Here is a 55,358-nt window from a genome sequence, read left to right as displayed (position 1 = left end):
ATCGACCGAGATCCTCGAGGGACTCATGGAGAAGGCTGTGCGCACGCCGGGCGCGAACGCTACCGGTCGTCCGGAGTGGCTGGAGGCACATCGCAGCGACCTCGGCCACCATTACGTTGTCGTGTTTGGACCGCAAGGCCACGGCTACCGGTGTGTCGTGTTCTCTGTCTTGGGGGATCGTCCAGCATGTGCGTACGCGCTGGACATGGGCAGGTCAGAATTCCGTGCCCTTCCCGATATCGCGCCCGCCCAACTGGTCGAGCTCGCACATCGCTACCTCAGCGACGTTCCTGTGTTGCCGTTGGACCCGGATCAAGAGCAGTCTTGGCAGCGGGTCTCGGACGAGAGAAGAGCATCGCGACCGCCAGCCGCAGAGTGACAGTTACGTGTCATGCACGCGGGCAGTCCTCCTGCATCGCCACGATGGCTGCCGACGTCAGGTTCGGTGCGGTGCGGGTCAAGGGTCAAAGATCCCGGAGGGACGCCGTGGGCGCCTTGTCACCCAGCTCGCCCACACGCTGCAGCCGGCCGTCGACCGGCATCGGCGGGTCGACCCGCCGGACACTGGCCTGGTCCCGCGGGCCGTGAACGGCGTACTGCAACTCCAGATCCCCGGCCAGTGCGGTCGGCTCGATCTCGGTCGAGCACGTGCCGCGGTGCCCGTGCATCGCGTTGTCCCACACCATCCAGCCACCGTCGTCCCCGTCGCCCGGTCGCACAATTGAAGCGTCCAACCATGACCCCATCATGACATTAATCGAACCTATGTTCCCTTAAGCCTTCGTAAACGATGTCTTCCATATAGCCCACGAAGGATCCGCAATGTGTAGGCGCGGTGACCGTGGGCCGTTATCTGGGGTGTTGTCGACGCCTCGGAGACGCCTGTCGGCTTGGTGGTCCAACGTGTGGATTCGCCTGACGGCGAGGTCTCGTGGACGGTGCTGGACGAGCAGTACGCCGTTGTCGGTCCGGTTGATGGTTCCTGGCGCATCTGAGTGCGGTGGACCGGTCGCCGCAAAACTGTGTGGTCGTATGCGTTCGACCTGCGAGACCTCTGTGCATTCTTGCTGCAATTGGAGTACTAGGGCCCTTCAGGTCCACGACGCGACAAGCATCGGCCTGATCGCGGGTTCGTTGAGCGTGAGATTGAGACCCGCCGGTTTATCGCTGTTGGTAGGTCACTCTCCGAATGACGCAAGCGCTTCGATATCAGAAGCGCTAGGGGGTGTCTTCGGAATCGGCGGCGGAGAGGATCGCGGCCCACTCTGCGGACCACCGGGCGAGCGGGCGCAGCGCGCGGCGGGCGCCGTGGCCCAGCTCGGTGAGGGCGTAGGTGGTATCCGGATGCTGCTCGACGAGGGCGGCGTCGAGCAGCTCGGTCAGCCGTTGCCGCAGCACGCTGGAGGACATGTTGTCGCAGCGCTCCTGCAACGCACGGAACCCGACCGGCCCGTCCTGCAGTTCCCAGACGATCCGCAGGTTCCACCTACGGCCGAACAGGTCGAGGGCAGCCATCAGCGGCCGGCCGGTACTCGACCCTCGGACCGCCCGCCCGGGCCTGGGTGCCGCCATCCGTCGTACCGTCCCCTCTTGCCGCTTCGATATCCGACACACTATCGTGTTCCCATCGATTCGATTTCCGAAGCGCTTTGGGAGCGCCTACACCACCGCGGCGCTGGTCGGCATCGGCGCCATGGCGATCACGACGCTGACAAGCCTCGCTCTCGCCCGCCGACGCTCGTCCGAAACCAACCCGTAAGTCAGATGCACTCATCCCAACACTGGAGGTTCCATGCCCAAGGGCTACTGGGTCAGCTCCTACCGCACCATTTCAGACCCTGAGAAGCTGGCTGCTTACAACGACCTGGCCCGTGCGGCCGTCCAGGCCTTTGGCGGGCGGACCCTCATCCGTGGCGGTCGGGTCGTCGCCCACGACGCCGGGATCGCCGAACGCACCGTCCTGGTCGAGTTCGACAGCTTCGAGCAGGCCGTCGCAGCGCGCGAGAGTGCGGCGTACGAGGAAGCGCTGGTCGCCCTGTCCGACGGCGTCGAGCGCGACTTCCGCATCGTCGAAGGCATCGACTGACCGAGGTCCAGTCGGACCTTCACTGAAGCAGCAGGATTCTTGGGTATACCGGCCCGCTCCCGAGTCTTATGGCGTTCACCGCCAACCCCAGCTCGACTCGCACGACCCCGACAACGTGGTGGTCGAACTGCATGCCCGGTTCGGGAAGCCGGCGCAAGCTGCAACTAAGTGGCCCTGAGGGGTCTGCGTCGCGAACACCGTGCACGACGCAGACGCCCAGGTCGCACCCTGATCTCAGGATCTTCGCTTAAGGGAACGTATGTGTGCGCAAACGACTGCGGGACGGGTGGCCCTGCCGCAAGTCGTGCCACGCTTCCGACGTGGCACAGGACGGCAAGGGCGACTAGTGGCGCGCGCAGCCGGCCGTCCCAGGTCCCAGGAGCTCAGGCCAGCAGCACCGAGACCGTCCACCGCGCTCGGTGGTGTCGAACTTCCAGACATCGAGGCATCCGGCCTGCTGCCAGGCGTCAGGAGAACGGGAGGCTGATCCCAAGCATGGCAAATCCAACGCTTGCCCGACCTGCCCGTGACCAGGTTCGACGTGTACGCCGGTGTCCGCCGTGGTGGACTCGGCGTCCCGCCGCGCCGCTGCCAGCCGTCGAGATCGAGGGCAGTCGCACCCGGACGCGGCGGAGGAAACCGTGTTGCTCTGGCTTCCGCTCGGGGTTGCTCGTGCACTGTCCGCCGAGCTCATCGAGCAAGCCGACCACGCAGAGCAGCTAGCCCGCGGGCGCGGCGGAGCCTCACAGAACTGGGACGGCGTTCGACGTCGCTGCGGCATGACTTGGGCTCTATCGTGGCGTGGGTGGACGAGGCCATCGCCGAGCAGATCGAGTACTACCGGGCGCGCGCCGGAGAGTACGACGAGTGGTGGGTCCGTCGAGGGCGGTATGCGTTGCCACCCGAGCTGGAGCGGCAGTGGTTCCACGACGTCGCCCAGGCGGAGACAGCATTGCGGGATTTCGCTCCGACAGGACGGGTGCTCGAGCTGGCCTGCGGCACCGGGCTATGGACCCGGCACCTGGTCGGACACGCCCAACATGTCACCGCCGTCGACGCGTCACCGGAGGTCATCGAGTACAACCGCGAACGACTCACCGGGGCACCACTCAACATCGAATACATAGTGGCCGATCTCTTCGACTGGCAACCCCCGGCAGCGGCGTACGACGTGGTGATGTTCACCTACTGGCTTTCGCACGTCCCCGACGATCGACTCGCAGGGTTCTGGTCCGGGGTCCGGTCTGCGCTCAAACCCGGCGGCCGAGTCTTCGTCATCGACAGCGCTGCCGGTGGAGTCCCAGCACATGATCAGGCGGCATGGCCCTCGCCCCCGCCGTCCAGCGGGCGCCCGGAGCAGCGCCAGCTGGCCGACGGCCGCCAATTCACGGTCCTGAAGCGGTACTGGGGCGTCGACGAGCTCGAGTCCGACCTGCGCTCCCGCGGATGGAGCCCGACGGCGTCCACGACCGACAACCAGATGATCCTGGTCGCGACCGCCACCGCGACCGGTCCCGACCGCACCGACTGAGGCGCCATCGCGGCAGACCGCAGCAGCGCTGCTAATCCCACTACGGCTCGCTACCGCGACCCGGCCCGCCGCGCGTGCTTCCCGCAACTCTCCTCCGTCCGCGCGAGTTCAAGGCCCACCGATCCAGACAATCCCTGCTCGTGCACGACACATGTCGCGCCCCGCCGCGACACCTCGAATCGGCGCCTGACCTCGGCAGCCGATGCTCCGGTCAACGACCGAGCGGCCTTCACCCCAACAGAATTGACCTTCATCCAGGCATCCCGGCGGCCGGGGTGTAGCGGGTGGCGGCGCCTTAACTACCAGTCCCTCCACGCCCATCGCGGCCGGCAGGACCTCGAACCATTCGCGGGCATCGTCGCTGTCATCGGTGACGGGGTCAGTTGCAGCCACGGGGATCCAGGACCGTGCGAGTTGCTCGAAGCGCTGCCTGCGGACGGTCCAGCGCTGGGCGCACAGATCCACTCCCCCGGTCGCCAGCAGATCGAACGCCGCGTACGCGGCCGGAACCTGGCGGCCATGGCGGACGCCTTCGCCGGACTGGTCACCTGGCGCGGCTGGAGCGCGTCGAAGCTCAGGCGGCCATCAGCGCCGAGGATGACCAGCTCGCCGTCCAGGACGACGCCGGCCGATCGCAAGTCGGAGGTCCCCCTTTCGCACACCATCTCCACCGGCGCCGGTTAGCGGAGCGCGCTCAGCTCGTCAAGGGCGCGATGGCCGCGCTTGACCACCCCTGGAACGACATCGTGGCGCCCGTGACGGATGGGCCACTCGAGCTGCGTAAGGATCTGTGTCGCGGCGAGGACTGCCGCTCCCTCCCAGCCGACCAGGTCGAGGATTCTCGTCCTCAGCCGCCTCCGGACACCGTCCAGCCGCGGATCCTGGAAGGTGTGCCACTGGAGGGTGGTGAGATCAGTCGCCCGCGTGCCGCTACCCGCGTTCCCGATATCCACGACCGCCACGACCGCTCCGTCACGGACCAGGACATTGTCGGGCTTGAAATCGGCATGAACCATGTCAGGTGCCGCTCGCGGTGGTGGGACGTCGGCACACATTTGCCGCAGGCGCTCGACCACGGCCGACACCACGGAGGAATACCCCGAAAGCCCGGCGACAGCCCTCGACAAACTCGGAGCCAAGTCTTGACCGAACTCCTGACCGGTGGCGAGCCGCCAGGCGTACGACCAGTGGTCGTAGGGCTCGGAGGCTTGGCCGGCCTGGAGTCCGTTGATCTCCACCAGCTGCTCAACGAGGCAGGGGGTCAGCTCTGGCGCGGGAGCCGCGTCAACGAAGTCGATCAGGTGCCATACATGAGTGGCTGTGGCCCCCACTCCGAGCCAGGCCGGGGTGGGATAGCCGCGCCCACGCATGCGCTCGACGATTCTCTGGGCTCGCAACGACTCGTCCAGCTGATCAGGCCGTGCCCGGGGCCACGCTTTGAGTACTGCGTTTGCCCTTCCGGCCAATTGCACGCGCATGGCACCCACATCGAAGCCTCCGGGCAGGCGACTGAGAAGAGTGACCTCTGCCCCGACCACGCCGGCCACGGCGGCCAGGACCTCGGTCGGCAGCTCGTCGGGATGGGTGCCCTGGCTCATCGGCTCGAAGGGCCGATGAACTGCTCGGATGGCTGGTCCCGCCGAGCGGTGCGGAGCCAGGCCCCAACCTGACATCGAGGAGCTCCACCGACAACAGGCCGGAACCGTTCCGGCTCCGGCTGCACCCGAACCTCAAACGCGCGCGCAACCATGCCGGCATCCTGGCACCCTTCCACGCCCCAGCGCATGCCATTTCCCCGCCGAGCGAACGCCGTGGAGCTCCCGAGCTGCGAGGTCGGTTGCAAACCTCATCGCGTCAGCCCGGGTCCGCTCGCGGCTGCTCCACGACCGTGCGCCGGCCGCTTGGGCCGCCGCTACGCGGTGATACCCAGTCGCCAGGGCCCCGAGCCCGTCCTAGGGTGCAGAGGTGGCTCTACGACTGGAAGCAGTGGTCTTCGACGTGGCCGACGCGACCGCGGTGGCGGCCTTCTGGGCCGGGCTGCTCGACCGAGAGGTCCTCACGGAGCCTGGCGGCGCGTTGGTACCAGGTGACAAGACGCAGGTCGGGCTCCGCTTCGTCACCTCCGACACCTTGCAGGTTGGCCCGCGACAGCTGCACCTGCACCTGACCAGCACCAGCCTCGAACACCAGCAGCGAACCGTCGAGACTGCGCTGCGCCTGGGCGGCCGCCACCTTGACGTGGGCCAAGGACCCGACGCCAACTTCGTCGTACTGGCCGACCCTGGCGGCAACGAGCTGTGTGTGATTGAGCCGGGCAACAATTATCTGGCCGGCACCGGCTACCTCGGCGAGGTCACCTGTGACGGAACACGAGACGTCGGCCTGTTCTGGCGCAATGCGCTGGGCTGGCCGCTGGTGTTGGACAAGAACGAGCAGACCGCGGTCCAGTCGCCGCTCGGCGGCACCAAGATCTCATGGGACTCATGGAGCGGACCGCCGATCCAGCCCAAGAACGCAAGGAACCGGCAGCGCTTCGACCTGGTCACCGCGGACCCCACCAGCGAGGCGGAACGACTGGTCTCACTCGGTGCGACCCGTCTTGCCGACCGGGCTGACCGCGTCGAAATGGCCGACCCAAACAGTAACGAATTCGGCCTTCACACAGCCTGAGTCTCAAGTCACCGACTCCACCACGCGCACCGGTCAGGCATCCACCTAGAGCCGTACCCTTCCCTGTCCCTGGGTGTCTGGGTCGACGGCGATCATGTCGGGACCGACCAGGCTGGCCGCACCTCCGCCGCAGGTGGTCCAAACCTCGGCCTGGCCGAACGTGAACACCTTTACGACGAGGTATGGCAACGCCTCAGATGGCCTACACCAGCAACTTTGCCCTCGCGCTGTTCGCACCACGGCCATATATCCCGCATGGATTGACGCCACTTTGCACCGCGAACAGCACCACGGAAGCGACACCGAGTGGTACTGCGGCAGCATTCGACTTGAAGAGGTGACCAGGGCGCACCTGACGCGCTCCGGCCACCTCCATTTTGTCAGGATCTGCAACGTGCTTTTTCGTACACAGTGACGCCCGAGCCGGTGTAGATGTCGACGGACACCTCACAGCCGGGAAGGTGCGGCTGGTGCCTCCTCCTCGCCTGGCTGGCGTAGCGCGCCCCAACGTTCCGCGGTGCGGGTCCGATGATGACGTCGGGTGGTAACCACAGGGCTTCCGGGCGTCGCTTCACCCGGGCGTGGGCATTGTCGTCGGGGCGGACATCGGATGCGGTTCACGCTCCTCGTCACCGACGACGTGGTGGGCGGCCAGCGCCCAGCCCCACATGAGCGGCAGGAGCGCGTTGCCCATTGACGTCACATCGGTGATCACGAAGAAGAATGGAAGGAACAGGATCAGCAGCCAGGCCGTCGTACGCGGCCGGAATCCGTTGCGCACCAGCATGATTCCCAGTCCGGCGCCGCCGAGCCCGATGAGTGCCAGGGCGACCAGTCCGGCCGCGAAGAACCGCTCTGTCCACGGCGTGTAGTAGTCGCCGGCGACCGAAAGCGTCAGGATCGCGTAGGCCGCGAGTTGGACCCGCCAGGTCCACTTCTCGGCGCCCTTTGGCTGGCGGCGTCGGTAGACCAGGTAGGCCGCGGCGGCGAAGGCGAGGCAGATCGGCAGCCAGATCTTGCCGTACGTCCAGTAGACGAAGTACGGGTCTGACCAGTCGAGCAGCGGCCGTAGTGCGTCCATCGCGGGCATGGCCCAGGCACGGGTGAGTGGATACGTAAGGTCATTGGGGTGGCTGTTGATACGGGCCAGCGCGTGCAGCTCACCGGCGACTGTGCCGAAGGCGGCCATCGTCCAGGCGGCGAGGCTGATCCGGCGCGCCATGGTCGGAGTGATGTTGATTGCTGTGTGGTGCATGTTCGTCCTCCCTCTGTTGGCCGGTTCGCCCGGCCTCGCTTGCGAACGTACGGACCAGGACCGCTCGCAGTCGTCGTGCCTCTGCAGGACTCGCGGTGGACCAGAGCAGGATCTTCGAGTCCTCCGCAGGTAGGACGTAACGCGACGGCTCGAGGCGTACCGTCGCAGTCGTGAGCCGCCGAAACTGGGCCTTCGACATCGCTGTGGCGATGGTGGTCTGCCTGCTCGGGCAGCTTGAGGCCTGGTGGGGCATCGGGGCCACGCACCGGCAGGGGCCGCTGTGGGCCCAGTCCCTCCTGTATGCAGTGACGGCGCTTCTTCTGGTGGGTCGCCGGGTGCGCCCGCTTGCCGTGCTCGTGGCAGTGGTGGCGGTGTACGTCGTGGAGTTCGCCGTGTATGGCTCGCCCGAGGGTTACGGTGTCGCGCTCGCCCCGCTAGTCGCGATCTACAGTGTCGGGCGATACGTCGAGCCGGCGCGGGCGGCGCTCGGACTCGCGCTGGGCGTCGTCCTCTGGGCGGGCTGGGCGGGCTTCGACCCTATGAACCAGGGCCTTGCCGACCGCCTCGACGCCATCATCTGGCTCGCGCCGTGGGTCATCGGCTGGCTGGTCGGGGCGCTGGTGCGGACGACCGTGCTCTACCGCGAGCAGCGGCGGGTGACTCGCGAGCAGTACACGTCCCGGGCCGTGGTCGAGGAGCGCAACCGGATCGCGCGCGAACTGCACGATGTCATCGGCCACAGCGTCACCGTCATGACCGTTCAGGCCTCGGCCGTGCGCCGCCGGCTCACCGACCAGCAAGCGGCCGAGCGCGAGGCGCTCGAAACAGTTGAGTCGGTTGGGCGGGAAGCACTTGTGGAGATGCGACGGATGGTGGGTGTACTACGTCAGGAGGGCGACGCCTCGGCAGCCGAGGAGCGCGAGCCACCACCCGGACTTGACCACCTCGACCGGCTGGTCGGGGAATTCCGAGCCGCCGGTCTACCGGTGGAGCTCACGGTGACCGGGACGGCCCGCAGCCTCTCACCGGGTCTGGACCTCACGGCGTACCGGCTCGTCCAGGAGGGCCTCACCAACACGTTCCGCCATGCACACAGCCCACAGCAGGCGGAGGTAGCGATCAACTACGGACCCGACCGGCTCCAGCTGGCCGTTCGGGACGACGGCCAGACACCAAGGCCAGGTCATGCCCAGCTGATCAAGCCCAGTAACGGCCTACTCGGTATGCGCGAGCGGGTCGCGGTCTATGGCGGCTCACTCGTCGCACGGCCGCGGCCGGAGGGCGGCTTCGAGCTGATGGCTTCGTTGCCATTGGAGCCGACATGAGCCGGCCAGCGCCTTCCGCAGCAGGATCCAACGCAGCCAACCCCATCGGCGTACTCATCGTCGACGACCAAGCCCTCGTGCGTGCCGGCTTCAGAATGATCCTCGAGATCGAGGCGGACATTACCGTTGCAGGCGAGGCCGCGAACGGCGCTCAGGCGCTGGAACTGACCGCGCAGCTGCGGCCCGACATCGTCCTGATGGACGTACGGATGCCCGGCATGGACGGCATCGAGGCCACGCGCCGGCTGCGGGCCGACCGAGCCGCCCACGCCCGGGTCGTCATGCTGACCACGTTCGACATGGACCAATACGTGTTCGAGGCCCTTCAGGCCGGAGCGAGTGGGTTCCTGCTCAAGGACGTGCAGCCCGAACTGCTGGTCGCGGGCATACGCGCTGTGCACTCGGGAGAATCGTTGCTCGCACCGTCCGTGACCCGCCGCCTCATCGAGTCATTCCTCACGACACCGAGATCGGTTGACCCTGCGGCCCGCACTCGGCTCGACGCACTGACCGCACGTGAGCATGAAACGCTGCGACTCCTGGCGCGCGGACTGACGAACTCCGAGATCGCGACCCAGCTCTACGTCTCGGAGACAACGGTCAAGACACACGTCGGACGCGTGTTGATGAAGCTCGGCCTGCGCGACCGAGTGCAAGCCGTCATCTACGCCTACGAGACAGGACTCGTCAGCCGACCCAACTCATGACGGATGGCGCCGCACGATCAGCCCAATCGTGCCATCGGATCAACCGTGCGCGATCGTTCCAGCACCTACCACAGAACGTCGTGACGCATCGCTCGACTGAACGGACCTGGCACTCGAGCCAGTTCACGACGCCGTGCTCGACGCCTGGTTCGTCGTACCGGTCCGGAGTACCGACGTCGAACCGGTACGACGGCGATCAACTCAGCGCGAGCGGCTCCAGCAGCTCCGGGCCGTTGCTGCGGACCGAGTTCACCGCCTTGGACACCGCGTAGATCTCCAGCTCGTCGACCGGCGGCGCCATCAGGCCAGTCCCCGCAGCTCGTCGGCGTGCTGCTCGTCGACGACGAACCGCTCCAACAGGTTCGCCCGGATCAGGGCCGGGGGACCGAGTCCCAGGCCAGCTCGGTCACGGTGCCGTCCGAGGCGACGTTGTTCAGGCTGACCCGCACAGAGGTGGCGCCGCCTACCACGTCGGCATTCACATACAGGTGGACCTCCTCAACCTTGCTGTAGCAGGTCACTTGGCTGTAGGTGGTGTCCAGCAGCGTCGAACCGCTATAGCTCTTGGCGATCGTCTGGCGGCAGCCGCTCGTGTCCAACGCCCGCTGTACGCCGTCCACCATCGCCGCACGGTTGTAGAACGTGATGGTCCCCTTGGTGTAGGTGGCGCCGTACGGTGCCTCGTACGGCGCGGTCGGGTAGGCCGTCGAAGCCGCCTGGGCCGCCGAGGCGGTCCCGGCGACAGTCGTGAGGATCGCGAGCAATCCGGTACCAGCGGCGAGAGACTTACGCATCGAGTCCTGCTCCTTCGAGTCGTCCAGCACATCGTCAGGACGATTCTTCCCCGGCAACCCCCTGCCCAAGAACCTTTTTGCAGCTTGTGGCAGCAGGGCGGATCAGCTGGGTGGAGCTACTCCCAGGTGAAGCCTGCGGGGTCGACGAACTGTGCGGCTCGGGCTTCACGAGGTGAACCGCATCAGGGCCGGCCAGCGGCCGGGCTCGACTCAGCCGGTCCGTCCGGTTCGCGCGATCCGTGGAAACTGTCGGGGATGGTTGGTGACGGATCGCGCGGCCTTTTAATCCGCAGGCTCAGGACCCGAGCTGACAGACCTCTCTGAGCTCATTCGGCATCACGCGTGCCGCAGATACCAGTCGCACTCACGGTCGGCGCCGATGTCTACGGCATCATCCGTTCGGCCCAGCCTTTCGCATCTGCGGACGGCGAATGCATCAGGGACCCTTGAGGGGTTCCCCGCTCTGAACGGATACGACCACGTCGTGGATTGCCTTGGTGACCGCGGCGGCGTGATCTGGGTTTTCCACGAAGGACGCGTGGGTTGCCCCCGACTCGACACGATGAAGGCTGTTGGCCGACAGCTTGACCGTTTCGTCCTGAGCCTCCATCCATCCCTCGGCGTTCTCGAGTTCGGCGGTCAGGACGATCAGTGGCTTCGCATCGAAGCTGCGCAGTTCCCCGGCCTCGGCTTCGGACCGGTTCGCGACGCCGAACTCGTCGAGGAAGCCGCTCATCTCCTTCCCGGTGGCGGCAGTCGTCCGCGCATCATCGCGGTACATGGGCGGTAGTTCCGAGAATCCGGTGCCGGCGATAACGTGCCCGACCCCCAGCCGAGAGGTGGTTGCGACCAGCGAGGACAGGTGCTTCAAGACGCTGTAAGAACTCGCCTTCTGGGGCGACACGGGGGTGCCCTTGGCGCCCGTGGAATCGACCAGGATCAGGCCGGCGACTTCCTCGGGGTACTTCGCGGCGTACGTCCTCACGTACAAGCCGCCAAAGGAATGCCCGGCCATCACATACGGACCCGGAACGTGTGCGCGATCCAGCAGATTGTGGAGATCGGTCGCGATCTGCGCACCATCGGGCGGACTCGCAGCAGGATCACTCCAGCCACGCCCCGCCCGGTCGTACACGCACACTCTGCTGTCGCGCGCCACAGCGGGTGCGATCAACCCCATCGACGCGGCGGAACCACCGCCGCCGGGCTCAAGGATCACGGTCGGATCGCCAGAGCCAGTGCACTCCAGATGGAGCCGGTACGGTCCGACGTCGACGAGCTCGCCGCGCATGGCGACCGCGGGTCCGGTCGATTGGCGGATCGTCTCGTACCCTCCGCCGAGGGCGAGGATCACCAGGATGATCAGCACCGGGTTCAGCAGCCACGCCCTGGTCCGGCTGCGCAGATCGCGCCGGGCACGGGTCCAGACCCAGACCACCAAGACCAACAGAGCCGGCGGCCAGACCCACCCCAGCACATCCACCACGGCGTCCGGGGCCACCAGCACCAGCGCACCGGACAGCGCCATGAAGACCGCCGGCACCACGGCCCAGCGTTGTGGTTGGTCGGTGAACCGCGTAGACAGAACTGCCAGGAGCGCCCACCCGAAGGCAAAGCCGATCAGCACCATGGCGGTGGCGAAGTCCACATCCACCGTGCCCACCGGCAGGAACGCGAGGCCCATCGCCGCAGCAAAGCCCGCGGCCAGCGATCCGGCCACGACTCCGCCAACGCGCGAGCGCCCTGGCCCCTGCGGCCCGGTCAGAACGTCCGTGTCCGGTGGCGGATTGGAGACGCCCTCGGGGATCGAAGGATCGTGAGTTGCAGTCATCCTGGTTGGCCTGTCTCCAGCGCAGTCGCAGCCGGCTTCAATGGTTCGCCGGGGCGACGCCGAGCGGAGTCGGCGCGCAGGAATTCCTCGGTACCTCCAAGCTACGCCGACGAGCTTTCAAGCACGACACTTGGCAGTCCGTCCGTGCGCAGCTCTTTGCCAGGGGCAAGATCAGCCAAGAGTTCAACATCACCCGCGACGCTTGCTGGTGGGCCGCCCTCCCGTGACCTGACAATGTGCCGCTCCCCCGCTGGCACTGACAGTTCCCTCCGACAGACGCCTCGAGCGAAGGAACGAGTCTTGCGTCGTGGCTGTCAAGACCGTCGGCGGATCCGATGGGCCGCCCGCTTCCGCCACGGCCAGTGCCGGATGACTGGGACGAAGAGCTCTGGCACAACGGCGACATGTGGATACGGTCCACGGAGTCGAGCGAGTCGATTCTGGCCTGGTACCACGAAGCGTGTGGGCAGGCCGATCAGACCGTCCAGATGCTCGATTGGACTCACCCGGCGAGGTGCCCCAGTGGGACGAGGCCACAGGTCGACAACTCTCGGAGACATGATCGTGGTCGTGCTCGGTGAGGAATGTCGCCATGGCGGACACATCGATGTCGTCCGGGAGTTGGTCGACGGGCGAGCAGGCTCCGACTACGGCGACTTCGGTGACTCGGACAAGTGGCAAGCGTACGTCGCCGGGGTCCAGACGGCGGCCGACCTCTACGCCGACAAGAGCTGACCAAATCGCGCAGCTGGGCGAGCGCAGCATTCGCTCACAACGTAGGCCCATCGCCTTCTCAAGATGGCTGGCCGATCCGGACCGTCGTCCCGGAGTCCTGAGGCCCCGCCGGAGGCGTCCTTTGGTGCATGCGCATCCGCTGCGCCGTAGATCCCGTGAGAGCTCAACTCGCCAAGCTCGGGAGTCGATCACATGGAGTCGAGCCGACGAGCCTCTCATTACGAGAAGGAATGACACCGCCGCTTGTGGCCCCTGTCAGCGCTTTTGCTTGCAGTCGGCTTGCACCACGCCTCGCGGATCACCACCGATTGACATCGTTTCGCACCACAGTGGCACCACGGCAATACGAACGATAAGAGGTTGGCCGCTTGGCCACGGAGCTTCGGCGAACGCCGCCGGCGACGTCGAAGGCACAAGCCGGGGCACCTCGGACAACTAAGGGGTTTGCGTCGCAGATCTGAGGGGGCGCGCTTGATGTGGCGATCCCCGGCCTCGACGCACGGTGGATGCCAGACGGCGATCCGCGCCGTGAGGAGGAAACATGAAGCACATCCGCACCCTCGTCGCCGTACCCGCCCTAACCTGCGGGGTCGTCGTCCTGGCCGTGTCTGACCCGGCCTGGGCGGGAGAGCCCCCTCCCGACGGGACCATCGGGGACGGAGGTGGTGTCGTCGTCTACCAGCCGGGTCCGACGGTCGAGGTCGACGACAACGTCGCCGAAGGACTACAGGCAGGGGCAGCCGCCGCCGGTGGGGCCGGCATCACCATGGCAGCTCTCTGGGCCTATCGGCGTCGCCATCCGGTCAGTGTTCACTGATCCGGCAGCCGCCGCTCGACCAGGGCGGCGGCTGCCACTCGACTGGCCGTCCCGGTCTTCCGAAGGATGTTCGACACATGCACGCTGACCGTCTTGTCACTGATGAACAGCTCCTTCGCGATCTCCCCGTTGGACCGCCCGACCACGAGGAAAGCCAGCACTTCTCGTTCGCGGTCCGTGAGCGCCGCCAGTCGCGGGTCCTTGACCGTCGGCACGACGGGGATCGGCGCAGTGAGGTCAATCTTCGACCGCCGGGCCAGCGACTCGACCTCGGTCTGTAAGGGCCTGGCCCCGAGTTCGACTGCGCAGCGATGAGCCTGCCGCACGAGATCGCTCGCCTTCGGCCGGGTCCAGCCGCTCGAGAGACCTGCCTCTGCGCAGCGCCACTGCGCCATCGCGTGGTGCCAGCGACTTCCCGCCGCACCGGAGGTTTCCACCCCCTCACGCCATCGCTCGGGTTGATCTGAAGCATTCCGGCAACGGGCGAGTTCGGCCGCGAGGAGGGCTCGTTGCATCGCTTGGACGTCCACACCATTCAGTGCCTCGGCAAAAGGCTCCCGCGGCCAATCGCGGAGGATGCTGTCGATCGGCTCCGAGGCCGCAAAGCCATGCCCGCCGCCGTCCAGGGTGGCCTCGGCGACCGCACGAGCAAAGGCCGGAAGCGCGTCGTCGTCATCCGGCCCGGGATAGTCCGGAACCGACAGCCGTGGGCGTGCCCAGGTCACGGCGTCCGCGGCTCTGCCTTCGGCGATCATCAACTCGATACCGGTCACGGTCACGGACGGGCGAAGCCGTCTGAAGTCTTCGGAGACCAACTCCAGCGCGCGATCGAAATGCTGCCGCGCCTCCTCGGTCCGTCCCGACCGCACAGCCAGAAGACTCGCGGCCAACCTGAGACCTGCTCCCGGGATACCTGTGCAGCGCGCGCCCAGCGCCGAGCGCAGCAATGTCCGGCACTCCTGCCAGCGGCCGAGGTCGATCAAGGCATTGGCGGCCTGGTAGGCGAAGAAGTAGGCCCAGCTGCCGACTCCGGCGGCGACGGCGTCGTAGTAGTCGACGCGGGTGACTTCCGCCAAGTCGGCTCGCCGGCCGAGCGCGTGCAGGGCCCTCTCCCTCCAAAGGGCCGCGTCGATGGCGGTGTCGGTGTCTCCGCACGACCTCGCCAACTTCACAGACAACTCCGCGTCGGCGAGCGAAGCCAATGGCGCGCGATACCCGGACACGGCCGCCCGGGCGCTGAGCGCTCGTGCGTAGGTCTGCGTCGAGCCCGACCTGTGCCCGATGCGGACGGCTTCCGTCGCATGCACCGCACCGTCCGGCATGCCGTACATGGCTTCGAGCTCGGCCAGATGGGCGAACGCGATCGCGCGCTCGGCGGATTCGGGCGAGCCCGTGGTCAACGCGATCGCCTCTCCGAGCCCTTCCAGGTCGGCCTGGCCGGGCGACGTCGATTGCCAGCGGGCGTCGGCCCGGCTGACGAGCAGATCGCAGGCCAGCAGAGGATCCTGTTGCTTGTCCACGAGACTCAACGCCTCCGTGAGGAGCGCCACCGCCATGTCCGGCAAGGCTGCTCGGAGGCAGGTTGTGCTGGTCCGTCGCAACAGGCTGATCCGGTCGTCACGTCCTCCGCGGATGCTCGGTGACACCGTTTCCCAGAGAGCACACGCCCGGCGGAGCTGGATCGCCTCCTCGGCAGGCGCCTGCAACCGCGCCGCCTGATCGGCTGCGACGAGGGACCATCGGAAGGTCTCGTCGACGTGTCCGGCTCTTTCGTGGTGGACCGCCAGATCAGCAGCCGTGACCTCAGCAGCCTCTGGCTCGAGCACGCGGATGTAGTCGGCATGAAGCTCCGCCGCTTGGTCGGGTGACAGGCAGTCGTACAAGACCTCGGCAAGCAGCGGGTGGCGGAACCACCAGATCCCGCCGCCCGCTGTATGCACTACGCCGCGGTCCTGCGCTTCCAGCAGGCACGGGCTGATCAGGCTCGCTTCAAGTCCGATCATGGATGCGACGTCGGTCAGTACGGCGGATGACGTCGGGCGTCCGCCGACGGCGAGGATCCTGGTGACCAGGCGGGCCTGGTCGGACAGGCTGTGCCAGGCGGCGAGCAGGGCCTCGCGGAGTGCGGTCGGAACGGTCGTGGGGAGGGCGTGCTCGAGGCCGGACAGACCACGAACCATGAGCTCGATCAGGTACGGGTTGCCGTCCGACCTGGTCAGCGCCTCGCTGACAAGCTCAATGTCGGGTGCCCGGCCGAGCAGACCTTCGATCTGGCCGGCGGCGGCATCCAGATCCAGCGAATCCAGCGTGATCTCGCTGAACAGCGGCATCCGTCGCATGTCCGCCAACCAGCCGTGCAGTGGATGGCCCTCCGGACGTTCCTCGGTGCGGCAGGTCGCGAGCAGCAGCAGCCGCTGGTCCCGGAAACCGGCGATCAGGTACGACAACACGTCCAGGGAAGCGACGTCGGCCCATTGCAGATCGTCGACGACCACCACCGTCGGACGGTGTGTCGCGATCCGATTGAGGACGAGGTCGACCAGCACCGGCAGCCTCGTCGTGTCAACGCTGCCGCCGCCTCCGAGTGCAGGCAACAATGCAGCCAGCGCGTCGACCCCGTCGAGTACCTCGGCGCTCTCCTCGGCACTCGCGCCTGCGAACCAGTTCTGCAACACCCCGCCGATCGGCGCGAACGGAACCGACGCCGCACCGAAGTGCACGCACGAACCCCAGAGCACCTTCAGCTCCGGATCCCGGCAAACCTCCCGAGCCAGCCGGGTCTTCCCGATGCCGGCTTCACCGTGAATGACCACCGCTCGCGGCACCCCACCCACGGCCGCCCGCACCGCGTCGCCGAGCAGCTGCCGCTCAGCGTCCCGCCCCGCGAACCGAAGATCGCCCCCCATACGAACCAGTCAACACCCGCCACCACCCCATGCCGCAACCCGACCACCGACGGGCGCTGGAGGTCCGGAGTGTCCAACAACTCCCAATGCACCCATTTCTATACGGCCAGGGTAGACGTCCACCGATCTCGACCACCGCACGGTTCTGCTGCTCGACGCGGACCCCGGCGTCATCGGCGGCGGCATGCTCTCCCCTACGCCTGCGTCTCCACCCGCGACCAGAAACCTCGATCGTCAGATCGACGGCCTGACTGGTGCCGGCTCACCCAGATCCAGAAGAAGCTCAATGGCAAGAACGCCGACTGGCCCGAGCTGCAGGTCAGCGGGTGCTATGCCCCGGCGTTTCCGCAGCCCGCCTGACCGCCGCATGGTTGTGGGCATGGACGTCGACGCTGTCGCGGTCGAGCTATACGGGCTGACCCCGGAGCAGTTCACTGCTGCCCGCAACGCAGCCGCGAAAGACGGCGGCGACGCCAGTACGGGTGAGGCGATCAAGACCTTGCGGAAGCCGACGCTCGCGGCGTGGCTGGCCAACCAGCTGGTGCGCGCCGACCCGGACGGAGTCAACGACCTCACCGAGCTCGGCGAACAGCTACGCCAGGCACACGCGTCCGGAGACGGCACACAGCTACGCCGACTGACACCACGCCGCCACAGCCTCGTCCAGCGAGTCGTCCAGACCGCTCGCGACCTGGCCCGGGAGCAGGGCCGCCCGGTGAGCGAGCAGATCACGCAGCGGCTGACCGAAGCCCTCGACGCCGCCCTGGTCGACCCCGGCGCCGCGCAGCTGCTGCGGTCCGGGCAACTGACCAGCGCGCTACGCCATGTCGGATTCGGCGTCGTCGACGAGACCGGGGAACCCGCCCAGCTCGCACCGGTCACGCCCCGAGTCGTCCGCAGCCGCCCAAGCCGCCAGCCAAACGAGCGGTGCTGCTCCCTGCGCGCCGACTGCTGGACGGAGCTCGTTCTGATCGACGAACGAGACGCGGCCGTCGGGGTGCCGGACGCGGCCGAGCCACCGCCCGCCCTCGCTGATCCAGGCATCCAGCTCCCCCACACGCTGCAGCCAGCCATCGACCAGCAACGGCGGGTCGACCCGCCGGACACCGGCCTGATCCCGCGGGCCGTGAACGGTGTACTGCAACTCCAGATCCGCAGCCAGCGCGTTCGCCTCGACCTCGGTCGAGCATCTGCCGCGGGTGCCCGTTCATCGCGTTGCCCCACACCATGCAGCCGCCGTCCCCGTCGCTCGGTCGCACATTGAAGCGTCCAAGGTGCTGTGCAGCTGTGGCCACCGACGGTCGTTGTCTGGGGTGTTGTCGACGCTCCGGAGGTTGTCGGATCCGGAACGTAGTGTGCGCAGAACAGGTGAAGGCGGCCACAGGGCTAGACAAGGAGTCAGGCGATGACGCGTCCCCGGTACCTACGTCACACGAATCCGTCGCACTCAACTCGGGAGGCGTGGTGAAGCTCCTTCTCACATCCGGAGGCGTCACGAACGAGAGCATCCGCGATGCGCTGGTCGATCTGCTGGGCAAGCCGATCTCCGAGTCCCGTGCGCTCTGCATCCCCACGGCGCAGTGGGGCCACCCGATGCTCGGGCCTGCCTCGGTGCGAAGCTCCGTCGCCGGCGAGCCTCCGTTTCACATGATGACCAGCCTGGGCTGGGCGACCTTGGGTGTCCTGGAGCTCACCGCGCTGCACAGCATCGGCAAGGAGCGGTGGGTGCCGTGGGTCCGAGAGGCCGACGTGCTGCTGGTGGACGGCGGCGACACGACGTACCTGTGCCACTGGATGCGGCAGTCAGGGTTGTCGGAGGTCATCTCGTCGCTGCCCGAGACGGTCTGGGTAGGGCTCAGTGCCGGCAGCATGGTGATGACACCGCGGATCGGTGACGACTTCGTCTCGTGGCCGTCTGCCCTGGACGACCGCACGCTGGGGGTCGTCGACTTCTCGATCTACCCGCACCTGGACCACGAGCAGATGCCGGGGAACACCATGGCCGACGCGGAGAGATGGGCCGCCGACATCGCAGGTCCGGCGTACGCCATCGACGACCAGACCGCCATCAAAGTGACCGACGGCACCGTCGAGGTCATCTCCGAAGGACACTGGAAGGCCTTCCCCGCATAGCCGCCGACTGCCATCAGAGTGTCCCGGCGCCCCTCCTGTGCGTCGTGCTGGGTCACGGCCCCGACCGACGGCATAGCCTGACCGCTCAGGCCGCATTGGGCGCGCGACGTACGGCGATGCCGGACGACAGCCCGGGCGACGTCGAGTCCGGCTTTGAAGGCCCAGGTCACCCACCGAACTCTTTTCGAACTTAAGGGAACCCATGTTTCTCGCATGGGTTGTCGTGCGTAAACGTCTGCGGGACGGGGGATCGTGGACGGCATGGAGGAGCCGACTGCGTTGTAAACGGCTGCCGAACGACGGCCAGCCGCCAGGGGACCGACGCGGTGTGAGGGGCGCATCAAGGCAGCGGCTGACCGCACTTCATGCTCCGCCCGCCCTGGTCTGCCCGCAAGACCGCTCACGGTCGAATATCGAGACCGTCGAGCGTCGGAAGATCGTCCGGGCGCAGATCGGCTCGCACCGCTGGGCGTAGGCGTTATTGGAACCTGCACTATTCCAGTTCGCCAGTGATAACGACTGTTCTCAGAACTGTCCCTGCTACCGGGCCGCGTTGCAGCCCCGGGCGAGAGGTGGACGCGCCTCAGCCAGCGGAGGAGAGTGCGAGAAGGAGGAGAGGGGAAGCTCATGCGGAAGTTGTGTGTCGGTGTTGTGGTCGCGAGCGCGCTGCTGGGGGTGTCGGGCGAGGCCTGGGGAGCTTCGGCGGGCGGGCATTGTCCTCCGCCGCAGAGCGGGTACATCGTCTGGGACGTGGCGACAGAGCCGTACCAAGCTGACAACAACGTCGACGAGCAAGGCAATAACAACGGCCTCGCCTGTGCGCGTCCGACCCGAAAGACCGTCGAGATAGACGGTGTCATCTACACCATCTACAACTTCATCGACGACGCGGGCGCGATCCCAGGGTGACGGCGCCTAGGGCGCGGCGGGCCGGGCAACCGTTCGGATGATCTTTTCGCTCTGGCTCCAGATTCACCGGCGAGCGATGCAACATCTTCCGGCCGGAGGTCTGCACGTAACCGGAGGTAGCGCATGCCATGGCGGACCTGTCCAGCCTGGTCGCGGCGTCCGCACTGACCTCGGCGACAACGGTCGGCTCGACTATCACGAGGGGCTTCCTGCTGTCGCGTCCGCCCCAGCGCTGCGAGCTGATCTCGTCAGGCCATGGGTGCCCGCGTTGGCGGGTTTCAGTACCGCGGCGAACTGGGCCCGCCGACGATGACTTCGAGGGTTTCGCGGTGTTTGACCTTCACCCATGCATCCCTGCGCGCTGGCGTGTAGCGGGAGGCCGCACCTTTGACCACCAGAGCCTCCACACCCATCCCGCCGGGCAGGACCTCGAACCATTCCCGGGCCTCATCGAGGTCGTCGGTGACCGGGGTCAGTTGCCGCGGCGGCATTCAAGAGCGTGCGAGCTGCTCGAGTCGCTGCCGGCGGACGGTCCAGGGCTGGGTGCGCAGATCCACTCCCCCGGCCGCCACCGGATCGAACGCCGCGTAGGCAGCCGGACCTGAGCGGCCTTGGCGCGTGCCTTCGCCGGGCTGGTCACCAGCCGCTGCTGGAGCGCGTCGAAGCTGAGTCGGCCGTCCGCGCCGAGGATGACCAGCTCGCCGTGGAGCACCGCGCCGGCGGGGATCTGCCGTACGGCGGCGGCCGCGACGTCGGGAACCGATCGGTCAGGTCTTTGCGCTGCCGTGACCACAGCCTGGCTTGGTCACCGCGCCGGACGATGGTGCAGCGAGATCCGTCAAACTTCGGTTCGTACCGGATGCCGCCGGGCAGTGCGTTCGGGCCGGGGATCTCCTCGACCGCGCGAGTCAGCTCGACGTCGACCGGCCCGACCAGATCCGGCGGCAGCCGGACCGCGTCGGGTCAGTCCGGCGTACCCGGGGCATCGTGTCGCCTCGGGGCTCGCGGATCGGCCGGCTGCCCGAACGGCGGCCACACCACCACGACGACCTGGTCGAGGACGTCGTCAGGGCCGCGCAGCGGGCAAAACCGGTGGTGGACAGGCAGGTCTCCGCCGTCGCACTTTCCACACCGCCCCGCCATCGACTTCTACAAGTCCCTAGGGGCCAAACCCCAAGAAGATGAACCATCAGCCGCCTCACCAGCGACGCCCTATCCGCTCTCGGCAGCTGACAGCGGTCCGCCACGGATGTCAAAAGTGGCAAATGAGCGGAAATGGGGAGCCAGAGCGGCGCCGGTCCGGCAATATGGTCCGGCACGTCTTCTGGCGCCTGGGGGGTTGGGAAATGGTAGGGGAGTTACGGGCGACGGAGGTGGACGGGGTTCCCGTCTACTGGGTGCCTGGTGAGCGCCGCACGCGGGCAAGTCTGTGGTTCCGGGTCGGGATGGCGGACGCGTCGTTGCCTACGCACGGCTGGCTGCACCTGCTCGAGCACCTTGCCCTGCATGACCGGGATTCGATCCGTGCACCTGTCAACGGATCCGTCAGCATGCTGCACACCACCTTCGACGTCGAAGGCGAGCCCGATGACGTCGCGGAGTTTCTGCAGCAGACTTGTCGCTGGTTGAGCACTCCGAACTTCACGGACCTCGAGCACGAGCGCCGGGTCCTTCGTGCTGAGAGCGCCACGCGGCACCTCGGGCCGATCGCCCTGCACCTGTTGTGGCGGTACGGCGCGCAAGGTCCTGGTCTGGCCGCTTACGACGAGTTCGGGCTGCATACCGCCGATCCGGATCACCTGCAGTCGCTCGCGGCGCAGGCGTTCGCCCGCGGGAACGCCGTACTCGCGCTGACCGGCCCGCCGACGGCTGGCTTGCGGCTCCCGCTGGCTGACGGCTCGCGGTGGCCTGTCAAGCCTGCGATGCCGTGCGATCAGCCCTTGCCGGCCGGATTCGCCGGGCCAACAGGCTCGGTCGCACTCTCGGGTGTGATGTCGCGGTCGTATGCGGGCCCGTCGCTGATGCGGGCCTTGCGGCGCGGGCTGGAACGCGGATTCCGGCACGGCGCCGGGGTTGGGTACAGCGGCTGGTCGTCGTACGAGCTGGTGGACGCGGAGAACGCGATGCTCACCGCGGGGATCGACATCCTGCCCGAGGCACGGCCAACGGTGGTCGCGCAGAGCTTGGCGGTACTCCGTCGGCTGCGGGACCGAGGTCCCGACCCGGCCGACCTGCGCGACGACCTGGACCAGGAGATTCGCCGGATCAAGACGGAGCCAGCCGAGAACTGGATGCCGTATCTGGCCGCCCGCGACGTCTTGTTCGGACGCCCGCTGCAGGACCGTGACCAGCTGGCCGCCGAGGCCGACGCCACTACGGTCCATGACGTCGCGCAGGCGGCGCGAGCGATGTGGAGCAGCCTGCTCCTTTCAGTCGATCCTGACGCCACCACCGATCCGCAGCTTACGTGGCTCGCCGGTCCGCCGCGGACCACCTCCGTGACAACCGGGCAGCGCTTCAAGCCGGCGGGCTGGCCGGTTACCAAAGCGGAGCTGACTGTCGGCCGCAATGCTGCCCAGATCGAAACCCCATCCGGTGAGTCCTCGGCGTCGTACGACGAACTCGCGGCCGTCGTCGCCTATCCGGACGGCGGACGGCAACTCATCCGGCGGGACGGCTACCAGGTGCAGATCGAACCGGCGCACTGGAGAAACGGCCATCAGGCGGTGGCGGTGGTCGACGCGGCGGTCCCGCCGGACCTGTGTGTCACGATGCCGGCCCGCGAGCCCGACGAGATCCCGCGGAGCTCTGTGACGTGGCAGCGCAAGGCGGCATACCTGCTCAAGAAGCCGGGGCTTTGGGTCGCGGTGATCCTGATCATCGTGGTCGTGCTGGGGGTAGTGAGCGGCATCTCGATGTCGGACATCGCGCCTCGCGGCGCGGTCGCGGTGGTCGTCGTCGGCACCATCGTGGCGTTCCGCAATGCACTCAAGAAGTGAGGTCCCCCGGCCTCCCCTTGAGGTGATGAGCTTCAGCTTCGTCTGTGTTTGACGGCGTACATGGCCTGGTCGGCTTGGTGGAACAGGGCGTCCAGGTCGGTGGAGGCGGGGGTGATGGGGACCGTGCCGACGCTGGTGGTGACCTTGACATCGATGTAGTCCTTGAGGTCGTGCGCGTAGGCCTTGACCGTGTTCGGCGAGCGCCGCTGATCGGTCAGGGTGAGACAGGACCTCAGTAACACCATCCAGCACGACGCCGGCAGGCAGTTGATGCATAGCGGCGACGACGATGTCTGGGCAACGGTCGCTGATGTCGTTGCGGTTGCGGGTCCACAGCCGCGCCTGGTCGCCGCGGCCGATCGCGACCCGACTAGTTGACTGAACTCCGCGAGCGCCGGATGACGCCTCGGGGTCGTTGAAGAAGATCTGCACAGGTTCGGGAGTTGCACCATCCCGAGTCAGCTCGGCCAGTGGCGCAGACCTTCAGGTCTGTCGACTCCTCCCGCTGGCTGCGTTACTGGCCTCGGCGATTCGTTCGTGATGGTGGATCACCTCTGCGATCACGAACGCGAGGAACTTCTCCGCCAACACCGGATCCAATCCGGCGTCGGTCGCCAGCGTGCGCAACCGAGCTATTTGGTCCCGCTCGCGGTTCTTGTCGGCCGGCGGCATGCCGGTCAGGGCCTTCAGCGCCCCCACCTGTTGGGTGCACTTGAACCGCTCGGCGAGCAGGTGGACCAGGGCCGCGTCGATGTTGTCGATACTGCGACGCAGCCGGGCGAGCTCTTCGGTGGCTTTCTCATCGATCACGTCTCCACCTTGTCAGGTCAGCGAGGCGGTGGCCGATCCGGGCCGAGGGTGAGGATCGTGCGGGGCTATGGCCTGCCTGCGGTGAGCGTCGAGGATGGTCGCTGCTTCATCTATCAGACAGCCCACGCTTGGCGAGATGATCATGGAGGTGGACCGCGCGAGGGCGGCTGCCGCGGCGCTGCTGGAGCAGGGCACCCACGCGACGCGAGCTTTGCTGACGCCGCCCTCTGTCTCGCTAGACGCCAAGCGGACCCGCGGGTGGCCAAGTTGATCAGTTCAGTGAAGGTAGCCGTCCCATTTCACCTCGTAGCGCGCGCCACCCGGCAAGGCGTGCGGCGCCGGGATCTGGTCGACCGACTTGGCCAGTGCCACTTCGACCGGCCCGGCCAGGTCGGCGGGGATGCGCACCTGGCTGGGTTCAGTGCGTCGCCTGCCCGGAGTCATCACCGCTCCTGTTCCATGATCGGCGGAATGGCGGCCACAAACGCTGAGGTGTCGCTGACGCTCTCGCGTGGGGCAGGTCGGTGAGGTCAGGTGTGGTCGCGGGTTTCCAGGTCGGTGTGGGCGAGGAGGTGCACCAGTTCGCCGACCGTTCGCTGTCGCAGCAGAGCTTCTGGCAATGGTTTGTCGACCTGGACTCCGTAGCGGTTCCGGCGGCCGTTCTTGTCCTTGACCACGTATCCGGCGTCCACCAGATCGGTGACGATGCCGAATGCAGCGCGCTCGGTGATGCCGAGCGTGGTCGCGATCTCCCGCAGCCGCACGCCTGGATCGCCGGCGATGCACAGCAGCGCCTGCGCGTGGTTCGTCAGGAAGCCCCAAGCCATGACATACAGCATACTAGAAAACCCAATCCAGGAACTGTGTTGCTAGTATTGAAATACCAGCGTAGGTTCAGTGGTGGAACTGGTTTGTGGGTCTACGCAAGCCGCTCCACGATAGGAAGGCACACCATGCGCTGCACGCGCGTAGCTCTGTACGACATCAAGACCGGCACCTTCGACGACGTAGTCAGCCAGGCGAAGTCCGGGATGGTTCCCTTGTTCAAGGACAGCGACGGCTTCGTGTCCTACGCAGTCGCCCAGGTCGACAAGAACGCCTTTGTCTCCATCAGCACCTGGGAAACCCGGATGCAGGCCGACACCGCCGCCATCAAGGCCGCGGACTGGGTCAAGGCCAACAGCGAGGACCGTTTCACCCTCCGCATCAACTACATCGGTGACCTCGCCATCGACACCGGCCACCGCGAGCCGGCGCCGACCGCCCTCTAGGTCGTCCAGGTACGGAGCCCCGCCGCATCGCGGCGGGGCTCGTCCCGTTCCACCCGACCGCCGCCACATCGACCCGGAGATCGGTTCCGGGCGTTGTTGAATATTCGGGTGTGTCTCCGGGCTTACCGCTTACACGCCAGGCTCTGCACCGCCATCGACCCCAGCCTGGCTCCCGCGAATCCGTAGTTCTCGTGAAGTCGCGGTTTGACCTGGAGCGCGGTCCAGCAGCGAGGCTGGAGCTATGGACACACCCACGATGGCCCTCGGGACGATGTACTTCGGCACCACGGTGGACGAACGGACCGCCTTCTCGATCCTCGACCGGTACGCCGAACTGGGCGGAGCCTTCATCGACACCTCCGACAACTACAGCTTCTGGACCTCCGAGACCGGCTTCGGCGGCCAGAGCGAGGCGCTGCTGGGCCGCTGGCTGGCGTCCAACCCCGGAGTCCGCGTCCGTCTCAGCACCAAGGTCGGCGCCCAGCCCACCCGGGTCGGCGGGTTCCCCGACCACCTCGAAGGACTGCGCGAGGACGTCGTGCGCGCAGCCATGGCACAAAGCCTGGAACGGCTGGGCGTGGACGGCGTGGACCTGTACTGGGCACACGTCGAAGACCCGACAGTCCCGGTGCAGGACCTGGTCGAAACGTTCGGCGGCCTGGTCCGCGACGGCCTGACCGCTCGCTGGGGCGTGTCGAACCACCCGTCCTGGCTGCTCGAGCGGATCCGGGCCACCGCCGAACACACCGGCCACCCCCAACCAGCCGCCTACCAGGAGCGCTACTCCTACCTTCAACCCGCCGGCGGCATGGACGTGGAAGGCCAGCCGATCCCGCTGGGAATGCTGTCACCCGACGGCCTCGACTTCCTGCGGCGCAACCCGTCGGTCGACGGCTGGGTCTACACCGCCACCCTCCAAGGCCGATACGACCGCAACGACCGCCCACTCGAGACCGAGTACCGCCACGCCGGCACCGAACGACGCCTGGCAGCGCTGACCCGCGTCGCCACCGCGCGCGGACTCCGACCGGGCCAGGTAGTGCTCGCCTGGCTAGCCTCCGGCAACCCCGCGCTGACCCCCATCGTCGGAGCCAGCAGCATCGAACAAGTCGAGCAGGCCGTCGCAGGCGCCTCCACCATCCTCACCGAGGACGAACTGGCGACCCTAGACCACGCATAGGCGACCACGCGAGAACAGCCCCAATGCCGGCGTGCGTCAGGACGTCGCATCCCTTGTACGGCGGACTTCCCCGCGGTACCAGTCCGCCTTTCCTCAACCCGGGCGAGGATCGCGTCGCGCTCGGCGATCTTCGCCCGGATCGAGCCGGCGTGCTCCTCGAGCATGCGCCCAGGTGAAGCAGTTGGGCGCGACCGCGATGCTGTGCCGACAGACTCGCAGGTTCGCGCGGGTCGGAGCGGTGACACTGCGGTTACCGCCCCAGATAGCTGAGCTGATCTCGTGGAAGGTCGGCTCGTTGCCGCGGGCAATCACAAGCCTCTGCGGTGGGTTGCTCTTCCGACACGTCCAGACCTGGGCCAGCATGTCGTTCACGCGTTGGCTGAGGCGAGCCATCGGTGACTATCAGAACCTGGAACGTTCCTAGCGCGCCTGGACGGTGAACCCGTCGTGGGTGAGTCGGCGTCTGCTCGCGAGTTGCCCGCAGGGGTGGAAAATCCATCGGCTCCCGCCGATGGATCGCCTATTGTCACGTGTCATGACCGAGACCTTCGTGACCTCCGGTCCGCTGCGCTTGTGGACCGAGCGGACCGGAAACCCCGATCATCCCGCCGTTCTGCTGATCGCGGGCGCGTCCGCCCAGGGCATCACGTTCCCCGACACGCTGGTCAACCGCCTCGTCGCTCGCGGCGTGCAGGTGATCCGGTTCGATCATCGTGACACCGGGCGCTCGAGCATCGTCGACTTCGACCGGCATCCGTACGGCCTGTCCGACCTGGCCGCCGACGCTCTGGCCATCCTGGACGCGTATGAGCTTCCGACCGCCCACATCGCCGGGGCATCGATGGGCGGCGTGGTCGCGCAGTGGCTGGCCGTACACGAGCCGACCCGCGTACGCTCCATGACTCTGCTCTCCACCACCCCCATGAGCCACGATCCCGGTCCGGTTTGGCAGCGAGCCATGGCTGGGCAACCTGCCGACCCCGACGACCTGCCCCCGCCGACCCCGCGTTTCCTGCAGCACCTGGCCCACGCGGACGGCACTCCGCCGGGCGTGGAAGCCGACATAGCCATCTTCCAGGTCATGAACGGAGACGTCCGCCCCTTCGACGAACCGGCCGTAAGAGTGATGCTCGAGCGCTGCTGGGCGCGGGCCACCGACCCGTCCGCCGCCGCTCATCACAGTCTGATCGGCCGAAAGAAGGGCCCGGACCTGCTCACCCCCCTGTCGACCATCACCGCCCCGACCACGATCGTCCACGGTGACCAGGACCCAATCTTCACACTGGCCCACGGCGAGGCTCTGGCCGCCGCCATCCCAGATGCACACCTGCACGTCATCCGTGGCATGGGCCACGTCTACTTCTCCCCAGGCCTCCCGGAGCAGCTCGCCGACCTGATCTCCAGGGGACACCCCGTGACCCGGCCGCTTCAAGCCAACAGGTCCCAGTAGCCCCGAACGAGACCATTCAGCATCTGGAGATCGCTCACCGGCTCAACCGATCGGCGATCCCGACGAGCAAGCGCTTCGAGCCATTCTGGGTCTCACTGCACCGCCCTCAACGACGTACGTCGCAACAACCGTTCCCACCTACTCGCTCCACTCCCGGGATCGTGACAACACACGACATCGAGCGGTGCGAGCATCCGCTTCAACTGTGTGCGGGGTGCTCGCCTTCCGCGTCTGTTCTTCATCGGCCCGCCCTTGCCAGCAGGGGTTTTGCAGTATGGCGACATGGCTGAGGAGCAGCTCGAGTGAGACCGTCGGATGCCGGAGGCCGCGGCCGGTCTGGGTGCACGCCGAGGACACCCTGGATCAGGTCGCACGCCGGATGCGTGCCTACCACCAGGCCGTCGCCGACTTCATGCCGCCAGCAGGCGCCGTCTGGCGCGGGGGCGGCGCCTGGTCACCGGGCCTGATCATCGCCCACAACGACGCTGCTACCTACAACGCCGCCTGGCACCAGGACAAGCTCACTGGCTTCTTCGACTGGGACTTCGCCGGGCCCGCCACGCCGGAGTGGGCCCTCGCAGGTTTCAGCTGGGTGCCCCTGCACGCCAGGCACGTTGTCGCCGCTGAAGGGTTGCCGGGCTGTGAGTGGCTGGGCACTAGTTGTGGTTGCCGCGGGCGAAACGGTCGATGAGCGAGATGGCGAGGTAGGCCAACGGCGCGAGCACCGCAGCCGTGATCGAGGCACGCTGCGCCCTGCGTCGCCGTTCTGACCCAGGCGGGTGCCTTGCGCTCTGTAGTCAACCGCCGCATCGTTGAAACAGGGGGACGGAAAATGGCGAACGAATGGATAGGCACAGCCGTGCTCGCCGCGGCGCTGACAGTGGCGGGATGCAACAGCAGCGGCGACCAGGGAGCCCCGAGCAGTACCCAGCCGACATCCACCCTGACGATCGGAGGAAAGGCCGAACGCGTCACGGACGTCGCAGCCTTCGCCATCACCGACGAAGAGGCGAAGCGAATCGAAAAGGCCTGCGCCAAAGCCGGTGGCGTGCCGGGCGACAGCGAAGAGTGCGCCGCAATCCTCAGAGACCTCACGGGCGATCCCGTGGACGACTGCGCGGAGACTCCCGACGCCTGCATCGTGGCGGCTGTGGTCGAGAATGCCGGCGCCCCCTCGCCCTCGCCCCTGACACCACGGATCGCCTGGATAATTTTCGATCCGCGTCCAGGCAAACCCGCCTGTGGCAACGGGAAGTCCTCGATCTGCAACGGCGCGATCTTCTCCGCCAAGGTCGCCCCACTGCCCACGGTCGAGACGACGACCAGCACCGAAACCACCACCCCGACCTCACCGTCGACGTCCCCCACTCCAGACGAACCGACCCCGACAACAGACCCCACCGAACCTGACCCCACCGAACCCGAACCCACCGAACCCGAACCCACCGAACCGGACTCGCCGTGACCGAGGCAGCGGACACCGACAGCGGCGCCGCGGCGAAGGGCCGCAGCCGACGCTGGGGTGGAGCGCTCGAGATCCTGGCGTTCGTAGGACCGACGACCTTACTGACCGGTGGCCTCTACTACTTCGGCCTGGTCAGCGCGAGGGCGTACTACTCGTACTTCGGGGTCAGCCTGAGCGCGCTGGACTTCACCACCACCACCTATGTCGCCCGGACGGCCGACACCTTCTTCAAACCGGCCGCGACGTTCCTCCTCGCACTGGCAGTCGCCTTCAGCGCTCACCATCTACTCAAGTTCGCACTCGGCCGACGCAGCCACATCTGGGCGCGCGGGCTGGCGTACGGCCTCTTCGGCCTGAGCGTCATCACAGCAAGCATCGGCCTGGCGGGCCTGTACGGCGTACCGCGCGGACTGTGGTCGCCGCTGTCGCTGGCGGCGTCCGGGCTGTTGTTCGAGTACGGCTTGTGGATCTTGTGCACCTTCGGCCGGCCGGTCCCCGGGATCGAGGCACTCGCCCGCTCGGGGGCCAATCTCCGCCGCGGCCTGATCGCGGCCATGGTCTTCATGGCTACGTTCTGGGCGATCACCAACATCGCCCAGGCCCGCGGCACCGCCAACGCCGAGCTCGCCGAGCTCACGCTGCGCCTCCAGCCACAAGCGGTCGTCTACAGCGAGCGCGACCTGCACCTCCTCCCAGGACGAGGGATAGGCCTCAAGAAGCTGGCGGGCGAGGACAGCGCCTATCGCTACCGGTACAACGGTCTGCGGCCGCTGCTCTACTCCAACGACCGCTGGTTCCTCCTGCCTGTCGGCTGGACCCACACCAACGGCGCCACGGTGATCGTTCTGCAGGACGACCCGAGCCGGGTCCGGGTCGACCTCGCGCCGTCGTCTCGCTGAGCGCGACCTGGCTCGTCCGTCGAGATTCGAGCCTTCGCCGCCTTCGGCGCTGCAGCCGTCGCTTGCCTCGGGCTCAACGCATCCGCTCAGTGGACAGGTGGTGGACCTCAGTGCAGGCCTGCGTCGTGGATCCGGTTCGCGATCTGCACGCGGTTGGTGGCCTGGAGCTTGACCATGATGCGCGAGACGTGCGCTTTCACGGTGGCCATGCTCAGGTAGAGCTCGTCGGCGATCTGCGCGTTGACCTTGCCTTCGCCGACCGCGACGGCCACTTCGCGTTCGCGGTCGGTGAGGGTCTGGGTCAGCGACTGCGCGTCGAGGACCCGCTGGGGTTCGGGATTGTCGTGACCGAGCCGGGCGATCAGTTGGGCGGTCACGCTGGGAGAGAGCATGTGGTCGCCGGCGGCAACTTTGTGTATCGCCTCGACGATCTGCGCGGGTGGAGTGTGTTTGAGGAGGAAGCCGCTGGCTCCGTCGCGCAGTGCTCGAAGCACGTAGTCGTCGGCGTCGAACGTTGTCAGCACGATCACTTTGGGCGGCGTGGTTTGGCCCATCAGTGAGGCGAGGGCCTCGAGGCCGTCCACTCGTGGCATCCGGATGTCCATCAACACGACGTCGGGCGCGACCCGCGCGATGAGGTCGAGCCCGGTCTGGCCGTCGTCTGCTTCGCCGGCCAGTTCGATGGTGGCGTCGTCGCGCAGGATCATCGCGAGTGCGGTGCGAACCAACGCGTCGTCATCGATGATCACGACCCGGATCGGGGGTCCGGCAGAGTCGTTCATGCCGGCCACGGCAACCAGGCGCGGACCACGAAATCTCCGTTCAGCTTCACATGCTCGAGGCGGCCGCCGATCAGGTCGGCGCGCTCGGTCAGTCCGAGCAAGCCGAGACCAGAGCCGGGTGTCGCGCTTGCCGTGGAGCCGAGCCGCAGCGGGTTCCGTACTTCGAGCATCAGCTGCCCGCCGGGCCGACCGCTGAGCGTGACGTCGACGGCGGTGTCCGGTGCGTGTTTGCGGGCATTGGTCAGGCTCTCCTGGATCATCCGGTACGCGCCGCGTCCGATCGCTTCGGGCGGACCCGCCAGGTCGTCGACCTGGTTGTGCAACCGGACTCTCGTGCCGGACCCGATGGCCTCCTGGACCAGCGCCGGAAGGTCGGCCAGCGTCGGTTGCGGACGCTCCGGTGGTGCATCGGTGTCGAGTGTTCGCAGTACTCCGAGGATCGCGTGCAGGTCCTGTAGCGCGAGGTAGGCGCTCTTGCGGGTGATGGCGGCCGCTTTGGACACCTCGGCGTCGCTCAGATTTCGGCAGTACTCCAGTGCACCCGCGTGCAATGCCACCAGCGAGAGTCGATGGGCCAGTGCGTCGTGCATTTCACGGGCGATCCGCGCCCGCTCGTTGGCCTGCGCCTGTCCGACCCGCAAGCCCTGCTCACGTTCGGCGCGGTCCGCTCGTTCCCGCAGTGTGGCCACGAGGTCGCGGCGTGCCCCGACATACATGCCGGCGGCGATGACCGCGCTCACGAAGACCACCGTGAACAGCACCGAGATCGCCAGATCCGCCTGACCGGGCTGGGTCTCGAAGTAGACGACGGACGCGACGACTCCCACCACCGCCAGCGGCACGATCTCTCGCCACCGCCGACGGGTTGCCAAGGACATGGCGGTAACGACCACAGCCCCCGACGCGGCGGAGGAAACGCCTCCGATGGCGCTCACGAGGAGGGCGATCGCGAGCGGACGGCGCCGTCGCCAGCGCATCAACACCACGCTGACGATGCCGAGGACGAGATCCAAGGCCAGGTACGGAGCGAAGTTCCATCCGTAGGCGTTGTAGAACGTCGCTGTCCAGAAGCCGGCGCCGGTGATGATGGCGAAGAGGTAGCGCCACGTCGACTGCCAGTGGCTCAGCGGAGGTGGTGGCGCGGCTTCGATGGCGTCCACCTTCCCCAAGGTACGGGAGGCGCGCGGTTCAGGGCAGGGACCGCGGACCAGCCCCACCCCCTACCGCGGGCTACACAGGTCTATCCCGTGGTTTCCGGGCCTGGCTCCGCGGCTGATGTGCCGGGCCCGCCAACGGGGCCAGGCTCGACGCATGATCACAGTCGAGGAACTCAGCAAACGCTACGGCGCACACCAGTCCGTCGACCGGGTGTCCTTCCAGGCCCAGCCCGGATCCGTCACCGGCTTCCTCGGTCCCAACGGGGCCGGCAAGTCGACCACAATGCGCATGATGACCGGCCTGACCCCGCCGTCCGCAGGGCGCAGCACCATCCTCGGCGTCCCGTACGCCGAACTCCCGAATCCGGGCCGGCACGTCGGGGTCCTTCTCGACGCCTCGGCCCAGCACACCGGACGCACCGGACGCGAGATCCTTCGCCTCGGCGCCACCGTCATGGGACTTCGCCGCTCACGGGTGGACGAGATGCTCGAGATCGTCGGCCTGTCCGGCGACGAGGGCGACCGCCGGGTCGGCAACTACTCCCTCGGCATGCGGCAACGGCTCGGCATCGCACACGCCCTGCTCGGCGACCCGCAGGTCCTGATCCTGGACGAACCGGCCAACGGACTCGACCCGGCCGGCATCCACTGGATGCGTGGGCTCCTGAAGAGCTTCGCGGATCGCGGCGGGACGGTCCTGCTGTCCTCGCACCTCCTGCACGAGATCGAGGTCGTCGCCGACCACCTGGTCGTCATCGGCCGCGGTGTCATCGTCGCCGACGGCAGCAAGGCAGAACTGCTGAACGCCGCCGGCACCCTGGTCCGCGGCGTCGACCCAGACGCCTTGGCGCGCTGCCTCGACATCGCCGGCTACGTCTACCAGATCGAGCCCGACGGCGCGTACGTCGTGGATGCCACCCGTGAGCAGATCGCCACGGCCACCGCGCGGAACGGCGTAGTCGTCACCGAGTTGCGTGTCGCGGACGGTGCCGGCCTTGAGGACATGTTCTTGCAGCTCACCGCAGACGACGCACGAGAGAAGGTCACCGCATGAGTAGCGCGACCCACCAAGCACAGTTCCACCTTGACGCTTCCCCGGATCCGAGCGTGACGCCGGTCCCGTTCACCCGCCTCCTGCGAGTCGAGCTACGCAAGCTTGTCGACACCCGGGCCGGTTTCTGGTTGCTCACCGCCATCGGCCTCATCACGGTTGCCGTCATCGTCGTGTTCCTGTTCGTCGCCGATCCGGACCAGTTGACGTTCGTGAACTTCGTCGGGGCGACCGCGACCCCACAGAGCATCCTGCTCCCGGTGCTCGGCATCCTCGCCGTCACTGCCGAGTGGAGCCAGCGCACCGGCCTGGTCACCTTCACCCTCGAACCGAGCCGGCTCCGGATCGCCGTCGCCAAGCTGGTCGCTGTCAGCCTGGTCGGCCTGCTCGCCGTCGTCGTGGCACTCGGCGTCGCAGCCCTGAGCAACCTGGCCGGGATGGCGTTCATGGACGGCGCCGGCAGCTGGAACGTCGGAGCCGCCAACGTCCGCGACTTCTTCGCCGTGCAACTGATCGGCATCGTCCAGGGCTTCGCCTTCGGCATGCTGCTGATGAACACCGCCGCCGCGATCGTGCTGTACTACGTGATCCCGATCGCGTGGACTGTGCTCTTCTCGATGGTCGGTGCACTCGAGAACGCCGCACCCTGGCTCGACCTGAACACCGCCATGGCACCCGCCTTCGATCAGCAGACGTTCCAGGGCGGCGACTGGGCGCACATCGCGGTCGCCGGGACGATCTGGGTCGTCGTGCCACTCGCTCTCGGCGTCGTACGGCTGCTCCGCCGCGAGGTGAAATCCGCCTGACTGCGCAGCCCGCACCCAAGATGTCACCGTGTGGTTCGGCAACGACGCCACCACACGGTGACATCTCGTACGTCGCCAGTGGCCACATCAACTGTCGGGGATCGTTGACGGCTGTTCCTGGTTCGTCCGTTGGGGGTGAGGCGATGCGGCTGGCTCCACGCCGACACTCGCCGCATGGGTGAGCGTGAGCGGCGGGTTCGTGTACCCGGTCTCCGGACCGGGCGCATGGAGGCGTTCAGCGATGGAGTGTTCGCCATCGCGATCACGCTCCTCGTGCTGGAGATCGGCGTACCGCCTGGCTCGGGCGACGACCTCGTCGGCGCGCTGGCCGACCAGTGGCCTTCCTACCTGGCCTACTTCGTCAGCTTCGCCACGATCGGCGCGGTCTGGGTCGCGCACACCGTCATCACCGAGTACCTCGACCATGCCAACTCGGTACTCCTCCGGTTGAACCTGCTCCTCCTCATGGTCGTATCGCTCCTGCCCTTCCCCACGAAGCTGCTGGCCGAGTACGCCGAGGAGCGCACCCCCGAGCGGATCGCGGCAACCGTCTACGGCATCAACCTGCTGCTCTCGCTCATCATGGTTGCGATCACCTGGCGGTACGCCGTCCACGCGCAACTCGTCCGGCCCGACCTGGCCGACGAGGACGTGAAGACCCTCACCAAACGACTCACACCAACACTCGGCCTCTACGTCGCCATGATCGTGCTCGGCCTGTTCCTGCCAACCCTCGCCGTACTGGGCTACCTCGTACTCGCCGTCTTCATCCTGCTCCCGTTCGGCGCCATCCGACGCGAACGGCACCAGCGAACCGACCCGGGACTTGGCTGATCGTTCGCTGGCATCTGCAGGGCGACAGTCAACGACATACGACCCTTCAAGGTCGACCGAATCCAGCTGTCGCAACCGACGGCTAGGGTGACCGGCGTGTCCGTGTACGACGAACTGGAGCGGCTGCTGCTCACCGGGTCCTGGGGTGAGCTGGTGCCATATCTGCACGCCCCGGCCACCAGCCGAACCGGCAAGGAAACGCGAGCGTGGTACCGGTCGCGTCGGGCTCACTGGACCGGGGAAGTCCACTATCCCGAGTTCGATCTCGCTGCCTGTCTGCGCGCCCTCGCGGTCGCGCTGGCGAAGCCGGAGCAGGCGGCGAGGTGGCTGTCGAAGCTCGCGTCAGACTGGCGTGCCGGTCCTGCTGACGAGTTACTGGTGGAGCTCGCTTCCCGTCGCGGCCGGGACTGGTGTGTGGCATTCCTCGAGACCGCGTCCACGGTGGCGAAGGGCGACGGGTTCCTTTCCGCGTGGATCGCGCGGCTCGCGCGGCCGCTGATCGCGGCCGGTCTGGCCGAGCTGCCGACCGGCCCGGCCTTCGCCAAGTCCTGGGCCGAACTGCACGCGATGGCAGCGTCGGAGCTGAAGTGGGCGTTGTGGCGGCAGGAGCGTCACAACGGTACGCCGGAACCGCTGCCCACCGGGTCACTCGTCGAGGAGTTGCGCGCCGACCCTGTCCTGCCCGAAGCCCTGTCAGCCGCGCTGGCCGGCCCCGGTGTGATCGGGACTCTGGAGCGGCACGCCGTACCGTCGTGGGAGCTCGGTCCGGCCGTCGCCGAACTGGTCGCCGAGGGACGCCTCGACCGGTCCCGCATTCTGGCCGACGCCTTTGTCGCATTGACTCGCCAGGACACTCCCAGCACTCAGAAGGGCATCGCGAAGCTGCTGGCAGCACTCGACCTGAACGGTCCGGACCTCGCCGAGCGCATGCCGTTGGTCCAGGGGTTGCTGGCGACCAGCCACGGATCGGTGACCGCCGTGCTGTTGCCCGCAGCGGTCGAAACCGCCCACGCCGACGATCTCCCCGACCTCGCGGCCACGATCTTCGCGCGTCCGGAGAAGGCCCAGAAGACCGTACTGCTCAAGGCGTTGACCGGGCCGCACGCGGTCGACCGGTGGGGAGCCGACGCGGTGACGATCGCGCTCAAGGTCGCGGCCGACGTACCCGACCGGGCGTTCGCAGACCGAGCCACCAAAGCGCTTACCGCACTCGGAGTCGCCCAGGAAACCGACGCACCGGCTCCGCTGTCTGATCTCTGGACCACTCCCCCGCCTGTCAACGACACCGGGCCTGCCACCCAGATCGAGCCGGATGAGCCTGGGCTGGCCGCTGCTCTCTCCCGGATTATCAGGTCAACCACGGCCGCGGACGGCGCGGTCTTCTGGGACGCGATCGTCCGCTGGTCTGCCAGATCGCTTCAAGAGGTGCGCTACTGGGCCTGGTCCGCAAACCAGAGCCTCGGCGACGGAGTGCGCCCGCCGTCGGCTCTGTGGGCAGTGGTCACAGCGGCCGACGTGACCGCGAAGACCCACAAGACCCTGTGCGACAAGATCGCGAACGGCGTCCACGCGCCGACCGACTGGGAGATCGCCAGCCTGTCCTTGACCGGCGCGGTCCACGAGATCTTCGCGAGCGAGACAGCCCTCAGACTCGGCACGATCCCCTACCTGCTGAGCACCCCGACACAATGGAACGGCCTACTCTCCTTCGACACCCTCGTAGACCGTCTCAAAGGCTACGGCCGTACGTCGGCAGGCCCGACGGATCTCTTCCTCGCACTACTCCGCCTCGAACCCACTCCACCCGAACGCACGACCCAACTCGACGGACTGTCAGTCGACCTGTGGTCCCCGGGATCCAGGTGGCGTACGGCGAAACACACCGGAGATGCGGTCGACCGGCTGCGACAGTGGATCGAAGGCGGCGGACTTCCGAAGCTCGTGACTCGACATGACGGAGCAACCGTGACCGTCGAACCGGTCCGGCTTCCGATCGACATCAGCCTCATCCCAGGGATCCCGGCCGGGCTTCTCGCCGGTCACACGAGCGGTACCCATCGCGAGTACCACGAGTGGGCGATCAGAGCCGAAACCGGCTTCGGAATCGTTCCGGCCTGGCCGGAGCTGTTGGCCGCCAAGACGCAGACGCAGTACGACCAAGCCGCGCGGCACCCACCTCGCTGGTTGCCCATGATGGCGCACGCGCCCGGCCCCGGCCTCGCTGTCCAGCATGACATCGCGGCCACGCTGTGCCACGCCGACGAGGATCGACGGCTCCTCGCCGTGGAAGCAGCGCTGGCGCTGATGGGCCGCGGTCGGTGGGACAGCACGGCGTACACCGAGTGCTGTCTGCATCTCCTCTATGACGGCGTACTGCGCCTCGGTCGCCTTGGCCACTCGTGGGAACAGCTGATTCTCGCCGGTGGGCTGCAACCACTCTGGCCGACCGCGATGACCGTGCTCGGCAAGGCGTCGGTGCTCGAGCGGAAGCCCGCTGGACTGGCCGAACTGTTCGGCATACTGCGTCGCTATGTCAGCGCGGTTCCCGATCCACAGATCCCCGAATCCGTTCTGGAGTTGGCGGCATCGAAGGGTAGTAGCAAGGCACGGGCGGAGGCAGCCGCCTTTGTGGCAGCAGCCGGACAGGGAGAAGGCAGAGCGTGACGATCGAGGCCGGTTATCGCACTGATTCGACGCTCGTACGGCGTACCGATCGCAGCGCGCTGTTGGAACTCGAGACAGCACTCGGTGCGACTCCCGGTGGACTCGTCGAGCAGCCGCGGTTCTTCAGCGGAATGCTGGCGCGGCCGGACGTGACCGCGGCCGGCATCCTCGCGGTCGCCGACGTGGCCAACAGCCGGTACTTCGACGCGGGTCTCGTCCACCGCCTCAGCAACCTCGATCCCGTGGTCACCGCCTCGGGCGACCGGCTGCGGTTCGAGGCGTTCTCACTCTGCAACGGAGTCCACGCCCGGCTCGATCTGCTTGCCGACGGCATCGACTCGGGCGAGGTCGCGCACGGGACCACCAACGTGGACATCAACCAGCCGCTGCGCACCGCACTCGCCGGAGTCGGCGGCGCCGAGCTCGTCCACCTCGACGTCGGAACCGAAGGCCTCTCGGTCGCGACGCTCGACGAGACCCACCACGAACGGAAGGTCGATCTCCCGGACCGATGGATCAGGGGCTTCGCCGAGACACCTGTGCTCGCTGCACGGATGACGCAGCGGGCCGAGCTCGCCGGACCGGCGGCGGCCCGATGGCTCGCCTCACTTCCCAAGTCTTCGCCGGGTCCGTCGTACCACCTGCTCCAAGTGCCAGGCGGATTGCGGCAGTCGACCCGACCATCGGCTGGGTCCGTGCATCTTGCCGGAGCAGCGCGGCTGGCAGCGTCGGCGCGGGTCGCCCGCTTCACGCACCGCCTGCGCGTGTTCGGTTCCGACGATCACGCCAGCGCGTGGGTGTTCGAACTGCCGGGCGCGCGGTTGACGCTGCTGCTTTCCCCCGAACCGTACCGAGGCTTCTCGGGTGAAGGCGGCCTGCTGACCACCTTGACGGCGTCTTCGGCCGGGTCCGCTGCGGCCCGGCTCCTCGAGCATCTCGCCTGGCAGCCGGTCATCGATCGCGATCGGCTGGCGGCGACGACTCGCCTTCCCCTCGCGGACGTCGACGCGGGCATCGGCTACCTGGCCGTGTCCGGCAAGGTGGGCTACGACCTCCACGAGAGCACCTGGTTCCACCGGGAGTTGCCGTGGAACAGCAAACGGATCGAGCGTGACAACCCTCGACTGAAGGACGCCCGCCAACTACTGCAGGACCGAGCGGTCGCACCATCCGCCAACGGCTGGTCGATCACCTCCGGCAACCACCGCCACTGGGTCAAGGGCGATCCCTACACCTGCACCTGTCTGTGGTGGGCCAAGTACCACGGCCACCGCGGCCCCTGCAAACACGTCCTAGCAGTCACCCTGTACGTCCAGTCACACCACTAACAGGCCTTTCGGTACGAACAGTCGCCGAACGAATGGGCACATAGACGGCGCGCAGACGTGAGGAGACTCACGGCGGCCCGTAGACCCGGGTCTACGGCTCGGAACAACCAGGAGCTCGTGCCCGTCCAACCGAGCGAGTGAACGGCCGGAGACCGCACACGTTCCGCGCCCGCCGACGGTTCTGCGCCTGGCAGAAACCTGGCGCCAGGACCCAGGTTGTCTTGTTAGATTCAGTGCTAACAACTCACTCAATCGTGTTAGGAACCTCCATACATGAAGTCACTGTCGAGAAAGTTCGGTGCGGTCGCGACCGCGCTGATGACATGTGTCGCAGTGTTCGCTGTCGCGCCCACAGCGTCTGCCGCCCCGTCGGCGGCGTCGGCGGCAGCAGTCACCTACTGCAAGGGCGCCGGGATCTGGGACCACGTCTGGACCACCGCAGACTCCGCAAACGGGGGCACGGTGTGCATCGAGGAATACGGCGACAAGTTCTATCTGTGCGACACGGCAGCCGATGGATTGGCGCCCAGGATGAACGTCGCCACCCATAGTTCGTCCGGTCAGTACAACATTCGCTACACCCTGACCGCCTCGGGCGGGAACGGAACATGCGTCCATGCCCAGGAGTCGGATGGCGGCTCCCACGACCTCCCATACGATGCCTGGATCTATATCGACATCTGGCTTGGCCCGCTCCCGGGGTCTTCCCACTACGACAATGAGTTCTACATCAACGGCTGACCGACACACACCACCAAAGCCGCTCCGGCAGGCTGCCCTCGACGCCACCTCCCACCCGATCCGCCGGTGTCCGAGGGCAAGCCTGCCAGCTCTACGCGTCGGAGTTCGTGGATGGCTGGGCTGGCCGCGGCCGATGTCAGCCAGTCCGCGGCCTGCCCGCGCTCCGAGGGGCGCTTGCGTTAGTTTCTTTTCAGGATGTTGAGTTGGCGGCCGCCGTGGACTAGTGGGTCGCCGTACTGGCCGATCAGGGTGTAGCCGCGGTTCTGGAAGCCGTTGAGGATGTCGGCCGAGGTGACCGGTTGGAGCGAGCCCCACTCGCCGGCCTTCTGGGCTTTGACGGTGCCCAGCTTGGAGTTCAGCGAGACGGCGTACTTCACGCCCTTGGCGCACACCTGGTCGATGTAGTTGTCGACCACCTCGGGTTCCATCTCCTGGAACGAGAACGAGTTGACGAACACGTCGAAGTCGCCGTGGACGTCCTCGAGCCGCCAGCTCGGGATCACCGCGGATCGGTGCACCTCGATCGGCCCGGTGTCGGCGATCGCGTCGTCGTAGACCTGCATCCGGTCGCGGCCGAACAACTCGGTCAGGTAGTACGACGCGACCGTGACCAGCGGCGGGATGTCGACGTCGACGTACCTGGCCTCGGGGTCGCGCGACATCACGATCTCGCCGAGGACGCCGAACCCGCCGCCGATCTCCAGGAAACTCTTCGGCGGCGTGTCGACGTGGTTCGACAGCGCCGCCATCACGATCAGGTAGTTCAGATACGGCCGCCCGAACCGCACGCCCTCGGTCAGGCTCAGCCCGTACGCCTGCGGCGGCGTACCGACCGCGCTCTCGCCGAAGTCGTCCAGGTTCGCCGGCCAGCGGTCCTGGTTCCAGCGCACACCGGCGACGTCGAAGTCGCGGCGGGCCTCGAAGGCGCCGTTCAGCGCCGAGGTGACCCAGTTCTTGTTCGCCCGCGGGTTGGCCTGCAGCGCCGCCTCGTAGGCCACGCCGATCGAGGCGTTGCTGAAACCGTTGCCATACCGCGGATAGAACCACGCCCCCGACGTCGGCCACGACTTGAACCGGTCCAGCCCCAGCGTGCCCATGTCGTGCAGGATCTTGTCGAGTCCGACATCCCAGAAATTGGTCGGCCGGTAGATCGCCGCACAGGCCTTGACCTCCGCGAGGGTCCGCTCGGTCAGCGCGGACCAATCCGTCGACTGCACCATACTGCGCCCATCCGTCATGGCCAGACGCTACCCGATGCGCACCCGCCAGCCGGCCATCCGCTCAAGGCGCGACTCGTCGGTGACCCGAGCCAGCCATCGGGCGGACTGCTTGTCGAGTGCCCGCGCACTCGGCCCGCGGCTCCCCGGTGTCGGTCGCCTACCGCACGCTGTGGGATGAAGCCCGGCTGCCCCGTTGAAGGCGAGAACGGTGCCCGGCGCCGACTCGGATTCTGGGGACGCCGGGTAGACGATCGCCGCCGCTGGCAGAGAACACCTTGGACGACGGCTGGATCGTCGGCGTCAGTGCCAGCGGCTACGACGTGGTAGCGGGGGCAGCTTCGTTGGCCTCCTCGAGATCGTCGTCGGACACAGTGTGCGACGCCGTCGTACCGCCCAGCTCTGTCAGCTTGGCCGATACGGCGTCCGCTTCACTCACCGGCGCCAGCACCCCGACAGCGGCCTTGCCATCGGTGAGCGCGGATCCGAGACGTTCGCGGTCGGCCTTGTCCATGCCAAGGCCCTTGTGGTGCAGCGCACCGACAAGTCCACCGCCGACCAGTCCGACACCGAGGCCGACCGGGGTGAACAGGGCCAGCGCCAGACCGATGCCGGCCCCCTTGCCAGTACTGCGTTTGCCGACCTTCTCGGTCTTGACCTCGCCCTTCGCGTCCAGGACGAGGACGCCGACCGCATCATGCTTGGCGAGCCCGGAGTCCTTGAGGGTCTCCGCCGCGGAGTCCGCCGCGGCCTCGTTCGCGAACACTGCCAACACAACGATCTTGTTTCCCATGGGACTTCCTCGATAGGTGGCATGCCGCAGGTCCGCGACATGCCCCGTTCTAGTACGCCGGCCAGACGCACCGCCTCACCCCCGACGGACGATCCCGGACACGGCGGCGCGCCTACCGTCGTCGGACCACCACCGGCAGCTACTTACCCCGACCAACAGCACAATGAGCGACCGAGGAGGGGCTCACCGTGAGGACGCGTTGGGGGGCGGACTGGGGGCAGCTTCGCCCATGACGAGGAGGACACTCAGCGTCGCACGAGTCAGCGCGGCCCTCCGATTGTCGTGCGCTACGAAGGCCGACCGGCCTGGTTCGATCCAGGTCGCGGCGCGCTGGGACCTGAATCTTCGCTATGTTTGGCCGACTTGCCGATTCTCGTACGCCGGAATCGGCGGGACGACTCCCTCTTGCTTCGAAGGGATCGACCACCCGAATGGCCGAGGGGGCTGGACGTTATGCGGGCAATACTCCTGAGCGGCACGCTGGCGACGGTCTGCGCGCTGCTGGGGACCCGAGTCGCTATCGGATGGTTCGCCCGTCGCGGCTTCGGCCAGCCGATCAGGCTCGACGGACCGAGGACACATCACGTCAAGCGGGGTACGCCGACCATGGGCGGACTCGTGATCCTACTGAGTGCCACCGCGGCGTATCTGACGGCAACGATCGTGACCGGCGGGTGGCCGAGTGCCAGCGCCTGGCTCCTGATGTTGCTGTTCCTCGGCTGCGGGGTGGTGGGGTTCCTCGACGACTTCATCAAGGTCTACACCCAGAACAACCAGGGTCTGAGTAGTCGGGCCAAGATGGCGGGTCAGACGCTGATCGCGCTCGTCTTCGGGATCCTGTCCACGCAGTTCTTCGCCGACGAGCGCGGTGTCCGGCCGGCGTCGCAGTACATCTCCACCACTCATGACTGGGGGATCAAGCTGCCCCTGATCGTGGTCCTGCTGCTGATCTGGTTCCTCGTCACCGCGACCTCCAACGGCGCCAATCTCACTGACGGCGCCGACGGGCTGCTCGCCGGCGCCTCGGCGTTGATCTTCGGCGCGTACACCATCGTGAATGTCTGGCAGAACAACCAGCTGTGCGACTCCGCGCGGCCCACCGTGGTGGTGTCACAGTGCTACCAGGTGCGCGACCCTCTCGACCTCGCGGTCTTCGCGGCCGCCATCGCTGCAGCCTGTGTCGGCTTCCTCTGGTGGAACGCCAAGCCCGCACGCATCATCATGGGCGATGTCGGCTCCCTCGCCATCGGTGGCGCCTTGGCCGGGCTGGCAATCATGTCGCGAACCGAGCTCCTGATGGCCGTCATCGCCGGACTGTTCGTGCTCGAGACCATGTCCGTGCTCCTGCAGATGATCAGCTTCAAACTGACCAAGCGACTCACGGGCACGGGCCGTCGCATCTTCCGAATCGCCCCCATTCACCATCACTTCGAACACCTGGGATGGGACGAGGTCACCGTAGTGATCCGCTTCTGGATCGTCGCCGGGATCTTCGTCGCGACCGGGCTCGGGATCTTCTATGCCTCCTGGCTGGCCTGACCCCAAGAGCAACTGAGCTCGGAGTCCGCACGGCTGAAGAAGGCAGGACCATCCTGACTAACGGTGCGGGGACAGCCAGCGCTGGTAGGACTTGGAATTGTCGAGATCGGGGTCCGCATCGCCGGGCAAGGGGTGGCTGAACACGAGCCGGGCGGTGGCCTCGAGTGTGCTCGCGAGCAGATCGGCGGGACCGCTGGCCTCGAACCCCAGGGTCCACCAGTCCTCGCCGACGGTGTGGACCTCGGTGAGTTCCACGTCGCACTGCGGCTCGTGGTCCGGTAGCGCGGCGCGCGCGACGATCTGTCCTCCGGCCAGTGAGAAACGGCTGATGCGTCGCTTCTTGCCCACCGGCCGCCAGCCGTTCTGGCGGCCGCTGTACTGGGCGGGCGGGCTGAACGGAAAGGACCACTTCTGCCAGGACTCCAGGTGTCCGCGGGCGCGGTCGGCCACCTCCAGGATTCCCGGGCTCCCGTCGTACCTCTTGACCTCCAGTGCCATGCCGCCGCGGACCTTCACCGAAAGCCCGACTATCCGCGGATCCAGCAGGTAGCTGTCCTCGCGTGACTCCGTCTCGATCGGGAACCGCCCGAACCATTCGGTCACAGCGGTCTCCAGCCGGCCCGGGAAGATCCAGCGCACCTCCAGGCTGCGCTCTGCCTCGCTGGGCCGGCCCTCAGGCGGTTCAGCCGTCATCGACACACGCTCCAGACGCTGGCCGGATGCCAAATGCTGTGGGGCTGCCTACTCCGCGGTCTCGGTCATCGGCAGAGCGCCGCCCTCAGCGGCCTCACGCTCGTCCTTGTCGGGCAGTCCGCGCACCGTTCCGATGATCGCCACAGCGATGGCGGCCCCGATCAAGGGACCTGCGACATAGACCCACCAGCCCGTGTAGTCGTTGCCGACGATGTCCGGCCCGAGAGTGCGCGCCGGGTTCATCGACGCGCCGCTGATCGGGCTGGCGAACAAGCCGAGCAGGGCGACCGTCGAGCCGACCGCGATCGCCGCGTTGTGGCCGATGCTGCGGCCCCCGGTCGCGGTGTTGAGGATGATGCTGGCCAAGATCGCGGTCAGGACCGTTTCCATCACCAGCGACTTCCACTCCCCGCCGGGAGTGTTGATTGGGTAGTTCCCGCCGGCCTTGGCGTTGACGAACATCAACTGCAGGAACAGCGCGGCACAGATGGCGCCGGCCATCTGGACCACCCAGTACGGCACCACCCATTTGGTGGGAAACACTCCCCGGGCGGCAAAGGCGAACGTCACCGCGGGGTTGATGTGGAGTCCCGACAGCGGGCCCCAGGCGTAGATCATGGCCATGACCACCGCCCCGGGCGCGATCACCGCCGCGGTCCTGCTGATCGGTTCGTTGCCCACGTACTGGTTGATCACCCCTGATCCGGCCGCCACCGTCACCAGGACGAAGGTGCCCAGGAACTCGATGATCAGCCGGATCCACAACGGCCGTTGCCGCAGCGTGTCTTCCTCGAATCGGATCAGGTACCGGCGCCCGAGTAACGCTCTGTGCTCGGCATCGGGATCGATCGCGGGTTCTGCCATGGCGCGCAACCCTTTCCTTCTCGGCCGCCCGGGCTGGATCGCCCGGGGTTCGGTTGTCAGATGTCGGTGGTCGCTTGGGCTCGACCGTCTTCGACGGCGCTCTGGAACGCGGTGTAGTCGCGTTCGTTCTGGTCGGCGTAGGTTTCCGCGAACTCGGCGATTGCGTGGTCGAAGGCGTTCGATCCGCCGAGGTAGGCGGCCAGGGCGACGCGGTCGCCGGAGCGAGCATGAGCGCGGGCCAGAGTCCGGCCGCAGACACGCGCGTAGACGACCATGCCCGAGGGGGCACTCTGCTCGATCGGGACGGAGAACTTCCAGTCCTTGAGTTGGCGGACGTAATAGTCGCGGTCCACTCCGTCCGGACCCGGCATGTGGGTCCAGCCGAGGAAGATGTCGCTTTCTGCCTGCATCAGGTGCTGTCCGGCGACCACACGCTCGCCCTGGTTGGCGTACTTGCTGCGCCCGCAGTACTCCGCCAGAACCGATGGCTGTGCCTCCTTGGCCTGGAGGAACACCGGTTCGACTCCGTCCCCGCTGTCCATCAGCACGATCCAGGCGCGAGTGCCGACGCTGCCCACGCCGACGACCTTGCGAGCCGCCTGGACCAGCGTGAACTGTTCGAGCATGTGCCGCCGGTCCGACTGCAGCGTGCGCCGGTACTTGCCCAGTACCGCGCGGATCTGCTCATACACCGCACTGGCCTGTACGTCGGGGAAGACTTCCTCGATGGGAACGACCATCGGGGGGTCACTGATGATTCGCCGACGGCCCTCGACCACCCTGGTCAACTTGCGCAGCGCCTGGGTGCTGTCGCGGGTGTGGGCCTTGGCCAGCATCTCCTCCGTGGCCTTGAACCGTTTGGCCTTCAGCTGGGACCGGAATTGCCAGATGGCCTCTTCGATGTCCAGGTGTGCGTACCACACCTCCAGGAACGTCTGCTCCGCGAACCCGCGCATCGCCTTTCGGTACGCCTTCGCCGCCGCGAGGACGATCTTGCGGCGGTGCTTGCCTCGGAACCCGTTGTCCCGTCCCGCCACTGCCAGGCTCGCCGCGAGCCGTTTGACGTCCCATTCGAACGGGCCGGGAAGCGTCTCGTCGAAGTCGTTGACGTCGAAGACCAACTCCCGCTCCGGGGAGGCGTACGCGCCGAAATTGGACAGATGTGCATCTCCGCACAACTGCACCTGCAGCCCCGACGTCGGCGTCGTGGCCAGGTCAGCCGCCATCGGCAAAGCAGCCCCGCGGTAGAACGAGAACGCCGACAGCAGCATCCGCCCGTGCCGGATCGGCACCAGCTCCGGCACCCGCGACTTCGACTGCTCCAGCAACAGCCCGACCGGATCCCGCTGCCCGTCAGGCTGGAACTCCGCGTGCGACTCCCGCGGAGTGGCCCTGCGGGCGTCCTTCCCCAGGGCGACCCGGTCCGCACGGCTCAACTGCCCGTGCGTCCCGGCCCGCTTCGAATCTCTCCGGAACGCCCGCGTGGCAGGGTTCGCCGATCTGCCGCCCCCGATCGTCACAGCCATAGCTCCCCTTCCGCCCACGCCGTCGAGAAGTGCCGAACCAGATCGAACGGGTCGTGGAGTTCCTGGACCAACAAGAGCGACGGGCACGCGGCGTGCCCGGAGGACTGGGGACCGTGGGGGCCAACATCGTTCCCTGGACCACGCTCCTACCCTGAAGCCGACAGGGGCGGCGCGGCATCACCCCTGCTGGGTGACGAGCAGCCGAACTCGGCACGACTCAGCCCGCGTTGGCCGCGCGAGCGTCAGGCGAACGAGACCGGGCTCCACGTGGTTGGGCGGTTTCGGCGGGTAAACAAGCGCGTGACCTAATGCAACCAACTTCGGCCCCGTAGGCGTGTCTAACCCGGTACCGAGGATGGGAGAACAGATGAGTGATCGGGACGCCGCGTTCGAGGCATACTTCGCGGCCCGTTCCGACGCCATGCGCGGCACGGCATACCTGCTGTGTGGCGACTGGCATCGCGCGGAAGACCTGGTCCAGCAGACGTTCACGAAGCTCTACCTGGCGTGGCGCCGGATCCAGCGGCACGAGGCAATGGACAACTACACAAGACAGACACTCATACGAACATTCCTGTCTGAGCGGCGCCGGGGGTGGTTCCGGCACGAGTCGGTCGGATCCCAACCGATCGATCGGGCGGCACCGTCGGCCGGCCTCGCCGACGAACGGCTCGTGTTGCTGGAGGCACTCGCGAAGGTGCCGCCGAGGCAACGCGCCGTGCTGGTACTGCGGTACTGGGAGGACCAGTCCGTCGAGCAGACGGCCGCACTGCTCGACTGCTCGGCCGGAACTGTCAAGAGCCAGGCCGCGCGCGGGCTGGCGACACTACGCGGTCTGCTTGAAGAAGAGAGGGTTCGATGAACGAAGACGATCTCAACGAGGCACTCCATGACGTGATCGTGCGCAGTAGTCCACCGCCGTCGATGGATCCTGCGCGCGCTCTCGACCAGGCCCGCCGGGCGCGCAAGCGGCGCAGGGCGGCTTGGGCCGGGGTTGCCGTCGTACCGCTGGTGGTCGGCGTCGGGGCCGGTCCCGCACTGGTATCGAGCTACACCGGTAACCGGTCGGCGGGCCAGATGGTGGCGGGCGGCACGAGTACGACGCAGCCACTGCCTACGCCGAAGCCGGTCTCCACCATGACACCGACGACGCGGAAGACTGGTGACCCGTGGCCGGAGGGCCAGGCGGACCGTACGGCGACCGCAGGCCCCCGCGCCGCTCGGTCCGTGACGCTGATGCACGATCTGAGCTCGTCAGTACCGCCGGGGTTCAGCACGCCGAACCTGAAGTACCCGGACGGTCGCCCGATGAGATCGTCGCAGACCCAGTATGCGTCCGATGACGGGGAGCAGGACTACTGGGAGTACAAGGCCGACATCCCGGTGCAAAAGGACGACCGCGTCGGCCAGTTGCTGGTGCAGTCGACCACGCCGGACGGGAAGCCGGCGACAGATCCGTGCAAGCTGGCGCGACAGTTCCGGAGTGGGACCGGTACCTGCACCATCGTGGACGTCGGCGGCAAGAAGGTCGGCGTGGTGACCACCAATGGGCGCGGCAGCTACGACCAGTGGGCTGCCTACCGGCATGACGACGGCAGCGTCGTGTATTTCGCGCAGGCCAAGAAGAGCGACGACCCGGGGCGATCGCCGCTGACGCAACCGGTGTTCACCACCCGCCAACTGGCCGAGTTGGTGACGTCGGCGAAGTTCAAAATCAGCGTCTGATGGGCACCAGCACCACGGACGGATCGCTCCCGGCGGAGCGAAGGGCGCTCGGCAAGCGACCGACCCGCCGTGCCCGAGCGGGAGACCCACCGATGAGCCGCCTGCTCCACAATCTCGGTCGCCGGTGGGTCACCTGGCTGGAGCTGACACGGGCCAAGAGCGCGCTCAGCGAGATGGACTTCAGGGTGTCGAAGGGCTTTGAGCCAGCGCCACCGCACCTGCGCACCGAGGCCGAGCGTCGGTTGCAGAAGGCAACGAACAACTACGACCTCATCCGAGCGCATTCTCCCCGGTAGAGGCATAGGCAAGGCACTGCCTACAAGACGTGACCAAGCGGACCACGCACAACCGCAGGTCAGAGTGCGTTCTGCACTCTGACCTGCGGTTCGCACGAAGGCGCACGACAGCTCGATCCCCAAGTCAAAGCGTCACGAGGAGAACCGTCCGGATGGTCTGGCGCTACCTGCGCCACGACGGTGGGGCGTGACGGTGTCGAGCTGCGCTGGCAGGGATCACCAAGAATCATGCGCTCCGCGCCAATGACACCTGTTGGGGTCTTGCCTAGCGTGGCTGGTCCCACCGGCGATCGTAGGGAGTCAGCCAGTGCACTGCCAGTACCGGTCACCAGCCACGACCGCGCCGGGGAGCCCGCGGGTGAGATGCCCGGGGCCGTGCTGAGGAGGAGATTGTCATGATCCCTAGCGCCCTGGAAAGCGCCATGTTCGGTGTCGTGTCGACACCGATCCTGAACCTTGCCGACAAATACGGGATGTTCTCCTACCTGATCGACAAGGGGCCATCACGAGCCGCGCAGGCGGCCTTCGCGCTCAAGGTAGACGCAGAAACACTCGAACGGATGCTGCTGGCGTTGACAGCGTTCGGGATCCTTGACCGCACAGGAGAAGGCCGGTACGGACTCAAGACGAACATGCGCCCCTACCTCGACCCCGCCGACGAACACTACATCGGCGGTTTCGTCGACCACCTGATCAACGAGACATCCGACCAGATCACACGGCTCAGCGCCTATCTCGAGCACGGCAAAGCCGACGTCGACAAGAACCTCCCGTCGCCCTTCGAGACGTTCTACCGCAATCCCCACGCGCTGGCGGAGTTCATGACCGCGATGTGGAGCCTGTCGTACGCACCCTCCAAGGAACTCGCGGTCCTGGCCGATCTCGACCACGTGGGCACAGTGGTCGACGTTGGCGGCGCGAGCGGTCCGTTCTCCGTCGCCGCGTTGCAGCACTACCCCGATTTGCGGGCGACCGTCTTCGACCTGCCCCAGGTAGGCGACTTCGTGCAACAGACCCGCGCCACCTACGATCTGGCCGACCGGCTCGACTTCGTACCTGGTGACTTCTTCGCGGACGAACTCCCCAGCGGCGAGGCGATTGCCTTCGGCTACGTGCTCTCAGACTGGACCGATGCCAGCTGCGCTCAGCTGCTGACCAACGCCTACCGTGCCTGCCAGGCATCCGGCCGCGTGCTGATCATGGAGCGGCTGTTCGACGACACACGCAACGGCCCGCTGGCCACCTCGGTCATGAATCTCACCATGCACGTCGAGACCCAGGGCCGCCACCGCACCGCACACGAGTACCTCTCCATGCTTCAGCACGCCGGTTTCAGCGACTGCGCAGTACATCGCTCCAGCGGCGACAAGCACCTGATCATCGGCCACAAGCGCTGACTGCCCAATTCGGATGACACCAGCAAGGTTGCGCCTGGTGCCGTGTCCTCATCCGGACTGTGCCGCGCTTGCCGAGGTCATTGACCGGTCCATCCTTTGGTCGACGTCCGGTCCGGTCGAGCACGTGAAGACGCGGTGTGTGCGCCGGCATGTCTTCCTCATGCCCACGCGTCCGACTTGCGGCACGGTCAATCTGTAGGGAGGCTCAAGCGACGGTACTCGCCGGGCGGGACGCCGTACTCCACGCGGAACACCCGGCTGAACCGGGCCGGGTCGGGAAAGCCCCAGCGGGATCCGATCGCGCTGGCCGGGACCCAGGCGTTCGCGGGGTCGATCAGGTCGCGGCGACAGCGCTCCAGTCGCCGGGCTCGGATGAGACCGGCCACCGAGGTTGCCCGCGGCTCGAACAGCCGGTACAGGTACCGCGGCGAAATGTGATGGGCGGCCGCGACCATGCCAGGCGTCAGGTTCGGGTCCCCGAGGTGCTGCTCGATGAACGCCTCGATGCGCAGCAGGAGGACGTGCCGCTGTTGCGCCGGTGCCAGGGCATCCCGACCCGTCCACGCCGCCAGCGTGGCCGTGGTCAGATCGAGTACGGCGGCACCGATCCGAGCGGCGCCGGCGTACTCGTCGAGGTTGTCGGCCATCTGGCGGACCAGGCCGGCGACCAGCGCTGAGCAGCCCCGGCGGCCTGGCAGGCGGACGCCGACCAGGTCCCTGGTGTCACCACGGGACAACGGCAGCAACGCTCGGGGGAACATCACCGAAACCTGCCGGTGGGCCGATCCGGCGACCCGGGTGGGACGCGACAGGTCCACGAAGGCGAGGTCGCCCGGGTGCACGACCGCCTGACGATCGCCCTGCTCGACCACCGGATGCCCACGCAGCTGCACGTGGACGGTGCAGAGCTCCGGATCCGACCGGCGGATCAGCCGGGCACCACGCACCGCCTCGCTGTCCGGTGCGCTGATGTCGACGAACCGGAGCGCGCCGATGTCGGCAGTGCGGATCTCGCACCGGAAACCAGTCAGATCCTTGGGACGCAGCTCGAACGGGACGAGCGAGTTGGAGACCGCATGGCTGATGTATTCCATTCGGGCAGCCGGAGGCTGGTCGTCGGCCCGCCACACGGTCGTCATGCCCCCTTGTTACCACCCGGCCGCGCGCGGTGCGACCCAGAAGAAGGGTGTGCGGGGATCGTCAAGGAGTGGGCATCGGCGGCCAATGACCCACCCAGTGGCCAATTACTAGCGTGGCCGCAAACGACGGGAGACGAGCGAACCGAAGACGTGCGGACAGGGAGAGTCATGTGTGGCATCGCCGGATGGGTGGACTTCGAACGCGATCTCACGCGGGAACGCGCCGTGGCGGACGCGATGGCCGAGACGATGGGCTGTCGCGGCCCCGGCGATGGGGGGTTGTGGCTAGCGCCCCACGTCGCGCTGGGCCATCGGAGGCTCGCGGTCATCGATGTCGAGGGTGGCAGGCAGCCCATGGCCGCCAACGACGCCGCGGTCATCAGCTATAGCGGCGAGATCTACAACTTCGGAGAGCTCCGCGCCGAGCTCGAATCGAAGGGGCAGCGTTTCCGCACCCGGAGCGACACCGAGGTCATACTGCGCGCGTACGTCGAATGGGGCGAGGACGTCGTACACCGACTGAACGGAATGTACGCCTTCGCGCTGTGGGACATCCGGCGGCAGGAGCTGCTCCTGGTCCGCGACCGGCTGGGGGTCAAGCCGCTGTACTACTACCCACTACCCGGCGGTGTGCTGTTCGGATCAGAACCCAAGGCGATCCTGGCGAACCCGCTGGCCGATCGCGCAGTCGACGCCGACGGCCTGCGTGAGCTGCTCACCATGGTCAAGACCCCAGAGCAGGCGGTGTTCAAGGGCATGTACGAGCTGCGCCCCGGTCACCTGCTGCGGGTGCGCCCGGAAGGTCTGACCAAACGCCGATACTGGGCGCTGCCCGCGCGAGCACACCGACGACCTGGAAACCACTGTCCGCACTATCCGGGACCTCCTTGACGACTGCGTGGGCCGGCAACTGGTCTCCGACGTACCGCTGTGCAGCCTGCTGTCGGGCGGGCTCGACTCCAGCACCATCACCGCGCTGGCAGCCAAGCGCGGGCCGATCCGCTCGTTCGCGGTGGACTTCGCCGGGTACGCCGAGAACTTCCGGCCCGACGAACTGTGCGTCGACGCCGACGCACCGTTCGTACAGGACTTGGTTCGCCACGCCGCCCCGGATCACCGCGACATCCTGCTGGACACCGGCGAACTGGCCGACCCGCAGGTGCGTTCGACGGTCGTGCGCGCGTGGGACCTGCCGCAGTTCATCGGCGACATGAACACGTCGCTGTACATGCTGTTCCGCGCGGTCCGCGAACACTCCACTGTTGCGCTGTCCGGCGAGTCCGCCGACGAGGTGTTCGGCGGTTACGCCTGGTTCCACCCGCCCGCCGCCGTCCACGCCGACACATTCCCATGGCTCGCGCTGCTGATGCGCGAGCACACTCCCGCGGACCTGCTCGACCGCGATCTGCGCGAGTCGCTCGACCTGCCGGCGTACACCGCCGACAGCTACCGCACTGCCCTGGCCGAGGTCCCCCACCTCTCAGGGCAAGACGACCTGGAGCGGCGGATGCGCGAGGTCAGCTACCTGCATCTGACTCGCTTTCTGCCGGCGCTCCTCGACCGCAAGGACCGGATGAGCATGGCGGTGGGGCTGGAGGTACGGGTGCCGTTCTGCGATCACCGATTGGTTGAGTACGTGTTCAACACGCCCTGGGCCATGAAGACCTTCGACGGACGCGAGAAGAGCCTGCTGCGCGCGGCGGTCAGAGACGTGGTGCCGGAATCGATCCTGCAACGCGTCAAGAGTCCTTATCCGGCCACCCAGGACCCGGCCTACGATCAGGCACTGCGTGATGAGCTGCGTGCACTCCTCAGCGATCGCGACACGCCCATTCTCTCCCTGCTCGACCGCACCGCCGCCGAGCAGGCCGCGACGACGTCGGCGGGCGAGACCACCTCGACGGTGAGCCGCTACGCGCTCGAGATGGCTCTGGACCTCAATGTCTGGCTCCAGTCGCTCGGGGTCCGGCTCGACCTCTAGACGGTATGGAGTGACCATTCATGGTCGGCCGCGCACTGCCGTGTCCCAGAGAACCTCCGGTTGTTGCAGTGGGCCTTCGACAAGCCACACTTCAACCGGAGGTTCTCGTCACGTCAAACCGCTGCCACCGACATCATGACCGAGTACGGCTAGACCTCGAACTGGCCGTGCTCTAGGAAGTACCGGGCCGCTTCCGGCGTACCCTCGTCGAGGGCCTGCTCCGCCGCCGCACGGACCGCCGCGCTGGTGGTCGGATTGGCGAGGATTCGGAAGATGGCGACCCTGTCGTCCTCGAACTGGGCGAGGCGGCAGCCGGTCTCCAGGAAGGCGCGCACGACCGTCGGTGTGCCGTCGTTGAGGGCCTGCTGCGCCGCCCTGTTGACGCCGCGGTCGTTGTACACGATCGCAAAGTGGAGAGTGGTAGCGACGGCAACCTTGTCGTCCTCGGCCTGGGCCGTCCAGCGGTCGGTCGTCAGGAAGTTGCGCTGGTCCTCGATGGTGCCGTCCATGGCCTTCTGCGCGGCGGCCTCGACCGCACTGCCCGTGCTCGGGTCGCCGATGATGCGCAGGATCGTGACCCGCACATCGTCGTCGGACATCTCGTCCACCGGCGTGGTCACAACGAACGTGTCCGTGGGCGCCTGGCAAGCGGTGGGTGCACCGACCGGGTCGGCGGCAGACGCAGGGGTGGTTACCAGGAGCGCCGGCGTCAAGGCGATTGCCGCGAGCGCCAGTGCAACCTTGTTTCGTCTCACTTGTTGACCTTCCTTGTAAGCGTTGAGAGCACGAGAATTCTCATGAAGATCATTGACGGGAAATCGATGCTCAGCTCGTCTGACGCTCAGTAGACGAAACAGCCTGGCAATTTGTGAGTCGGACCCCCTGTGATCTACATCTCCCGCCCGGCGGCTGAAGATCTCGCTTCATCCATGCATCCCGACGGCCGACCCGGGGCGACAGCATCGCCATCGTGGGATGCTTCCTGCGTGAGCGATCTGGGCAGCCGGTTTGTGGAGTCGCGTGGTGAGCCGATCGAAGTGGACGGCCGGCTCGTACACCTGTCCCACGTGATGGCGCCGTTGCCTGCCGGCGTCTTGAAGGTACGAATGCGGGCTGCCGGAGACCTCGAGCAGGGCATCGGCATCAGCGCGGATGGTGGCTGGCTCACGATCAACGGCGAAAAGTCCAAGCAGTTTGCACTCTGGACGGCCACGGCCCCCGACCGCGTGGAGATCGACGCCAAACCGCTACGCGGCCGTGAATCGCTCTCCGTTCGGATCTGGAACATCTGGAAGCACGACTACTGGGGCTCGACGATGGCTTGGGTATCGAACGCCGGTCTCCTCGTTGAACCAACGAGCGACACGGCGGTCACCCTTCACGCGAGCGCGGGCCCAGGCGGGCCGACGTTCGATGACCTAACCGTCGACGTCACATTCGAGCCGGCGTAACTGGCGAGCACTGCCGCACCTTGGAACAGCTTGCCGGTGAGCGGTATGCAGGCCGTTGTGTCTTGCCGCATGTGAGCGCATCGATCAAGTCCCGAGGCGGCGGTCGAACTGCACTGGCGGCGTGGCGATGAGCACTCCTTGGATCATGTCCTCGACGGTGTCACCGAGCCGTCCGTACTCATCGTCGAGCCCACCCCAGAACCGTCCGGATTCATCGACCAGGATGGTCATGTGCGAGTAGCCACCGACCGGCACCAGGCGTAGGCCAAGTTCAGCGGAGTAGGCCATACACCAAGCAACGTCCGACTCGGCTGCGGCTCTTCTACCGCTGATCCACAGGCTCCTGTCGCCTGAGGCCGAGACCACAACGAGATCCGCGTACCTGGTGAGAACCTCCGCGGCAGCGCGCAGGTCCGGGTGTCCGGCCTGTTTCAACGCTCTCAGCTCGCCGGAGATGTCCACCCGCCGCCCCGGGTACCAGCCTGCGGCAGCAAGTAGATCGCTCGCGTCGGTCATTTCATCCGGAGCCACGCTCGCGATCCTGCCACGGCTCGTCTCCCCACGGTGGCCATCCTCACCACCGGGCACCGGTGAGGAGCGGGCAAGGCAGACTGCGTGACTTCTGTGTGGGGCCGAGTGAGTCAAACAGTGGTGGCAGAGGGGTCAGATCGGTTCGAGAAACGAACTCCCGGAGCCTGAGGTAGGCCGCTGCGGCAAAGGCCGTCGGGCTCCTAGTCCCTGGGTCGCGGGTTCGAGTGATGCCCGCCCTACAACAACACGAAACCGCACGCCGACCTGCAGACGCAGGTCTGTCCTTTGACGTGAACACCTCGCCGGGTCCGTGGGTGGTGGTCGCCCCGGGGGCTTTGGGGGTGGTGGTGGGGATTGTTGGCCATCCGTGGGGTGGGTGGTTTCGAAGGTTGGGCGATTCATTCGATCGACCGGTCGACCGATCCGCAGCTCCAGGAAGGGAACAGTCATGCAAGACACGCGTACAGCCGGCCGCTGGCGGCGGGTGGTGAAACGGGTCGCCGCCGTGGCGGCCGTGTTGGTCCCGTTGGCGGTGGTATCGGTCGTTACTGCCGGGCCTGCCCAGGCGGCGGCGTGCCGGACCAACGCCCACGTCTACCTGACGTCGGTGTACCCGTCCAGCTACCGGTTCGAGAACCAGCCGGTGGACGGTGGCACCGACGACTACCAGATGTTCGCCGGGGACCTGACGTCGTTGCAGGTCGGCGGCAACGGTCTGCGGTCGTACACGTCGCCGGCGTGGAGGGTCGAGAGCAACGTCAGCGGGTCGTTCGTCTTCAACGGCCGAGTTGCCGGAAGCAACTGTGTCGCGAACGAGACGACAGTCAGCCTCGCCAGGCACACCGTCGCAGGGGAGGTCTGGACGGTCCGCGCGAACTACCTCACCGGCAACTCGGGGCAGTTCATCCAGAACCAGGCGCACTTCCGCATCTTCTTCGTCGACCCGCCGCCCCCGCCTGACCCGTGGTACTGGCAACCGTGCTACTACGCCGAGGCGTGCTTCTGAGCAAGGAAGGGCATCTGTGTGAGCCGGGCCGCCGACCGGCTCACACCCAACACCGAGCTGAGGA

At 67.1% G+C, this 55,358-nt stretch carries 58 protein-coding genes (1 of these 58 cut by a window edge); 34 read left to right on the top strand and 24 right to left on the bottom strand.

What is annotated here, in order from left to right:
- A protein-coding gene (locus ACGFH6_RS33000; protein WP_393391686.1) for a hypothetical protein crosses the window boundary here: on the top strand, positions 1–379 show its 3' portion. Its footprint begins 104 nt before the window's first position; only the last 379 of its 483 coding nucleotides appear in the window; its start codon lies off the left edge, out of view; it ends in the stop codon at positions 377–379.
- Between the two features lie 85 nt (positions 380–464).
- Here the strand turns inward: ACGFH6_RS33000 and ACGFH6_RS32995 are convergent, their stop codons facing one another.
- Together ACGFH6_RS32995 and ACGFH6_RS32990 are read right to left on the bottom strand one after the other, a co-directional pair.
- The gene (locus ACGFH6_RS32995) at positions 465–719 is read right to left on the bottom strand and encodes a hypothetical protein (protein WP_393391684.1); all 255 of its coding nucleotides are present in this window, start codon (positions 717–719) and stop codon (positions 465–467) included.
- A 499-nt stretch (positions 720–1,218) separates the two neighbouring features.
- Positions 1,219–1,572 (bottom strand): winged helix-turn-helix transcriptional regulator, encoded by a 354-nt coding sequence (locus ACGFH6_RS32990; protein WP_393391682.1) that lies wholly within the window; start codon positions 1,570–1,572, stop codon positions 1,219–1,221.
- A 220-nt stretch (positions 1,573–1,792) separates the two neighbouring features.
- Here ACGFH6_RS32990 and ACGFH6_RS32985 point away from each other — a divergent pair, with 220 nt between their 5' ends.
- Together ACGFH6_RS32985 and ACGFH6_RS32980 are read left to right on the top strand one after the other, a co-directional pair.
- A complete protein-coding gene (locus ACGFH6_RS32985) occupies positions 1,793–2,086 on the top strand; it encodes a DUF1330 domain-containing protein (RefSeq protein ID WP_393391680.1) in 294 nt (97 codons plus the stop codon).
- Between the two features lie 805 nt (positions 2,087–2,891).
- A complete protein-coding gene (locus ACGFH6_RS32980; protein ID WP_393391678.1) occupies positions 2,892–3,617 on the top strand; it encodes a class I SAM-dependent methyltransferase in 726 nt (241 codons plus the stop codon).
- Between the two features lie 108 nt (positions 3,618–3,725).
- On the opposite strand, the gene ACGFH6_RS32975 is transcribed toward ACGFH6_RS32980, so the two are convergent.
- Positions 3,726–4,082, bottom strand: a complete 357-nt coding sequence (locus tag ACGFH6_RS32975) for a hypothetical protein (RefSeq protein WP_393391677.1) — start codon at positions 4,080–4,082, stop codon at positions 3,726–3,728.
- On the opposite strand from ACGFH6_RS32975, the gene ACGFH6_RS32970 reads away from it, so the two are divergent.
- Positions 4,032–4,301 (top strand): hypothetical protein, encoded by a 270-nt coding sequence (locus tag ACGFH6_RS32970; protein WP_393391751.1) that lies wholly within the window; start codon positions 4,032–4,034, stop codon positions 4,299–4,301. The two genes, ACGFH6_RS32975 and ACGFH6_RS32970, sit on opposite strands and share 51 nt — an antisense overlap.
- On the opposite strand, the gene ACGFH6_RS32965 is transcribed toward ACGFH6_RS32970, so the two are convergent.
- Entirely contained in the window at positions 4,298–5,215 is a 918-nt protein-coding gene (locus ACGFH6_RS32965) for a phosphotransferase family protein (RefSeq protein ID WP_393391675.1), read from the bottom strand. The genes ACGFH6_RS32970 and ACGFH6_RS32965 overlap by 4 nt on opposite strands.
- Before the next feature lie 367 nt (positions 5,216–5,582).
- On the opposite strand from ACGFH6_RS32965, the gene ACGFH6_RS32960 reads away from it, so the two are divergent.
- Entirely contained in the window at positions 5,583–6,287 is a 705-nt protein-coding gene (locus tag ACGFH6_RS32960; protein ID WP_393391674.1) for a VOC family protein, read from the top strand.
- 571 nt (positions 6,288–6,858) lie between these two features.
- Here ACGFH6_RS32960 and ACGFH6_RS32955 read toward each other — a convergent pair.
- The gene (locus ACGFH6_RS32955; RefSeq protein ID WP_393391672.1) at positions 6,859–7,542 is read right to left on the bottom strand and encodes a hypothetical protein; all 684 of its coding nucleotides are present in this window, start codon (positions 7,540–7,542) and stop codon (positions 6,859–6,861) included.
- A 209-nt stretch (positions 7,543–7,751) separates the two neighbouring features.
- On the opposite strand from ACGFH6_RS32955, the gene ACGFH6_RS32950 reads away from it, so the two are divergent.
- A complete protein-coding gene (locus ACGFH6_RS32950) occupies positions 7,752–8,867 on the top strand; it encodes a sensor histidine kinase (protein ID WP_393391744.1) in 1,116 nt (371 codons plus the stop codon).
- Positions 8,864–9,574: a response regulator gene (locus ACGFH6_RS32945; RefSeq protein WP_393391671.1), complete on the top strand. Its 711-nt coding sequence runs from the start codon at positions 8,864–8,866 to the stop codon at positions 9,572–9,574. Before ACGFH6_RS32950 ends, ACGFH6_RS32945 begins: the two co-directional genes overlap by 4 nt.
- A gap of 371 nt (positions 9,575–9,945) precedes the next feature.
- Here ACGFH6_RS32945 and ACGFH6_RS32940 read toward each other — a convergent pair whose 3' ends face one another.
- Both ACGFH6_RS32940 and ACGFH6_RS32935 read right to left on the bottom strand, forming a co-directional pair.
- Entirely contained in the window at positions 9,946–10,368 is a 423-nt protein-coding gene (locus tag ACGFH6_RS32940; RefSeq protein ID WP_393391670.1) for a hypothetical protein, read from the bottom strand.
- 436 nt (positions 10,369–10,804) lie between these two features.
- Positions 10,805–12,088 (bottom strand): alpha/beta hydrolase, encoded by a 1,284-nt coding sequence (locus ACGFH6_RS32935; RefSeq protein WP_393391669.1) that lies wholly within the window; start codon positions 12,086–12,088, stop codon positions 10,805–10,807.
- A 669-nt stretch (positions 12,089–12,757) separates the two neighbouring features.
- On the opposite strand from ACGFH6_RS32935, the gene ACGFH6_RS32930 reads away from it, so the two are divergent.
- Entirely contained in the window at positions 12,758–12,934 is a 177-nt protein-coding gene (locus ACGFH6_RS32930; protein ID WP_393391667.1) for a hypothetical protein, read from the top strand.
- A gap of 541 nt (positions 12,935–13,475) precedes the next feature.
- Complete coding sequence (locus tag ACGFH6_RS32925) at positions 13,476–13,751, top strand: hypothetical protein (RefSeq protein WP_393391665.1); 276 nt, start codon at positions 13,476–13,478, stop codon at positions 13,749–13,751.
- Here ACGFH6_RS32925 and ACGFH6_RS32920 read toward each other — a convergent pair.
- On the bottom strand, positions 13,745–16,657 hold the full coding sequence (locus tag ACGFH6_RS32920; protein WP_393391664.1) for an AAA family ATPase: 2,913 nt from the start codon (positions 16,655–16,657) through the stop codon (positions 13,745–13,747). The genes ACGFH6_RS32925 and ACGFH6_RS32920 overlap by 7 nt on opposite strands.
- A 379-nt stretch (positions 16,658–17,036) precedes the next feature.
- Between ACGFH6_RS32920 and ACGFH6_RS32915 the strand changes: the two genes are divergently transcribed.
- From ACGFH6_RS32915 to ACGFH6_RS32905, 3 genes are all read left to right on the top strand, one after another.
- Positions 17,037–17,921 (top strand): hypothetical protein, encoded by an 885-nt coding sequence (locus ACGFH6_RS32915; protein ID WP_393391662.1) that lies wholly within the window; start codon positions 17,037–17,039, stop codon positions 17,919–17,921.
- 200 nt (positions 17,922–18,121) lie between these two features.
- On the top strand, positions 18,122–18,790 hold the full coding sequence (locus tag ACGFH6_RS32910) for a Type 1 glutamine amidotransferase-like domain-containing protein (protein WP_393391660.1): 669 nt from the start codon (positions 18,122–18,124) through the stop codon (positions 18,788–18,790).
- Positions 18,791–19,417: 627 nt separating this feature from the next.
- A complete protein-coding gene (locus ACGFH6_RS32905) occupies positions 19,418–19,699 on the top strand; it encodes a hypothetical protein (RefSeq protein ID WP_393391658.1) in 282 nt (93 codons plus the stop codon).
- Between the two features lie 278 nt (positions 19,700–19,977).
- Here the strand turns inward: ACGFH6_RS32905 and ACGFH6_RS32900 are convergent, their stop codons facing one another.
- The gene (locus ACGFH6_RS32900; protein WP_393391656.1) at positions 19,978–20,190 is read right to left on the bottom strand and encodes a hypothetical protein; all 213 of its coding nucleotides are present in this window, start codon (positions 20,188–20,190) and stop codon (positions 19,978–19,980) included.
- Positions 20,172–20,492: a hypothetical protein gene (locus ACGFH6_RS32895; RefSeq protein WP_393391655.1), complete on the bottom strand. Its 321-nt coding sequence runs from the start codon at positions 20,490–20,492 to the stop codon at positions 20,172–20,174. The genes ACGFH6_RS32900 and ACGFH6_RS32895 overlap by 19 nt, the downstream gene beginning before the upstream one ends.
- Positions 20,493–21,045: 553 nt before the next feature.
- On the opposite strand from ACGFH6_RS32895, the gene ACGFH6_RS32890 reads away from it, so the two are divergent.
- Positions 21,046–22,698, top strand: a complete 1,653-nt coding sequence (locus tag ACGFH6_RS32890; RefSeq protein WP_393391653.1) for a hypothetical protein — start codon at positions 21,046–21,048, stop codon at positions 22,696–22,698.
- Positions 22,699–22,730: 32 nt separating this feature from the next.
- On the opposite strand, the gene ACGFH6_RS32885 is transcribed toward ACGFH6_RS32890, so the two are convergent.
- The 4 genes from ACGFH6_RS32885 to ACGFH6_RS32870 all read right to left on the bottom strand — a co-directional run bounded on the left by ACGFH6_RS32885 (position 22,731) and on the right by ACGFH6_RS32870 (position 24,335).
- On the bottom strand, positions 22,731–22,943 hold the full coding sequence (locus ACGFH6_RS32885; protein WP_393391651.1) for a diguanylate cyclase domain-containing protein: 213 nt from the start codon (positions 22,941–22,943) through the stop codon (positions 22,731–22,733).
- 238 nt (positions 22,944–23,181) lie between these two features.
- Positions 23,182–23,508, bottom strand: a complete 327-nt coding sequence (locus tag ACGFH6_RS32880) for a chorismate mutase (protein ID WP_393391649.1) — start codon at positions 23,506–23,508, stop codon at positions 23,182–23,184.
- A 276-nt stretch (positions 23,509–23,784) separates the two neighbouring features.
- Positions 23,785–23,952 (bottom strand): hypothetical protein, encoded by a 168-nt coding sequence (locus tag ACGFH6_RS32875; RefSeq protein WP_393391647.1) that lies wholly within the window; start codon positions 23,950–23,952, stop codon positions 23,785–23,787.
- An 86-nt stretch (positions 23,953–24,038) separates the two neighbouring features.
- A complete protein-coding gene (locus ACGFH6_RS32870; protein WP_393391646.1) occupies positions 24,039–24,335 on the bottom strand; it encodes a helix-turn-helix transcriptional regulator in 297 nt (98 codons plus the stop codon).
- Positions 24,336–24,461: 126 nt separating this feature from the next.
- On the opposite strand from ACGFH6_RS32870, the gene ACGFH6_RS32865 reads away from it, so the two are divergent.
- The 6 genes from ACGFH6_RS32865 to ACGFH6_RS32840 all read left to right on the top strand — a co-directional run bounded on the left by ACGFH6_RS32865 (position 24,462) and on the right by ACGFH6_RS32840 (position 29,773).
- Positions 24,462–24,779 (top strand): hypothetical protein, encoded by a 318-nt coding sequence (locus ACGFH6_RS32865; protein WP_393391644.1) that lies wholly within the window; start codon positions 24,462–24,464, stop codon positions 24,777–24,779.
- A 241-nt stretch (positions 24,780–25,020) separates the two neighbouring features.
- Positions 25,021–25,959, top strand: a complete 939-nt coding sequence (locus tag ACGFH6_RS32860) for an aldo/keto reductase (RefSeq protein WP_393391642.1) — start codon at positions 25,021–25,023, stop codon at positions 25,957–25,959.
- A 535-nt stretch (positions 25,960–26,494) separates the two neighbouring features.
- Entirely contained in the window at positions 26,495–27,409 is a 915-nt protein-coding gene (locus ACGFH6_RS32855; protein ID WP_393391640.1) for an alpha/beta fold hydrolase, read from the top strand.
- A 274-nt stretch (positions 27,410–27,683) separates the two neighbouring features.
- Complete coding sequence (locus tag ACGFH6_RS32850; RefSeq protein ID WP_393391639.1) at positions 27,684–28,100, top strand: phosphotransferase; 417 nt, start codon at positions 27,684–27,686, stop codon at positions 28,098–28,100.
- Between the two features lie 168 nt (positions 28,101–28,268).
- Positions 28,269–28,874 (top strand): hypothetical protein, encoded by a 606-nt coding sequence (locus ACGFH6_RS32845; protein WP_393391637.1) that lies wholly within the window; start codon positions 28,269–28,271, stop codon positions 28,872–28,874.
- Positions 28,871–29,773 (top strand): hypothetical protein, encoded by a 903-nt coding sequence (locus ACGFH6_RS32840; protein WP_393391635.1) that lies wholly within the window; start codon positions 28,871–28,873, stop codon positions 29,771–29,773. Before ACGFH6_RS32845 ends, ACGFH6_RS32840 begins: the two co-directional genes overlap by 4 nt.
- A 107-nt stretch (positions 29,774–29,880) precedes the next feature.
- Here the strand turns inward: ACGFH6_RS32840 and ACGFH6_RS32835 are convergent, their stop codons facing one another.
- On the bottom strand, positions 29,881–30,555 hold the full coding sequence (locus tag ACGFH6_RS32835) for a response regulator (protein ID WP_393391633.1): 675 nt from the start codon (positions 30,553–30,555) through the stop codon (positions 29,881–29,883).
- Positions 30,552–31,715 carry a sensor histidine kinase gene (locus ACGFH6_RS32830; protein WP_393391632.1) on the bottom strand — a complete coding sequence of 388 codons (1,164 nt, stop codon included), beginning with the start codon at positions 31,713–31,715 and terminating at the stop codon, positions 30,552–30,554. The genes ACGFH6_RS32835 and ACGFH6_RS32830 overlap by 4 nt, the downstream gene beginning before the upstream one ends.
- 151 nt (positions 31,716–31,866) lie before the next feature.
- On the opposite strand from ACGFH6_RS32830, the gene ACGFH6_RS32825 reads away from it, so the two are divergent.
- The 6 genes from ACGFH6_RS32825 to ACGFH6_RS32800 all read left to right on the top strand — a co-directional run bounded on the left by ACGFH6_RS32825 (position 31,867) and on the right by ACGFH6_RS32800 (position 39,136).
- Positions 31,867–32,766, top strand: coding sequence for an ABC transporter ATP-binding protein (locus tag ACGFH6_RS32825; RefSeq protein ID WP_393391630.1), 900 nt, complete (start codon positions 31,867–31,869; stop codon positions 32,764–32,766).
- Entirely contained in the window at positions 32,763–33,569 is an 807-nt protein-coding gene (locus ACGFH6_RS32820) for an ABC transporter permease (RefSeq protein WP_393391628.1), read from the top strand. Before ACGFH6_RS32825 ends, ACGFH6_RS32820 begins: the two co-directional genes overlap by 4 nt.
- Positions 33,570–33,743: 174 nt before the next feature.
- The gene (locus ACGFH6_RS32815; protein ID WP_393391627.1) at positions 33,744–34,403 is read left to right on the top strand and encodes a TMEM175 family protein; all 660 of its coding nucleotides are present in this window, start codon (positions 33,744–33,746) and stop codon (positions 34,401–34,403) included.
- 96 nt (positions 34,404–34,499) lie between these two features.
- Positions 34,500–37,067, top strand: coding sequence for a hypothetical protein (locus ACGFH6_RS32810; RefSeq protein ID WP_393391625.1), 2,568 nt, complete (start codon positions 34,500–34,502; stop codon positions 37,065–37,067).
- Positions 37,064–38,395 (top strand): SWIM zinc finger family protein, encoded by a 1,332-nt coding sequence (locus tag ACGFH6_RS32805; RefSeq protein ID WP_393391624.1) that lies wholly within the window; start codon positions 37,064–37,066, stop codon positions 38,393–38,395. Before ACGFH6_RS32810 ends, ACGFH6_RS32805 begins: the two co-directional genes overlap by 4 nt.
- 273 nt (positions 38,396–38,668) lie before the next feature.
- Positions 38,669–39,136, top strand: coding sequence for a hypothetical protein (locus ACGFH6_RS32800; RefSeq protein ID WP_393391622.1), 468 nt, complete (start codon positions 38,669–38,671; stop codon positions 39,134–39,136).
- A gap of 179 nt (positions 39,137–39,315) precedes the next feature.
- On the opposite strand, the gene ACGFH6_RS32795 is transcribed toward ACGFH6_RS32800, so the two are convergent.
- Positions 39,316–40,374 (bottom strand): putative sugar O-methyltransferase, encoded by a 1,059-nt coding sequence (locus tag ACGFH6_RS32795; protein ID WP_393391620.1) that lies wholly within the window; start codon positions 40,372–40,374, stop codon positions 39,316–39,318.
- A gap of 295 nt (positions 40,375–40,669) precedes the next feature.
- Complete coding sequence (locus ACGFH6_RS32790) at positions 40,670–41,146, bottom strand: DUF1269 domain-containing protein (protein WP_393391618.1); 477 nt, start codon at positions 41,144–41,146, stop codon at positions 40,670–40,672.
- 453 nt (positions 41,147–41,599) lie between these two features.
- Between ACGFH6_RS32790 and mraY the strand changes: the two genes are divergently transcribed.
- Positions 41,600–42,685, top strand: a complete 1,086-nt coding sequence (gene mraY / locus ACGFH6_RS32785; protein WP_393391617.1) for a phospho-N-acetylmuramoyl-pentapeptide-transferase — start codon at positions 41,600–41,602, stop codon at positions 42,683–42,685.
- Between the two features lie 57 nt (positions 42,686–42,742).
- Here mraY and ACGFH6_RS32780 read toward each other — a convergent pair whose 3' ends face one another.
- Genes ACGFH6_RS32780 through ACGFH6_RS32770 form a run of 3 tightly spaced genes read right to left on the bottom strand, consistent with a single transcriptional unit; the run spans position 42,743 to position 45,768 of the window.
- Positions 42,743–43,378 carry a hypothetical protein gene (locus tag ACGFH6_RS32780; protein ID WP_393391616.1) on the bottom strand — a complete coding sequence of 212 codons (636 nt, stop codon included), beginning with the start codon at positions 43,376–43,378 and terminating at the stop codon, positions 42,743–42,745.
- Between the two features lie 48 nt (positions 43,379–43,426).
- On the bottom strand, positions 43,427–44,242 hold the full coding sequence (locus tag ACGFH6_RS32775; RefSeq protein WP_393391614.1) for an MIP/aquaporin family protein: 816 nt from the start codon (positions 44,240–44,242) through the stop codon (positions 43,427–43,429).
- A 56-nt stretch (positions 44,243–44,298) separates the two neighbouring features.
- The gene (locus ACGFH6_RS32770; RefSeq protein ID WP_393391613.1) at positions 44,299–45,768 is read right to left on the bottom strand and encodes a DUF2252 domain-containing protein; all 1,470 of its coding nucleotides are present in this window, start codon (positions 45,766–45,768) and stop codon (positions 44,299–44,301) included.
- A gap of 367 nt (positions 45,769–46,135) precedes the next feature.
- Between ACGFH6_RS32770 and ACGFH6_RS32765 the strand changes: the two genes are divergently transcribed.
- The 4 genes from ACGFH6_RS32765 (at position 46,136) to ACGFH6_RS32750 (ending at position 49,186) form a co-directional block, all read left to right on the top strand.
- Entirely contained in the window at positions 46,136–46,630 is a 495-nt protein-coding gene (locus ACGFH6_RS32765) for a SigE family RNA polymerase sigma factor (protein ID WP_393391611.1), read from the top strand.
- On the top strand, positions 46,627–47,493 hold the full coding sequence (locus ACGFH6_RS32760) for a hypothetical protein (RefSeq protein ID WP_393391609.1): 867 nt from the start codon (positions 46,627–46,629) through the stop codon (positions 47,491–47,493). Before ACGFH6_RS32765 ends, ACGFH6_RS32760 begins: the two co-directional genes overlap by 4 nt.
- 92 nt (positions 47,494–47,585) lie before the next feature.
- A complete protein-coding gene (locus tag ACGFH6_RS32755; RefSeq protein WP_393391608.1) occupies positions 47,586–47,789 on the top strand; it encodes a hypothetical protein in 204 nt (67 codons plus the stop codon).
- A 395-nt stretch (positions 47,790–48,184) separates the two neighbouring features.
- Positions 48,185–49,186 carry a methyltransferase gene (locus tag ACGFH6_RS32750; RefSeq protein WP_393391606.1) on the top strand — a complete coding sequence of 334 codons (1,002 nt, stop codon included), beginning with the start codon at positions 48,185–48,187 and terminating at the stop codon, positions 49,184–49,186.
- A gap of 188 nt (positions 49,187–49,374) precedes the next feature.
- Here the strand turns inward: ACGFH6_RS32750 and ACGFH6_RS32745 are convergent, their stop codons facing one another.
- Complete coding sequence (locus ACGFH6_RS32745; protein ID WP_393391604.1) at positions 49,375–50,325, bottom strand: helix-turn-helix domain-containing protein; 951 nt, start codon at positions 50,323–50,325, stop codon at positions 49,375–49,377.
- A gap of 168 nt (positions 50,326–50,493) precedes the next feature.
- Between ACGFH6_RS32745 and ACGFH6_RS32740 the strand changes: the two genes are divergently transcribed.
- A complete protein-coding gene (locus ACGFH6_RS32740) occupies positions 50,494–51,216 on the top strand; it encodes an asparagine synthetase B family protein (RefSeq protein ID WP_393391602.1) in 723 nt (240 codons plus the stop codon).
- 7 nt (positions 51,217–51,223) lie between these two features.
- A complete protein-coding gene (locus ACGFH6_RS32735; RefSeq protein WP_393391600.1) occupies positions 51,224–52,306 on the top strand; it encodes an asparagine synthetase B family protein in 1,083 nt (360 codons plus the stop codon).
- Positions 52,307–52,455: 149 nt separating this feature from the next.
- Here the strand turns inward: ACGFH6_RS32735 and ACGFH6_RS32730 are convergent, their stop codons facing one another.
- Complete coding sequence (locus ACGFH6_RS32730; protein WP_393391598.1) at positions 52,456–53,061, bottom strand: ALF repeat-containing protein; 606 nt, start codon at positions 53,059–53,061, stop codon at positions 52,456–52,458.
- A gap of 231 nt (positions 53,062–53,292) precedes the next feature.
- Here ACGFH6_RS32730 and ACGFH6_RS32725 point away from each other — a divergent pair, with 231 nt between their 5' ends.
- On the top strand, positions 53,293–53,757 hold the full coding sequence (locus tag ACGFH6_RS32725; protein WP_393391597.1) for a hypothetical protein: 465 nt from the start codon (positions 53,293–53,295) through the stop codon (positions 53,755–53,757).
- 84 nt (positions 53,758–53,841) lie between these two features.
- Here ACGFH6_RS32725 and ACGFH6_RS32720 read toward each other — a convergent pair whose 3' ends face one another.
- Positions 53,842–54,288, bottom strand: coding sequence for an SUKH-3 domain-containing protein (locus ACGFH6_RS32720; RefSeq protein WP_393391596.1), 447 nt, complete (start codon positions 54,286–54,288; stop codon positions 53,842–53,844).
- A 448-nt stretch (positions 54,289–54,736) separates the two neighbouring features.
- Here ACGFH6_RS32720 and ACGFH6_RS32715 point away from each other — a divergent pair, with 448 nt between their 5' ends.
- On the top strand, positions 54,737–55,294 hold the full coding sequence (locus tag ACGFH6_RS32715) for a hypothetical protein (protein WP_393391594.1): 558 nt from the start codon (positions 54,737–54,739) through the stop codon (positions 55,292–55,294).
- Positions 55,295–55,358 lie beyond the last annotated feature (64 nt).

Origin of the sequence: Kribbella sp. NPDC049227, from assembly GCF_043197265.1 — a bacterium.
Taxonomy (GTDB): Bacteria; Actinomycetota; Actinomycetes; order Propionibacteriales; family Kribbellaceae; genus Kribbella.
Note: the sequence above shows the minus strand (reverse complement) of the source record. Positions and strands in the feature narration are given on the sequence as shown.

What these genes read in the sequence shown, in the direction of transcription:
- ACGFH6_RS32820 (WP_393391628.1), top strand. Translation starts at nt 32,763, where the DNA reads ATGAGTAGCGCGACCCACCAAGCACAGTTCCACCTTGACGCTTCCCCG.
- ACGFH6_RS32740 (WP_393391602.1), top strand. Translation starts at nt 50,494, where the DNA reads ATGTGTGGCATCGCCGGATGGGTGGACTTCGAACGCGATCTCACGCGG.
- ACGFH6_RS32990 (WP_393391682.1), bottom strand. Translation starts at nt 1,572, where the DNA reads ATGGCGGCACCCAGGCCCGGGCGGGCGGTCCGAGGGTCGAGTACCGGC.
- ACGFH6_RS32945 (WP_393391671.1), top strand. Translation starts at nt 8,864, where the DNA reads ATGAGCCGGCCAGCGCCTTCCGCAGCAGGATCCAACGCAGCCAACCCC.
- ACGFH6_RS32950 (WP_393391744.1), top strand. Translation starts at nt 7,752, where the DNA reads ATGGTGGTCTGCCTGCTCGGGCAGCTTGAGGCCTGGTGGGGCATCGGG.
- ACGFH6_RS32855 (WP_393391640.1), top strand. Translation starts at nt 26,495, where the DNA reads ATGACCGAGACCTTCGTGACCTCCGGTCCGCTGCGCTTGTGGACCGAG.
- ACGFH6_RS32815 (WP_393391627.1), top strand. Translation starts at nt 33,744, where the DNA reads ATGGGTGAGCGTGAGCGGCGGGTTCGTGTACCCGGTCTCCGGACCGGG.
- ACGFH6_RS32770 (WP_393391613.1), bottom strand. Translation starts at nt 45,768, where the DNA reads ATGGCTGTGACGATCGGGGGCGGCAGATCGGCGAACCCTGCCACGCGG.
- ACGFH6_RS32965 (WP_393391675.1), bottom strand. Translation starts at nt 5,215, where the DNA reads ATGAGCCAGGGCACCCATCCCGACGAGCTGCCGACCGAGGTCCTGGCC.
- mraY (WP_393391617.1), top strand. Translation starts at nt 41,600, where the DNA reads ATGCGGGCAATACTCCTGAGCGGCACGCTGGCGACGGTCTGCGCGCTG.
- ACGFH6_RS32885 (WP_393391651.1), bottom strand. Translation starts at nt 22,943, where the DNA reads ATGGTGTTACTGAGGTCCTGTCTCACCCTGACCGATCAGCGGCGCTCG.
- ACGFH6_RS32985 (WP_393391680.1), top strand. Translation starts at nt 1,793, where the DNA reads ATGCCCAAGGGCTACTGGGTCAGCTCCTACCGCACCATTTCAGACCCT.
- ACGFH6_RS32890 (WP_393391653.1), top strand. Translation starts at nt 21,046, where the DNA reads ATGGTAGGGGAGTTACGGGCGACGGAGGTGGACGGGGTTCCCGTCTAC.
- ACGFH6_RS32825 (WP_393391630.1), top strand. Translation starts at nt 31,867, where the DNA reads ATGATCACAGTCGAGGAACTCAGCAAACGCTACGGCGCACACCAGTCC.
- ACGFH6_RS32955 (WP_393391672.1), bottom strand. Translation starts at nt 7,542, where the DNA reads ATGCACCACACAGCAATCAACATCACTCCGACCATGGCGCGCCGGATC.
- ACGFH6_RS32775 (WP_393391614.1), bottom strand. Translation starts at nt 44,242, where the DNA reads ATGGCAGAACCCGCGATCGATCCCGATGCCGAGCACAGAGCGTTACTC.
- ACGFH6_RS32755 (WP_393391608.1), top strand. Translation starts at nt 47,586, where the DNA reads ATGAGCCGCCTGCTCCACAATCTCGGTCGCCGGTGGGTCACCTGGCTG.
- ACGFH6_RS32925 (WP_393391665.1), top strand. Translation starts at nt 13,476, where the DNA reads ATGAAGCACATCCGCACCCTCGTCGCCGTACCCGCCCTAACCTGCGGG.
- ACGFH6_RS32745 (WP_393391604.1), bottom strand. Translation starts at nt 50,325, where the DNA reads ATGACGACCGTGTGGCGGGCCGACGACCAGCCTCCGGCTGCCCGAATG.
- ACGFH6_RS32865 (WP_393391644.1), top strand. Translation starts at nt 24,462, where the DNA reads ATGCGCTGCACGCGCGTAGCTCTGTACGACATCAAGACCGGCACCTTC.
- ACGFH6_RS32780 (WP_393391616.1), bottom strand. Translation starts at nt 43,378, where the DNA reads ATGACGGCTGAACCGCCTGAGGGCCGGCCCAGCGAGGCAGAGCGCAGC.
- ACGFH6_RS32870 (WP_393391646.1), bottom strand. Translation starts at nt 24,335, where the DNA reads ATGGCTTGGGGCTTCCTGACGAACCACGCGCAGGCGCTGCTGTGCATC.
- ACGFH6_RS32800 (WP_393391622.1), top strand. Translation starts at nt 38,669, where the DNA reads ATGAAGTCACTGTCGAGAAAGTTCGGTGCGGTCGCGACCGCGCTGATG.
- ACGFH6_RS32930 (WP_393391667.1), top strand. Translation starts at nt 12,758, where the DNA reads ATGATCGTGGTCGTGCTCGGTGAGGAATGTCGCCATGGCGGACACATC.
- ACGFH6_RS32750 (WP_393391606.1), top strand. Translation starts at nt 48,185, where the DNA reads ATGATCCCTAGCGCCCTGGAAAGCGCCATGTTCGGTGTCGTGTCGACA.
- ACGFH6_RS32835 (WP_393391633.1), bottom strand. Translation starts at nt 30,555, where the DNA reads ATGAACGACTCTGCCGGACCCCCGATCCGGGTCGTGATCATCGATGAC.
- ACGFH6_RS32760 (WP_393391609.1), top strand. Translation starts at nt 46,627, where the DNA reads ATGAACGAAGACGATCTCAACGAGGCACTCCATGACGTGATCGTGCGC.
- ACGFH6_RS32795 (WP_393391620.1), bottom strand. Translation starts at nt 40,374, where the DNA reads ATGACGGATGGGCGCAGTATGGTGCAGTCGACGGATTGGTCCGCGCTG.
- ACGFH6_RS32920 (WP_393391664.1), bottom strand. Translation starts at nt 16,657, where the DNA reads ATGGGGGGCGATCTTCGGTTCGCGGGGCGGGACGCTGAGCGGCAGCTG.
- ACGFH6_RS32850 (WP_393391639.1), top strand. Translation starts at nt 27,684, where the DNA reads ATGGCGACATGGCTGAGGAGCAGCTCGAGTGAGACCGTCGGATGCCGG.
- ACGFH6_RS32915 (WP_393391662.1), top strand. Translation starts at nt 17,037, where the DNA reads ATGGACGTCGACGCTGTCGCGGTCGAGCTATACGGGCTGACCCCGGAG.
- ACGFH6_RS32715 (WP_393391594.1), top strand. Translation starts at nt 54,737, where the DNA reads ATGCAAGACACGCGTACAGCCGGCCGCTGGCGGCGGGTGGTGAAACGG.
- ACGFH6_RS32790 (WP_393391618.1), bottom strand. Translation starts at nt 41,146, where the DNA reads ATGGGAAACAAGATCGTTGTGTTGGCAGTGTTCGCGAACGAGGCCGCG.
- ACGFH6_RS32900 (WP_393391656.1), bottom strand. Translation starts at nt 20,190, where the DNA reads ATGCCGCCGCGGCAACTGACCCCGGTCACCGACGACCTCGATGAGGCC.
- ACGFH6_RS32765 (WP_393391611.1), top strand. Translation starts at nt 46,136, where the DNA reads ATGAGTGATCGGGACGCCGCGTTCGAGGCATACTTCGCGGCCCGTTCC.
- ACGFH6_RS32940 (WP_393391670.1), bottom strand. Translation starts at nt 10,368, where the DNA reads ATGCGTAAGTCTCTCGCCGCTGGTACCGGATTGCTCGCGATCCTCACG.
- ACGFH6_RS32875 (WP_393391647.1), bottom strand. Translation starts at nt 23,952, where the DNA reads ATGACTCCGGGCAGGCGACGCACTGAACCCAGCCAGGTGCGCATCCCC.
- ACGFH6_RS32860 (WP_393391642.1), top strand. Translation starts at nt 25,021, where the DNA reads ATGGACACACCCACGATGGCCCTCGGGACGATGTACTTCGGCACCACG.
- ACGFH6_RS32905 (WP_393391658.1), top strand. Translation starts at nt 19,418, where the DNA reads ATGCGGAAGTTGTGTGTCGGTGTTGTGGTCGCGAGCGCGCTGCTGGGG.